The sequence below is a fragment of the Pseudomonas sp. MWU16-30323 genome, assembly GCF_020515595.1.
In the GTDB taxonomy this organism is placed as follows: Bacteria; Pseudomonadota; Gammaproteobacteria; order Pseudomonadales; family Pseudomonadaceae; genus Aquipseudomonas; species Aquipseudomonas yamanorum.
In genome coordinates this window covers 227,155-268,295 of sequence record NZ_JAIWYM010000007.1, presented here as the reverse complement: position 1 = coordinate 268,295, position 41,141 = coordinate 227,155, and the positions used below count along the sequence as shown (strand labels likewise).

General features: G+C 61.9%; 32 protein-coding genes and 4 pseudogenes (1 of these 36 running past the window's edge). 11 read left to right on the top strand and 25 right to left on the bottom strand.

Features of this window, described 5'->3' with window-relative positions; translation table 11 throughout:
- Window positions 1-205: 205 nt before the first annotated feature.
- The 3 genes and pseudogenes from LIY45_RS11815 to LIY45_RS11805 form a co-directional block, all read left to right on the top strand.
- Window positions 206-676: pseudogene (locus LIY45_RS11815) on the top strand (aldehyde dehydrogenase family protein); the annotation flags it as partial.
- 196 nt (window positions 677-872) lie between these two features.
- Complete coding sequence (gene mrdA / locus LIY45_RS11810; protein ID WP_226476441.1) at window positions 873-2,765, top strand: penicillin-binding protein 2; 1,893 nt, start codon at window positions 873-875, stop codon at window positions 2,763-2,765.
- A 92-nt stretch (window positions 2,766-2,857) separates the two neighbouring features.
- Window positions 2,858-3,324: pseudogene (locus LIY45_RS11805) on the top strand (SRPBCC family protein).
- Between the two features lie 99 nt (window positions 3,325-3,423).
- On the opposite strand, the gene LIY45_RS11800 reads toward LIY45_RS11805, so the two are convergent.
- Both LIY45_RS11800 and LIY45_RS11795 read right to left on the bottom strand, forming a co-directional pair.
- Entirely contained in the window at window positions 3,424-3,585 is a 162-nt protein-coding gene (locus tag LIY45_RS11800) for a LysR family transcriptional regulator (RefSeq protein ID WP_226476440.1), read from the bottom strand.
- A gap of 64 nt (window positions 3,586-3,649) precedes the next feature.
- The gene (locus LIY45_RS11795) at window positions 3,650-5,884 is read right to left on the bottom strand and encodes a TonB-dependent siderophore receptor (RefSeq protein ID WP_226476439.1); all 2,235 of its coding nucleotides are present in this window, start codon (window positions 5,882-5,884) and stop codon (window positions 3,650-3,652) included.
- A 230-nt stretch (window positions 5,885-6,114) separates the two neighbouring features.
- Here LIY45_RS11795 and LIY45_RS11790 point away from each other — a divergent pair, with 230 nt between their 5' ends.
- Both LIY45_RS11790 and LIY45_RS11785 read left to right on the top strand, forming a co-directional pair.
- Window positions 6,115-8,472 carry a DNA polymerase II gene (locus LIY45_RS11790; protein ID WP_226476438.1) on the top strand — a complete coding sequence of 786 codons (2,358 nt, stop codon included), beginning with the start codon at window positions 6,115-6,117 and terminating at the stop codon, window positions 8,470-8,472.
- Window positions 8,473-8,544: 72 nt separating this feature from the next.
- Window positions 8,545-9,123 carry a GNAT family protein gene (locus LIY45_RS11785; protein ID WP_226476437.1) on the top strand — a complete coding sequence of 193 codons (579 nt, stop codon included), beginning with the start codon at window positions 8,545-8,547 and terminating at the stop codon, window positions 9,121-9,123.
- Here LIY45_RS11785 and LIY45_RS11780 read toward each other — a convergent pair.
- Window positions 9,120-9,335: an AbrB/MazE/SpoVT family DNA-binding domain-containing protein gene (locus LIY45_RS11780; protein ID WP_003208231.1), complete on the bottom strand. Its 216-nt coding sequence runs from the start codon at window positions 9,333-9,335 to the stop codon at window positions 9,120-9,122. The two genes, LIY45_RS11785 and LIY45_RS11780, sit on opposite strands and share 4 nt — an antisense overlap.
- Before the next feature lie 70 nt (window positions 9,336-9,405).
- Between LIY45_RS11780 and LIY45_RS11775 the strand changes: the two genes are divergently transcribed.
- Both LIY45_RS11775 and LIY45_RS11770 read left to right on the top strand, forming a co-directional pair.
- Window positions 9,406-10,026 (top strand): glutathione S-transferase, encoded by a 621-nt coding sequence (locus tag LIY45_RS11775; RefSeq protein WP_226476436.1) that lies wholly within the window; start codon window positions 9,406-9,408, stop codon window positions 10,024-10,026.
- A gap of 164 nt (window positions 10,027-10,190) precedes the next feature.
- On the top strand, window positions 10,191-10,772 hold the full coding sequence (locus tag LIY45_RS11770) for a DUF4174 domain-containing protein (protein ID WP_226476435.1): 582 nt from the start codon (window positions 10,191-10,193) through the stop codon (window positions 10,770-10,772).
- Between the two features lie 33 nt (window positions 10,773-10,805).
- On the opposite strand, the gene LIY45_RS11765 is transcribed toward LIY45_RS11770, so the two are convergent.
- The 19 genes and pseudogenes from LIY45_RS11765 to LIY45_RS11675 all read right to left on the bottom strand — a co-directional run bounded on the left by LIY45_RS11765 (window position 10,806) and on the right by LIY45_RS11675 (window position 35,708).
- Entirely contained in the window at window positions 10,806-11,870 is a 1,065-nt protein-coding gene (locus LIY45_RS11765) for an acyltransferase family protein (RefSeq protein WP_026077875.1), read from the bottom strand.
- A gap of 15 nt (window positions 11,871-11,885) precedes the next feature.
- Window positions 11,886-13,301 carry a lipid II flippase MurJ gene (locus tag LIY45_RS11760; RefSeq protein ID WP_226476434.1) on the bottom strand — a complete coding sequence of 472 codons (1,416 nt, stop codon included), beginning with the start codon at window positions 13,299-13,301 and terminating at the stop codon, window positions 11,886-11,888.
- A gap of 2 nt (window positions 13,302-13,303) precedes the next feature.
- Window positions 13,304-14,731: an O-antigen ligase family protein gene (locus tag LIY45_RS11755; RefSeq protein ID WP_226476445.1), complete on the bottom strand. Its 1,428-nt coding sequence runs from the start codon at window positions 14,729-14,731 to the stop codon at window positions 13,304-13,306.
- 2 nt (window positions 14,732-14,733) lie between these two features.
- Complete coding sequence (locus LIY45_RS11750) at window positions 14,734-15,837, bottom strand: glycosyltransferase family 1 protein (protein ID WP_226476433.1); 1,104 nt, start codon at window positions 15,835-15,837, stop codon at window positions 14,734-14,736.
- Complete coding sequence (locus LIY45_RS11745) at window positions 15,828-17,045, bottom strand: glycosyltransferase family 4 protein (protein WP_226476432.1); 1,218 nt, start codon at window positions 17,043-17,045, stop codon at window positions 15,828-15,830. The genes LIY45_RS11750 and LIY45_RS11745 overlap by 10 nt, the downstream gene beginning before the upstream one ends.
- An 8-nt stretch (window positions 17,046-17,053) precedes the next feature.
- Complete coding sequence (locus LIY45_RS11740) at window positions 17,054-18,382, bottom strand: cellulase family glycosylhydrolase (protein ID WP_226476431.1); 1,329 nt, start codon at window positions 18,380-18,382, stop codon at window positions 17,054-17,056.
- On the bottom strand, window positions 18,372-19,562 hold the full coding sequence (locus LIY45_RS11735; RefSeq protein ID WP_226476430.1) for a glycosyltransferase: 1,191 nt from the start codon (window positions 19,560-19,562) through the stop codon (window positions 18,372-18,374). The genes LIY45_RS11740 and LIY45_RS11735 overlap by 11 nt, the downstream gene beginning before the upstream one ends.
- The gene (locus LIY45_RS11730) at window positions 19,562-21,553 is read right to left on the bottom strand and encodes an exopolysaccharide transport family protein (RefSeq protein WP_226476429.1); all 1,992 of its coding nucleotides are present in this window, start codon (window positions 21,551-21,553) and stop codon (window positions 19,562-19,564) included. The genes LIY45_RS11735 and LIY45_RS11730 overlap by 1 nt, the downstream gene beginning before the upstream one ends.
- Before the next feature lie 14 nt (window positions 21,554-21,567).
- Complete coding sequence (locus tag LIY45_RS11725) at window positions 21,568-22,332, bottom strand: polysaccharide biosynthesis/export family protein (protein WP_017476845.1); 765 nt, start codon at window positions 22,330-22,332, stop codon at window positions 21,568-21,570.
- 29 nt (window positions 22,333-22,361) lie between these two features.
- Window positions 22,362-23,273 carry a glycosyltransferase gene (locus tag LIY45_RS11720; protein ID WP_226476428.1) on the bottom strand — a complete coding sequence of 304 codons (912 nt, stop codon included), beginning with the start codon at window positions 23,271-23,273 and terminating at the stop codon, window positions 22,362-22,364.
- Window positions 23,273-24,733 carry a mannose-1-phosphate guanylyltransferase/mannose-6-phosphate isomerase gene (locus LIY45_RS11715; RefSeq protein ID WP_226476427.1) on the bottom strand — a complete coding sequence of 487 codons (1,461 nt, stop codon included), beginning with the start codon at window positions 24,731-24,733 and terminating at the stop codon, window positions 23,273-23,275. Before LIY45_RS11715 ends, LIY45_RS11720 begins: the two co-directional genes overlap by 1 nt.
- Window positions 24,733-26,172 (bottom strand): undecaprenyl-phosphate glucose phosphotransferase, encoded by a 1,440-nt coding sequence (locus LIY45_RS11710; protein ID WP_226476426.1) that lies wholly within the window; start codon window positions 26,170-26,172, stop codon window positions 24,733-24,735. The genes LIY45_RS11715 and LIY45_RS11710 overlap by 1 nt, the downstream gene beginning before the upstream one ends.
- Window positions 26,173-26,617: 445 nt before the next feature.
- Window positions 26,618-29,104: a TonB-dependent receptor gene (locus LIY45_RS11705; protein ID WP_226476425.1), complete on the bottom strand. Its 2,487-nt coding sequence runs from the start codon at window positions 29,102-29,104 to the stop codon at window positions 26,618-26,620.
- A 105-nt stretch (window positions 29,105-29,209) separates the two neighbouring features.
- Window positions 29,210-30,169 carry a FecR domain-containing protein gene (locus LIY45_RS11700; RefSeq protein ID WP_226476424.1) on the bottom strand — a complete coding sequence of 320 codons (960 nt, stop codon included), beginning with the start codon at window positions 30,167-30,169 and terminating at the stop codon, window positions 29,210-29,212.
- Window positions 30,156-30,671, bottom strand: coding sequence for a sigma-70 family RNA polymerase sigma factor (locus LIY45_RS11695; RefSeq protein WP_017476851.1), 516 nt, complete (start codon window positions 30,669-30,671; stop codon window positions 30,156-30,158). Before LIY45_RS11695 ends, LIY45_RS11700 begins: the two co-directional genes overlap by 14 nt.
- A gap of 201 nt (window positions 30,672-30,872) precedes the next feature.
- Window positions 30,873-31,109, bottom strand: a pseudogene (locus LIY45_RS11690) (hypothetical protein); the annotation flags it as partial.
- Between the two features lie 230 nt (window positions 31,110-31,339).
- Window positions 31,340-33,775, bottom strand: coding sequence for a PEP-utilizing enzyme (locus LIY45_RS11685; protein ID WP_226476423.1), 2,436 nt, complete (start codon window positions 33,773-33,775; stop codon window positions 31,340-31,342).
- Window positions 33,776-33,784: 9 nt separating this feature from the next.
- Complete coding sequence (locus LIY45_RS11680) at window positions 33,785-35,227, bottom strand: TIGR01777 family oxidoreductase (protein ID WP_226476422.1); 1,443 nt, start codon at window positions 35,225-35,227, stop codon at window positions 33,785-33,787.
- On the bottom strand, window positions 35,220-35,708 hold the full coding sequence (locus tag LIY45_RS11675; RefSeq protein ID WP_226476421.1) for a cell division protein: 489 nt from the start codon (window positions 35,706-35,708) through the stop codon (window positions 35,220-35,222). Before LIY45_RS11675 ends, LIY45_RS11680 begins: the two co-directional genes overlap by 8 nt.
- A gap of 111 nt (window positions 35,709-35,819) precedes the next feature.
- Here LIY45_RS11675 and LIY45_RS11670 point away from each other — a divergent pair.
- Window positions 35,820-35,978: pseudogene (locus LIY45_RS11670) on the top strand (transposase domain-containing protein); the annotation flags it as partial.
- Between the two features lie 174 nt (window positions 35,979-36,152).
- On the opposite strand, the gene LIY45_RS11665 reads toward LIY45_RS11670, so the two are convergent.
- Both LIY45_RS11665 and LIY45_RS11660 read right to left on the bottom strand, forming a co-directional pair.
- A complete protein-coding gene (locus tag LIY45_RS11665) occupies window positions 36,153-37,475 on the bottom strand; it encodes a PAAR domain-containing protein (protein ID WP_226476420.1) in 1,323 nt (440 codons plus the stop codon).
- A 204-nt stretch (window positions 37,476-37,679) separates the two neighbouring features.
- On the bottom strand, window positions 37,680-37,982 hold the full coding sequence (locus LIY45_RS11660; RefSeq protein WP_226476419.1) for a hypothetical protein: 303 nt from the start codon (window positions 37,980-37,982) through the stop codon (window positions 37,680-37,682).
- A gap of 439 nt (window positions 37,983-38,421) precedes the next feature.
- Between LIY45_RS11660 and LIY45_RS11655 the strand changes: the two genes are divergently transcribed.
- Window positions 38,422-39,051 (top strand): LysE family translocator, encoded by a 630-nt coding sequence (locus LIY45_RS11655; RefSeq protein WP_226476418.1) that lies wholly within the window; start codon window positions 38,422-38,424, stop codon window positions 39,049-39,051.
- Between the two features lie 57 nt (window positions 39,052-39,108).
- On the opposite strand, the gene inhA is transcribed toward LIY45_RS11655, so the two are convergent.
- Complete coding sequence (inhA, locus tag LIY45_RS11650) at window positions 39,109-39,789, bottom strand: isonitrile hydratase (RefSeq protein ID WP_226476417.1); 681 nt, start codon at window positions 39,787-39,789, stop codon at window positions 39,109-39,111.
- A gap of 90 nt (window positions 39,790-39,879) precedes the next feature.
- Between inhA and LIY45_RS11645 the strand changes: the two genes are divergently transcribed.
- Window positions 39,880-40,848: a GlxA family transcriptional regulator gene (locus tag LIY45_RS11645; RefSeq protein WP_226476416.1), complete on the top strand. Its 969-nt coding sequence runs from the start codon at window positions 39,880-39,882 to the stop codon at window positions 40,846-40,848.
- A 131-nt stretch (window positions 40,849-40,979) separates the two neighbouring features.
- Window positions 40,980-41,141, top strand: the 5' portion of a protein-coding gene (locus LIY45_RS11640; RefSeq protein ID WP_226476415.1) for a biliverdin-producing heme oxygenase. The gene runs 426 nt beyond the window's last position; the window shows 162 of its 588 coding nt (coding positions 1-162); it begins with the start codon at window positions 40,980-40,982; its stop codon lies off the right edge, out of view.

The following is a 41,141-nucleotide window of genomic DNA, read 5'->3' as shown; positions in this document are numbered from 1 at the left end:
TGGGCGGTCGAAAAGTATGGCGAGCAAATTACCGTAGGACGCACTAGCTCAGCGTTCCGGAGGACCTATGCACTACATCAATCAGATTTACATCAACGGCGCCTTCGTGACGCCCCATGGCCAAGCACGCGGCCAGCGTCCTGCAGGATGCCGCTTCGGTACTGGAGAACTATAACTTCTCCCGACGTATCGGCATCCAGCCGCCACCGTCGGCCCCATGGTCAGTCATAAACAGTGGGAGCGGGTGCAGCGCTACATTCAGATCGGGATTGAGGAGGGCGCTCATTTATTGGCAGGAGGCCCCGGTTTGCCTGAAGGCATCACGGCTGGCTGGTTCGTAAGCCCCACCGTATTCAGCCGCGTGACCAATCAAATGACCATCGCCCGCGAAGAGATTTTCGGTCCGGTTCTATCGATCATTACCTACGCAACTGATGAAGAAGCACTGGCCATCGCCAACGACACGCCCTACGGTCTCCAAGCCTACATCCTGTCATCAAATCCCGAACGCGCCCGCAGGTTGGCCAGCCAGATAGACGCAGGGCGAGTCCTGATCAATACCCTCGCCCATGTGCCACTCGCACCGTTTGGCGGCTTCAAACAATCGGGTATCGGCAGCGAGTACGGCATATTTGGCCTGGAAGCCTTCCTGGAGCCCAAGTCCATCCTAAGCTGATTCCTCAGCATGAAAACGTATGAATAAGGTCAACGTCCCAAACCAAAGGGCATGAACAGACCCTATAAGCACACCGTTCAGGGAAATCGATGCAAAGTGTTTCCGCATTTTTGGTATGGTGCAGCACATTTTCACAGGGACTGATTATTCTCCGCAGGAAGCGGCGTCGACCTTATTTCAACGAGATGCTGTAGAAATGCCTGAACCGATACCGATCAAGGACCACGAAAAAGAAAACCGCCTGGTCAACAAGCGGCTGCTGGCCTGCGCGCTGCTGGTCATCGGCATCACCTGCGCCCTGGTAGGCCGGATGTACTTCCTGCAGGTGGTGCAGTACGACTACCACTCCACCATTTCCGAAAACAATCGCGTCCACGTCCTACCGATTACACCGACGCGCGGCTTGATCTACGACCGCAATGGTGTAGTACTTGCCGACAACCGGCCCAGCTACAACCTGACCATCACCCGCGAACGCACGACCGATCTCAAGGGTGAGCTGGACGCCATCGTCAGCCTCCTGCATCTGCCTCCCGAGGACCGTGGCGTATTTGATAAAGCGCTCAAGCAGGCGCGTCATCCCTTCGTACCCGTCACGCTGTTCTACGAGCTGACCGAAGAACAGATCGCCGTGCTGGCCGTCAACGAATTTCGCCTGCCGGGCGTGGATGTCGAGCCGCAATTCGTCCGCCATTACCCGCTGGGGGCGCATTTTGCCCACTCCATTGGCTACGTAGGCCGGATCAACGAAAAAGAATCCAAGGCCCTCGACTCGGTGGAATACCGGGGCACGCAGTCCATCGGTAAAACCGGGATCGAGCGTTTCTACGAGTCCGAGTTGCATGGCCACGTCGGCTATGAAGAAGTTGAAACCAACGCCCAGGGCCGCGTCCTGCGGGTGCTCAAGCACACCGATCCGATCCCCGGCAAAAACATCGTCCTGAGCCTGGACGTCAAACTCCAGGAAGCTGCCGAAGAAGCCCTCGGCGACCGTCGCGGTTCTGTGGTCGCTCTCGACCCGGCAACCGGCGAAGTCCTGGCGATGGTCAGCAAGCCAAGCTTTGACCCGAACCTGTTCGTCACGGGTATCAGCTTCAAGGAATACGCAGCGCTTCACGACTCCCTCGACCGTCCGCTGTTCAACCGCGTGCTGCGCGGGCTCTACGCACCGGGCTCGACGATCAAGCCGGAAGTGGCCATCGCCGGCCTCGACAGTGGTGTGGTCACCGCCCAGACCCGCGTGTTCGACCCCGGTTACTACCAACTCCCGGATTTCGACCACAAATACCGCAACTGGAACCACAGCGGCGATGGTTGGGTGGACATGGACGCAGCGATCATGCGCTCCAACGACACCTACTTCTACGACCTGGCCCACAAGCTGGGTATCGACCGCCTGCACGACTACCTGGCTGAATTCGGCCTTGGCCAGAAAGTCTCCCTCGACATGTTCGAAGAGTCGGCCGGCTTGATGCCGTCCCAGGCCTGGAAGCGCGCTACCCGGCGCCAACCGTGGTTCCCGGGTGAAACCGTGATTCTCGGCATCGGCCAGGGCTACATGCAGGTCACCCCGCTGCAACTGGCCCAGGCCACTGCGCTGATCGCCAACAAAGGCGTGTGGAACCGACCGCACCTGGCCAAGACCATCAACGGCGTGCCGCCAGTGGATGAAAACCCGATGCCCAACGTCGTGCTCAAAGACCCGCGCGACTGGGAGCAGGTCAACCACGGCATGCAACTGGTCATGCATGACCCACGAGGTATCGCCCGGGCGGCTGCAGCCGGTGCGCAATACCGGATTGCCGGCAAGAGTGGTACCGCACAGGTGGTGGCGATCAAGCAGGGCGAGCGTTACAACCGTCTCAAGACCCTGGAACGCAACCGCGACAACGCCTTGTTCGTCGGATTCGCCCCGGCGGAGCACCCGCGGATCGTGATTTCGGTAATGATCGAGAACGGTGAGGCCGGTGGCCGAGTGGCGGGGCCGGTGGTGCGGCAGATCATGGATGCCTGGCTGCTCGATCAGGATGGCCACTTGAAGCCGCAATACGCGACCCCAAGCAAGGCGCCGGGTGATCCCCACGTCTGAGGTCTTCAGGGCATGACGCTGTTCATGCCTTATACCTTCTCATAGGTTGCGCATTGGTCGATGTCGCCTACTGTCAATACAGGAGGTGTCTCATGCACGAATCAAATGAAATCAAACGTAAAGTCCTGCTCAACGCGCCACGTCAACGGGTCTGGGATGCACTGACCGACGCCGAGCAATTCGGCAACTGGTTTGGCATCGCCCTCAAGGGCAAGCAGTTTGCCGCAGGGCGGGTCATTGAGGCCCCGATCACTTATCCAGGTTACGAGCACGTGGTGTGGAAGGCGAAAATAGAGCGCCTTGAGCCACAAGCGCGGTTCTCTTTCAGCTGGCATCCTTACGCCGTAGACAAGGAGGTGGATTACGACACGGAAACCCCAACCCTGGTGGAGTTCACCCTCGAGGATCACGCCGAAGGCATCTTGTTGCGGGTGATGGAGTCAGTTTTGACGCAATCCCGGATGCTCGCCGCCGGAAGGCCTACAAGAAGAACTCCCGAGGCTGGGACGATCAGATGAACAATATCGAAGAGTACCTGGCGAAATCCCATCAGCCTTGAGTCCAGTGGCGAGTCCGCGATTCGCACATTCGCCACGGCGACTGAACGGCTACTTGATTACCACCGGATTCACCGGCGCGCCACTGCCCCCGACACTCTTCAACGGGGCGGCAGCAGGGCGACCTTGAAGTGCTGCTCCAGCAGCGACAGGCGTCGGCTGGCGCTAGAGAGGGAGAGATGGGACTGCTCGGCCGCCCGGGACAGGTTGCCCAGCTTGGCCGCCTTGAGGAACAGCTCGATGGAAGTGAGGTCGGGGGACATGCCGGGGTCCTTGTGCGCAGTGGGTGAAAAACTACGCAGTTGTGACCCCGGTGTCCAACCCGGATCAGAAGTCGATGCTGGCCGACAACTTGGCCACGCGCGGGTCGCCTTGAGTCAGGTAACCGCCGAGGGCCGATTCCCAGTACTTGGTATTGGCGACGTTTTCCACGGTGGCGCCGAGGGTGACGTCACGCTGGTTCACCTTGACGGTGTAGCGGGCGCCCACGTCAAAGCGGTTCCAGGCGGGCAGGCTGAGGTTGTTGGCCGCGTCGGCATATTGGCCGCCGGTGCGCAGCATCCGACCGTTCACCGTCACGCCTTGCAGGCCCGGTACATCCCAGTCCACGCCGGCATTCAGTTGGAAGGTGGGTACGCCGATGGCGCGGTTGCCGTCGTTCGCGCCGTTCTGGGTGCCGTTGACTTCGGTGTGGATGATGGTTGCACCGCCCAACAGGCGCAGCCCTGCGATAGGCTCGCCGAACACGTTAAGCTCCACGCCTTTGTTGACTTGCTCGCCCTGGCGAACATAGGTGGCGCTTAAACCGTCGGCGCTGAGTTGTGAGTAGCCATCGGTGGGTTGCTCGATGCGGTACACACCCAGGGTTGCACCGTAGGTGCCCATGTCGACCTTGACCCCGGCTTCGGTCTGTTTCGAGCGCGCCGGGGCATAGGCTTGGCCGGCGTTGGTGATGGGGGCATTGCCGGCGGTCTGAGGTGCGGTCGGGCCCTGGGCCAAGCCTTCAATATGGTTGGCATAGAACGACACATGGTCCCACGGCTTGAACACCAGGCCGTACACCGGTGTGGTGATCGACTTGTCGTAATCGGCGGTGCGAGTGCCCGTACCGTAGGCAAAGCCCTGAACCACCAGTTCCTGGCGGCGCAAACCGGCGGTCACCAGCAAGCGATCATCCATGAAACCCAGGGTGTCCGAGACCGCTGCACTGCGAGCGAAGGTCTTGGCGGTGATGCCTGGGTCGTTCAGGTCGCCGCCCACGAAACTGCCCTTGACCGGTTCGGCAACGTCCACCGGGTTATAGATATTGCTGGCGTGGCCGTTGAGGTCGAAGTCATAGGCGTTGCGCGTCTGGGCCCAGATCCCGGTCAACCCGACGTTCAGCTTGTGGCTGACAGCGCCGGTCTGGAATTTGCCGTTCAAGCCTGCCATCAGGCTGGTGTTGTCTTCCTGGTGGGCGATGCGCGAGCCGCTGACGGTGGCATTGCCCAGGGTGTCATTCAACGTGACCGAGGAGTAACGGCCAATCTCGTTGGTGTGCTTGGCGCCGCCGGCGACATAAGCAGTCCAGTTGTCGTTGAGGTCGTACTCGGCGCGCAACATGCCGAAGGTGTCTTCCAGGCTGCTGGTGCCCCAGCTCGGCGCGTAGTTGGTGTCGGCCGAAGGCGCGTCGGGGATATGGGTCAGGTTATTGCCCAGCAGCACGGTGTTGCGGCCGCCATTGATCTGCTGTTTCGAGTAGACAAAATCCCCCGACAAGCGCAATGCGTCGCCGCGATAATCCAGGCCAACCGCAAACAGCTTCGAGCGCTGGCTCTCGTCGTCGATCCCGGTATCACCCTCACGCTGGGAGATGTTCACCCGCGCGCCAAAACGATTGTCTTCACCAAAGCGCTGGCCGATATCCAGGTGCTCGCCGACCCGGCCATCGCTGCTGATATCGGTGCTGAAGCGGCGCAACGGCACGTCATCGGCGCGCTTGGGTTGCAGGTTCACCCCGCCACCAATCCCGGAGCCGCCGGGCGTCACGCCGTTGATAAAGGCGTTGGGGCCCTTGAATACTTCAACCCGTTCCAGGGCGTCGGTGGACATGATCTGGCGCGGCAGGATGCCGTACAAACCGTTGAACGAAATGTCGTCGCCATTCAGCGGCAAGCCACGAATCACAAAGGCCTGGGCCTGGTTGGCATAACCCGATGCCTGGCGCACGGACGAATCGTTGAGCAGCACATCACCGACGTTTTCCGCCTGCTGGTCACGAATCAGTTTTTCGGTATAGGACGACATGCTGAAGGGCACGTCCATGATGTCCTGATTGCCCAGCACCCCCAGTTGCCCCCCGCGAGCGACTTGGCCGCCGGCATACACTGGGGGCAGGGCGTTGGGCGTGGCCGCGTCGGCGCTGATGGTGGTGGCACCCAATTCCAGAGCCTTGTCGTCCTGGCTGGTGTTCGCATCTTGCGTGGTTTCTGGAGTGGCGGCGTGAGCGGTGAGGCTCAGGGAGCAGCAAAGGGCGAGCAGGGTAGGACGAAATGGCACTGCAAAACGGGCGGAGGTGGGCATGGTCGATCCTGACGGCGAACCGTCACTGTGAGGAAAAGGGCAACAACGTTGCGCGTCCTCACTGCGCGAATACGACTCCGGTGCGAATGATAGTAATTGTCATTAATGTTCTGCAACAAGTTTGTGAGATTGTTGTCTGCGTGTTCGTAGGCGATTTCGGTTAAATCGCCGCGCCTTGTCACAGGCCGAGTAGAATCACGCCCTGAAAGCGATTCTTGAGGTGCGGCAAGGTGGATTTACAGCAGGGGTTTGTCTTGACCCGGCATTGGCGCGACACCCCGGCGGGCACGGAGGTCAGTTTCTGGCTGGCCACCGATCAGGGCCCGAGGTGTGTGCGCTTGCCGGTGCAGACTTCCGTGATGTTCATCCCCCAGGCCCATCGCAAGCCCGCCGAGCTGCAGCTCAAGGGCGAGCGCGGTATCGAGTTGCGCGACCTGGCGCTGTGCGACTTCCACCATCGCCCGGTGCTGGGCCTCTACACTCAACAACATCGCCAATTGATGGACCTGGAAAAGCGTCTGCGCAAAGCCGGCATCGACGTCTACGAAGGCGATGTGCGCCCACCCGATCGCTACATGATGGAACGCTTTATCACCGCGCCGGTATGGTTTGGCGGTACGGCGGGCGAGGGCGGCATGCTGGTGGAGGCGCAGATGAAACCTGCGCCGGATTACCGCCCGCCCCTCAAGCTGGTGTCGCTGGACATCGAGACCACTGCCCAGGGCGATCTGTATTCCATCGCCCTGGAAGGCTGCGGCGAGCGCCAGGTGTACATGCTCGGCCCGCCCAACAAGACCGATGCGGTGGACTTCAAGCTCGACTACTGCGACACCCGCGCCGAACTCCTCGAACGCCTGAACCTGTGGCTCGCCACCCATGACCCCGACGCGATCATCGGCTGGAACCTGGTGCAGTTCGACCTGCGCGTGCTGCACGAACATGCGCAGCGGCTGAACGTGCCGCTGCTGTTGGGCCGTGGTGGCGATGCCATGGGCTGGCGCGAACACGGCAGCCGCAATCACTACTTCGCGGCGGCGGCCGGGCGGTTGATCATCGACGGCATCGAAGCCTTGCGCTCGGCCACCTGGAGTTTCGAATCCTTCAGCCTGGAAAACGTCGCCCAGACCCTGCTCGGCGAAGGTAAATCGATCTCCACCCCGTACCAGCGCATGGACGAAATCAACCGCATGTTCGCCGAGGACAAGCCCGCACTGGCGCGCTACAACCTCAAGGACTGCGAGCTGGTCACGCGGATTTTCGAGAAGACCGAGCTGCTGAAATTCCTCCTCGAACGAGCCAGCGTCACCGGCCTGCCGGCGGACCGCAACGGTGGTTCGGTGGCAGCGTTTACTCACCTGTACATGCCGCTGATGCATCGCCAGGGTTTCGTCGCGCCGAACCTGGGGGACAAACCACCCCAAGCCAGCCCCGGCGGGTTTGTTATGGACTCACGCCCGGGCCTCTACGAATCGGTACTGGTGCTCGACTACAAAAGTCTCTACCCATCGATCATCCGCAGCTTTCTGATCGACCCGGTGGGCCTCATCGAAGGCCTGCGCCATCCCGAAGACAGCGAGTCGGTGGAAGGCTTTCGCGGCGCGCGGTTTTCCCGCACCCGGCATTGCCTGCCGTCGATTGTCGCGCGGGTTTCCGAAGGCCGCGAAGTGGCCAAGCGCGAACACAATGCGCCGCTGTCACAGGCACTGAAGATCATCATGAACGCCTTCTACGGCGTACTCGGTTCCAGCGGTTGCCGCTTCTTCGACACGCGGCTTGCGTCGTCCATCACTTTGCGCGGCCACCAGATCATGCGCCAGACCCGCGAGCTGGTCGAAGCCCGGGGCTATGAAGTGATCTACGGCGACACCGACTCCACCTTCGTCTGGCTCGGCAGCGCCCACTCCCAGGAAGACGCCACGCGCATTGGCCTGGACCTGGTGCAGCACGTCAACACTTGGTGGCGCGAACGCCTGCAGAGTGAGTTCGGCCTGCAAAGCGCCCTGGAGCTGCAATACGAAACCCACTTCAGCCGCTTCCTGATGCCAACCATTCGCGGCGCGGAAGAGGGCAGCAAGAAGCGCTACGCCGGGCTGGTCACCCGTGCCGACGGCAGCGAAGAAATGATCTACAAAGGCCTGGAAACCGTGCGCAGCGACTGGTCGCCCCTGGCCCGGCAATTCCAACAGGAGCTCTACCGGCGCATCTTCCATCGCCAGCCTCACCAGGATTACGTGCGCGACTACGTGCGCCGCACCTTGAGTGGCGAACTCGACGAACTGCTGATCTACCGCAAACGCCTGCGCCGGCAGCTGGGCGACTACGAGCGCAACGTGCCGCCCCACGTGCGTGCCGCGCGGCTGGCCGACGAATACAACGACCGCCAGGGTCGCCCGCGCCAGTACCAGAACGGTGGCTGGATTCGCTACGTGATCAGCGTCAACGGCCCCGAACCACTGGAAGTGCGCCAGGCACCAATCGACTACGACCACTACGTCACTCGGCAGCTGCAACCGGTGGCGGATGCAATCCTGCCGTTTGTGAACGACGACTTTGGCACCTTGGTGGGTGGTCAGATGGGCTTGTTCTAAAACGGCTTGCCTTGCAGTGGCGAGAGCCTGCAATCTTGGCCACTGACGACCACCAGACGGCGCAGCGCTCCCATGACTGAAATCACCCTGACCGGCACTACGGTCGAACTCCGCCCCCTGCAACGCGAACACTCGGCCGCCTTGGTACAGGCCGCCGCCGACGGGCAACTGTGGAATCTCAAGGTGACCAACGTGCCGGGTCCCGACACCGTCGAAAAGTACGTGGACATCGCCCTGGCCGGGCGTGAGGCGGGCACCATGATCCCGTTTGTGATCGTGCGCCGTGACACTGGCGAGATCGTTGGCAGCACACGGTTCTGGAAGGTTGACCGGGTCAACCGCAAGCTGGAGATCGGCCACACGTATATCAGCCAGTCGGTGCAGAAATCCGGGGTCAACACCGAGGCCAAGCTGTTGCTGCTCACCCATGCATTTGAAGTCATGGACTGTGTGCGGGTGCAATTCACGACGGATGAACTGAATGAAAAGTCCCGGGCCGCGATCCTGCGCCTCGGCGCGGTACAGGAAGGGATCGTGCGCCACGAGCGCATCATGCCCGATGGCCGCAAGCGCAACTCGGTGCGCTTCAGCATCATTGATCCGGAATGGCCGCAGGTGAAGGCGGGGTTGCTGGCCCGGCTGGTCCGCTAGGGCTTGTGGCTCAGCTCTTCCACCAGCTCATCCATCCGGTCGGCAATTTTCGGTGTGGTCGACAACACGAACCCTTTCTGCGTGCCCACATAGGTCTCGACGATGTACAGCGTGTCGCCCACATCCAGCCCCAATTCCTGCAAGGCTTCGTCTGGCAGGCGAATGGCGCCGTCGCCGTCCCAGTCTTCGATCGTGACGCGTTTACTGTGCATGATGGCTTCCCGTTGAACGATTGAACGGCCTAGCCTAACACCTCAACCCACTGCCAGGAGGCTCAGCACTGTGTACACCCTTTACGGAACCCAAGGCACCGGCTCGTGCATCATCGAAATCGCCCTGCAGCGTTGCGGTGTCGAATGGCGCCAGGTCGACGCCTGCTCCTGGGAAGACAGCGCGGGCAGCGAGGCCCTGGCGCAGATCAATCCGCTCAAACAAATCCCCACCCTGCAACGGCCGGACGGCAGCGTGTTGACCGAAAGCGCGGCGATCCTGATTCACCTGGGCCTGCAATTTCCCGCCTCAGAGTTGCTACCCGAGGAGCCTGCCCAGGTCATTCGCGGCCTGGTGTACATCGCCGCGAACTGTTATTCGGCGATTGGCATCATCGACTATCCGGAACGCTGGACTGACAGCGCCGATGCGCAGCAGCATGAACAGTTGATCAGCGGCACCCGTCGCCGCCTGCATGGGGCCTGGGAGATGTTTGCCGATCAATTTGCCGACCAGCTGGTTACCTCGCAACAGGTTCCCAATGCGCTGGGCATCATGGCTGCGGCGGTGTCGCGATGGGCGGGAGGACGTGAGGCGATACAACAGTCTCGGCCGGAGTTTTCCCGGGTGCTGGCGCAGGTGGATGTCGACCCCATCGTGGCGTCGGTATTTGCCCGGCATTGGCCGCTGTAAGCCTTCGCAATCAGAAGAAACAATGAGCCCTGAGGTGGCTAAACGCCTTGCGTCGCGGGCGTCCTGACCTACGCTTTCTGAAGCCGGCGTAGGAATCATCCTTGAATTTGACTGTCGCAGACATGAAACTCAAGATCCCTGCATGGAATTCAAAGGAGGTGTGCATGCTCATCCGGTCGCTGACCCTGGCTACCTTGATGGCTTTTACGGGGCCGCTGCTGGCCGCGGATGATCTCAATCCGCTCAAGCAGGACCTGGGCAAGTCACGCCCGTTGGTGGTGGTGGAACTCGACTCCGGCAACCCGACGTTGGCCACCCTCAAGAAACAGTTGGAAGAGCCTGCCAACAAGCAGTCCTTTGAAACGCGCAATATGGTGCTCTACACCGTGTCCTTCGGCAGCATCGGTGCTGAAGGCGAGAAGTTCGCCAAGGACGCGAAGGACAACAAGAAGCTCGCACCGCCTGAAACCAACGCGCTGATCCGGGCACTCAAGTTGGGCGCCGGCAGTGGCACCAAAGTGATTCTGATGGGCAAGGACGGCGAGAAAAAACTTGAGAAGACCGTGCCACCGGACACCCTCAACCTTGCAGACTTCTTCACCGCGATTGACCAGATGCCCCAGGCTGAGAAGGACCTTGCCGCCCCGGCCGAGCCTGAGCCCGCAGCCCCGGCGCCTGGCAAGCCTGGCGCCAAGGCTGGCAAGAACACCAAGCATCCAGCGCCACAACCGGCACTGGATGATTGAACCCCCGCAGGAGCCGGCCAGCAGGCCTGGGGTTTACGCCCCAGGCTTCTCCCCAGCCACCACCGCCTTCTTGCGCACCGGGAACGGGAAGTAGAAGAAGCGCAAGAACGCCACCCGCTTGATCACCTCGCCGATCATCAACGGCACCACCACCGCGATCACCAGCCCGATGCTCGCCGACAACAGCGGGTGCAACCCCAGCCGCTCCATCAAGTCCACGGTCTTGTGCTGAATCTCCCCGTGGAAGATCAACAGAATCAGCGTCGATTGCCCGATGTACGTCATCGCCCGCGTCAGCAGCCCCGAAACCATCATCACCCCGGCCAGCGCCCAGCACACATACACGCCGATCACCGCCAACAAACTGGTCCATAGCCAGTGGTCATAACGCCGCTGTGCCAGGTCCATGGTGTCCCAGCTGTAGATGAACACCACCGCAAACAACGCCATGGCCCCCAGTAGCGTCAACAACGAGCTCTGGTGGCGGCGCAGCACGTCCCGCAGCAGATAACCAAAGATGAAATAGGTGCTGCTGATCAACGTCACATCAATGCTGAACGGCAGCCCCGGCATCGTCCAGGTCTGTCCGCCGACGGTCACCGGCACCTGCCAGAACCACGGCAGGGTCCAGATCCCGAGCATCAGTTGCAAGGTGATCACCACACAGCTCATGGCCAGCGACAGGCCCAGGCGCTGCATCAGCCGCAGCATCACCCAGCCGAACAGGATCGCCACCCAAAAGTGCGGCAGGAACCACAGCGCCTGCCATGGAATGGTGTCCACCGAGGCATACAGCACGCCGCCGATGTCCGGCAGCAGTGCCTGACCGCGCAGCAGGTCGCGGATCAGGATGTACACCAGCATGGTGAAGAAGAACGGTTTGAGCAGTGCATCGGCCTTGCGCACCGCCATCTCGACAAAGGGTTGTTCAGGCTTGAAGAACACCCCGGAGAGAAAGAAGAACAGCGGCAGGATAAACACCGCCAGCAGCGGGTACAGCAAGTCCAGGGAACTGGCGACAAACCAGCTGTGCCCGAACACAATGATCAGGATGCCAATGCCCTTGGCAATATCCATTTGAATCCAGCGTTTTTTCACCTGACTGCTCCCACTCTATAAATCTGCCTTGCGCCACGGCTTGAGCCACAGGCCCATGCCCAGCAACACCACGGCCCCAGCCAGGGTGCTCAACCCCAACTGCAGCCAAATACCTTGAACCCGAAACAACACCAGCGCCGCCACGCCCATCACCAGTCCACTCAGCAACCAGTGCCGTTTCCAGGGCAGGGTCCCGAGCAAGCCCTGGCGCTGCATCAGCAGCAATGCTGTGCACAGCACCCCGGCGAGGGCGGCCAGCGGAATGCCCGCCAGGCCAAACACAAACGGCAGCACACCCAGCAGCAACACGTTCACCAGGCTGCCCAGCAACTCGCAACGCAGCGGCTGGCGTGTGTCGCCGGCGGCATAGGCATAACGGGCCAACAGGGCATTCCAGGCGCCGAACACCAGCGGCACGGCAAACCAGGCCAACAGCAGTGGCAACGGCGAATCCACTGACTGCTTGGGCAGCAGCAACGCCACCAGGCTCGGTGCCGCCGCCACCAGGCCGACGCCGGCGGGCAGGGTCAGCAGGCTGGCGGTTTCCAGGCCGCGCTTGAGCAGGGCCAAGCGCTCGTCGCCCTGGCGCCGGCTCATCATGCCCAGCAGCACCTGGTTGAGGCTCATCAACGCAATCAGTGGCAAGTTCATCAACTTGCGAGCCAGGTTGACCCAGGTCACCGCGCCTTCACCCAGCAAGGACGCCACCAACCGTTCAATCAATGCCAACCCCTGGCTCGCGCCATTGCTCAGCAACAGCGGCCCGATGCGCCCGCCCAGCTCCCGCAGTTCCAGGGTCGAAGCCCGCAGCCGCCACGGCCGCCAGCCCAGGCGCAACATCGACGGCAACAGCGCCAGGGGCATCAGCAGGCTGCCGGTGAGGCAGGCCAACGCCAGCGAGTGCGGTTGCGTGGCGGTGCCGGCGAGGGCGAGGTAGGTCACGGGCGGCAGGTTGAACAGCAACGAGCCGAGCCCCGCGACCACAAAGCGCTCGTTGGCCTGCAACGGAATACTGAACAGCGCATGCAGCATCAGCCCCGGCACGCTCCAGGCGAGGATCTGCAGGTTGCTGCTGGCGAGGCTGGTGGCCGTTGCCGCCAGACCCGGGCCGAGCAGTTGCACCAGCCACGGCGCGAGCAGCGTCAACAGCAGGCTGGTCACGAGGGCAATCAGCAGCAGCGCAGGGAACAGCACCGCCAACCAGTCCAGGCGCTCGCCGTCCTTGCGTTGCAGGTACAGCGGCAGGGCGGCGGCGCTCAGCACGCCACCGGCCAGGGACATGCGCAACGCTTCCGGCAAAAACAGCGCGATAAGAAATGCATCGCTGCGTTCGCCCGCACCCCACGCGGCCACCAGCAACCACTCACGGGCAAAGCCGAGGCACAGCCCCAGCAGGGTCGCCAGGGTCAACCAAAACGCCGATCCGAGCATGCCTAGGGCCCGACGCTATCGAGCACAGGCTTGCGATGCGTCACGGTCTTGACCTTTGGCAGGCGCGCCGGAAACAACCGCCGCGCCTCCAGCACGTTGATCCCCACCATCAGCCAGAACAACGCAATCATCACCAGGGCGAAGCTGAAGTAGTGGTCAAAAAAGCCGCTGACCAGCGCCGACAGAATCCCCGCCGTGCTGCCCAGCCAGATCGCATTGTCCTTGGTCAGGCGGATCGGGCCGAGCTCCGGCCGGGACTCGCGCCACCAGCGCCAGGTCACGGCGATAAACAGCAGCATGCTGATCACGCCGGTCTTGTAGACAAAGTTCAGCCACAGGTTGGAAATCCCCAGCAGGTGCGTGCCCGGCACCGGAGGGTCAACCTTGAAGCCAATACCCAGTGGGTAGCTGGCCACGGCCTGAGGGAACATGCGGTATTCGTCGAAGCGCACTTCGGTACTCGCGTTCTGGGTCGAAAAGATCGTCGCCAGGCGTTCCTGCAGCGGTGGATACGACACCACCAGCGCCGCTGCCAATGCCAGGCCGATCATCAGCAAACGCCCGGTATACGGGACCCGACGCGACGCCATCCAGATCAGCACCAGCGCCAGGCTGACCATCGCGCCCCGGCTACTGGCCAACAGCAAGGCCGCCGCGCCCAGGCAGGCAACGCCCAGGCCGAGCCCGCGTTTCCAGCCGGTATTGGTGATGCCGTAGCAAAACGCCAACGGCAGCAGCAAGGCCATGATCCCGCCGGTGGCGTTGGGGTGCATCCACGGCGAGCCCATCCGCGAGGCCATCGCCCCCAGGCCCAGGGACAGGGTGTCGAGGCTGCCGTAGTTCATCAGGGTCAGGATCGGCAACATGCCCGAGGCCGAGCGCGAGCGGATAAACACGCCGATGGACAACACCAGCATCGCCAGGGTGCCCAGCAATAGCGCGATCACCAGGGCTTCGCGGTTTTTCTGCTCGACCAGCAGCTTGGCGGCAAGGAACAGCACCGACAGGTTCAGCAACCAGCGCAACCAGTTCGCCAGGCCGCTGGCCTCGGCGGTAATGCTCACCTGGCCGACGATAAACGGCACCACGGTGAAGATCATCAGCCACATCAACATCCGGTCGGTGGGGCGCCGGGACAGCGATGGCACGGCGGGCATGCGCGACAGGAAGCCGTGCCAGATCACCGCCGCCCAGGTCAGGGCGATCAGTGCCTCACTGACCGTACTGCGAATCCCCAGGTTGAGGGTGGAGTAGGGCATGAACGTCGCCACCAGGGCGAACAGCAGCAGCCCCCAGAACGGGAACCGCAGAATCGTCACGGCCGCGGCCAGGCCGATCACCGCCAGCACGGCCTTGGCCGGGGAAAGGAACAGGATCAACCCACCAAACAGCAGGCCGAAGACGATGGCGACGAGGCTACCCAGTGAGATTCTCAATTCAATTCCTCGATCAGTTCGGCCAGGCGCCGACGGTAGGCCTGGTGGTTGAAACGTTCGGCCCAGCTGCGTAACTGTTCAGGTGGCAGTTCGACGGGTTGGTCGGCCAGGTGCAGCATCAATTGCACCAGCGCCGCGCCGTCGGTGGGTGAAAAACGTGGTGCCAGCGGCGGGGTGATTTCATCCAGCGAGGTTCCGCTGGCCACCGCCACCGGGGTGCCGACGCTCAGGGCCTCGATCACCGGCAAGCCAAAGCCTTCCGCGTAGGAAGGCTGCCACAGGCGCGAGGCCTTGCGGTAGAGCCCGTGCAATTCGGCGTCGGAGACGCCGCTCAGCGCGCGTATTCCCGGGTAGGTGCGTTGCGCTTCGGGCAAATGCTCCAGGCTGCCCACCAGCACCAGTTCCGGCACGCTGGGGGATTGGCGGCGCGCCTGCTGCCAGGCCTCCACCAGGAATGGCACGTTCTTGCGCAATTCCCGGGTGCCCACCAGCAGCCAGAAACCTTCAGGCAATTGTCGGCCCGAGAGGTCCGCCGGCAGTCCGGCAAAGCCCGCCACCTGATTCGGCAGCACTCGAATCTTGCCTGCCGCCTTGGGAAACAGCCGCGCGGTTTCATCGGCACTGTACTGCGACGGCGTCCACACCCGGTCGGCCGTGTGCACCGCATAGGTGATGGACAGGCGATCACTGGCCTTGTAGATCATCGCCTTCAGGCGATTGGCGTGGTAGTTGTCCAGGGTGATCTGAAACAGGTCATGCAGCAGCACCACGGTACGCAGGCCTTTGGGTTTGGGCGGCAGCGGCAGGCCCATATTGAAGGTGCTGATATACACATCAATGTGCTCATCGCGCAGCGCCTTGGGCAAGTAGCCTGCCTCGAAACGCAGGCGCTGATGGGGCTGGTGCATGGCGGTCTTGGCGCAGCCCCAGTCCGGGCAATGGGCACTCAGGCGCAGCTCATCCCCCAGCGGTGCGACGCTGAAGCGCTCAAGCTCGATGCCGGGCATGGCGCGCAGGGCATCTTCCAGGGCGTACACCTGGCGACTGATGCCTGATTGCGGCGAGGTGCCGACGGTGCGGTAATCGAGGCCTATGCGCATGCCGGCTCCTTTTGGCTCAGGGGCGACAGTTGCGCGTACACCTGCTCCAACTGGCTGGCGGCGACGCTCCAGTCGTGGGCCCGGCGCACATAGGCGCGACCGGCTTCGCCCATCGGCGCTGCGACTTCAGGTTGTTGCAGCAGGCGCACCACGGCATCGGCCAGGCTGTCGGCGGTCTGGCCGCCGAGGTAGTCCAGGCCTTCCACCAGGTCCAGGCCAGACACGCCCTGGTCGGTGCTCGCCAGCGGCAGGCCGGCGGCCAGGGCTTCGAGCACCTTGAGCTTGGAACCGCCACCATGGCGCAACGGCGCCAAAAACACCGAGCAGCTCGATTGCAGGGCCAGCAGGTCAGGCACAAAGCCTTGCCATTCGATGCGCCCGTCCTTCCAGCGCTCGCGCCAGCTTTCCGGCATGCCGAAGCCGCAGACGCTCAGGCGAGCGTCGGGGCAGCGGGCCCAGACTTTCGGCAGGATTTCATCCAGAGCCCATTCGATGGCGTCGACATTGGGCGCGTATTCGTAGTTGCCGAGAAACAGCACGCGGCGGGTCGTCGGGTCGGGTCGGGCGGCGGCGAAGTGCGTGCAATCCACGCCGTTGACCACCACCGGCACGGGTTTGCCGGCGATCTGCGCCAGGGTCTGGGCGTCGGCGTCAGTCACCGCCACGACTTGCGCAGCCTGGCGCATCACCCGTCGTTCCCAGCGGCCATAGCGCCATTGGTCGTAGCGAATGAACGGCAGCGCCCAGCCCGGCAGGCGGTCGTAAGTCGCGGCGCCGAGGGACGATTCGACATTGTGTTCGGTCAGCACAAACGGCTGGGAGCGACGGGCCAACGCAGCTTCGTAAGGCTGGAAGGCGTAGGTGTGTTCGATCTGCACCACGTCCCAATGCTCGGTCAGCAATTGCTCGAAGGTGTCCTGCAGTTCACCCGACAGGCCATTCACACTGGCCAGCAACGGGTACGGCGCAAACAGCCCGGCCAGCAGGGTCTTCAGGCTGCGCAGCGGGCGGCGCGGCAGGATGATCACCTGTTCCAGAAAGGCTTCCAGCACCTGGCGATCCGTCAGCGACACCGCGTGTTTGTCATGCAACAGCAAGGTGATCCGGTGCCCGCGCGCAGCCAGGCTGCGCAGCAAATGAAACTGGCGCGTCTTGCCGCCGCTGGTAGCGGGCCAAGGCGAGTAGGGCAGGATCCAGAGGATGCGCATGGGTGGCTTCAATCCCATAACAGAATTTGCAGGTTCGGCTTGACCGGTACGTCCAGTCCATTGGTGCCACTCAAGGGTGTTTCGGTGCCGCGCAAGGGGTCATACAAGGTGGCGGTGGTCATGCCCGGCAAGTGCGCGCTGCCGCCACGGGCCGACCAGAAAAACCACACCTTGCGCCCGTCGGCACGGGTCCAGCCGATGCTGAACAGGCCATCGGGCAACTGGTCAGCGGTGGGTGGATCGCCGGGGGTCAACTTGGGCCCGCTCACCTGCAGGAAATTCTGCAACGCGGTATACGACGGCTTGGGGTTGGCGTCGATGTCGAGCAAGCCATAACTCTGGTCACGCACGCTGGCACGCTGGTCCAGGTCGCTCAGGGTGAACAGGAAGATCTTGTCGAAATCCAGCGCGCTCATCAGCGCAACGCGGCGCACGATGTAGTCGGCCTGGCCTTGGGTGGTGATGAAGTCCTGCACCTCTTTCGGGCCTTTATAGTTCGACCAGCCCCATTCGGTGCTCCACAGGGTACTCACCCCGGCCGCCCGCAGTTTCTGGTTGAGGGCGCTGGTCTTTTCGACAAAGTCGAGTTTCGACGGGGTGTTGCCTTCGGGCAATTGGGTGTACGGGTGGTAGGACATGACGGTATTGAGGCTCGGCACGCCCAGTTGCAGCAGCCCGTCGAGCATGTTCTGGCCGTTGGGCATTTCGCTGAAGAACGCCATGCCGGCAGCCACCACTGGCTTGTTCGGGTTCACCACCCGCAGCGCGGCTGCGGTGACTTGCAACAGGTTCGCATAGCCGGCCGGGTCGGCGACGGGGCGCCAGAAACCCAGCAGGTTCGGCTCGTTCCACACCTGCCATGCATCCACGCTGGGGTAACGTTGGGCCAGCAACGCCATGCGGTTGGCGAAGATACTCGGGTCCTTGGGCGGGAACTGGTCCTGATACGGCGAGGAGGCCGGCGCGGTGGTGGCGAACTTCGCCGAACCCACCAGGTAGAACACCGACTTGATCTGGTTCTGCTGCAGCTTGTTCACCAGTTCGTCGAGGGTCGCGACGTTGTACTGGTTCTCGGCGGTTTCCAGTTGGTCCCAATGCAGGTCCAGGCGCACCCATTCCAGGCCCAGGGCCTTGAGGCGGTCGATCTGCTTCTGATAACGCTCGGGGCTGAACCACAGGAACTGCGCGTTCACCCCCAGAAAATCTTTCCACACGATCTCTTTGTTGCCCTTGAGCACATGGCTCTCGGCATCGGCCGGGCGGCCCCAGAGAAAGGCGGTCAAGCCCAGTGCGGCGACGATGGCGAGGGTCGCCAGGTAAGTCCGTTTACGTGCCATGGTTGCCTCCTGCAATGGCTTCACTAAACAGTGTCGCGAACTTCTGTGCCGTCAACGGCCACAGCCGTTCACGCCCAATCGCGGCGGCGCGTGCGGCCCAGTCCCTGGCCATTTGCGGGTTGCGTGCGAGCAGCAGCAGTTGCTCGCTCAAGGCGGCGACATCGCCTTGTGGATAGATGGCGCCATTGCCGCTGGCGACTTCCTCGGCGAACGCCCGGGCATCGGAGGTGATTGCGCCGCGCCCACAGGCGGCGGCCCACGACAATGCACCGCTGGTGCCACGCTGGCGGCCCAGCAGGCCGAGTTTTTTCGATTCGCGATACGGCAGCACCATCACATGGTGCGCCTGGATCGTCTGTGGGATTTCGCTGGCCGGCAAATTCAGCCGCCAGTCGATGGAGCCGGCCAGGCCGAGTTCGGCAATCTGGCTGTTCAACTGCTCCAGGTAATTGCCGCCTGCGCCAAACGCCATTTCGGCGGCAGTGCCACCGGCCAGGGTCAGGCGCACACGGTCACGCAATTCGGGGGCTTTTTCGAAGACGGCGGCCAGTGCCTGCAACAGGTCTTCGATGCCTTTGCCACGGTAGATAAAACCAAAATACAGCAGGTGCAGCGTGTCCAGTGGCGGCAAGGCCACGGGCGGGATATCCAGGTTGGCGTGGTTGATCACCGCCACCTTGCCGGCGGGCAATTGCATGCGCGCCGTCAGGCAGTCGGCGCCCAGGCGGGTGAGGGTCACCAGCCGGGTCAGGCCCTGGGCGACGTGACGTTCTTCGCGCAGGGTCAAGGGATCGGCCAGCACCACCGCCGCCTGGGGCAATGGGCTGGGCAAGGATTCCAGCAGGTTCAGCGGAAAGGGCAGTTGCTCGCGCCGCCAGACCATGCGTTCCGGGTCATGCACCGTGGCAGTCAGTGGCAGCGCAGGGTAGGCCTTGCGCAACTCGCGCAGGGCCAGGAACTCCCCCAGCCGTCCACCGCCCAGCTCGGCGTGGACCAGATCAACCCCCTGCCAGTTGAAACCGGCAATGGCTTGCTTGATCGACGCCGTGCTGCCGACCACGCCCGTCAAGGGCGTAGCCACCTCGACGCCCAGTTGCTCCAGTGCCGTCTTGAAGTGATTCGCGTAATCGGCGATCCCGTTCTTTTCCGGCGGCAGGGGAGCGAGCAGGGCGATGCGCATCAGAACGAACCCCGGTATTTGGCGATGGTTTTGAGCACCTTGACCGGTACCTCGAACTTGCGGCGGTTGATGATGATGCCATCGACCTTGCCGAACGCCGTGGTGAGGATCGACAGGGCGTGTTCCACCACAGGTACCGTGCTTTTTTGCGCTTCCACCACCAGCGCAATCAGGTCGGCACGGCGCAGGTTGATGAACGCGTCACGGTTGTCCAGCAGCGCCGAGGCATCCAGCAACACCACCTGGCCCGGAACCGCCGGCTCAATTCCGCCGACCCGTACCCGCACGCCGTTCTCTTCCAGCAACTGGCGCAACTGCTCGACCACAAAACTCACCCCTTCACCGTGTCGCGCCGAGGTCAGCCCCAGGGTCAGGCCCTGTTCGGCAATACGCTCCAGCGGCAGCAAGCCATACAGGCGATAAATGCTCGCGTTGAAGGCGTTGGTGCTTTGCGCGGTACTGGTGTCCAGCTCCGGCAGCGTGGTCCACAGCGGCAGGCCGAACTTGCCTTCCACCAGGCCGCCGTCGTGGATCCGTTGATCCAGCAGGTAGCACAGGTAGATCACCAGCAGCCCGACCACGATGGAGAACGGGATCGCCAGCAACAGCATCAACAGGGTTTTCGGGAAGACGCGCCCAGGGTTGAGGGTGGCTTCTTCGATCACCGCGATGTTACTGATTTGGCTCTTGTCCAGTTCACGGTCGATCCGCGATTTCTCCAGGCTGTCGACATACAGCGCGTAGTTTTTCTCGGTGCCGCTCAGCTCACGGGCCAGGCGCGCCAGTTCCGGCTCAATAGCCAGGGCGTCCTTGCGTTGCGCTTCCAGTTCCGTCAGTTGCTTTTGCTGTTGCGTCAGCTGTGTGCGCAGCGCCAGGTTGTTGCTGGTTTCATCCAGCAGTACCCGTTGCAGGTGGATTTCCAGGGTGTTTGGCGCACGGTTTTCCGAGCTTTGCACCGTGTCGCTTTCACCGGCGACCTGGGCCTGCATGGCACGGATCGAGGCGTCCAGGGCTTTGACCGGCGGCGCGTTATCCGTGTAGGTACGCATCATGTCGGCTTTTTCCAGGAGCTTCTGGTTCAGCAGGCGACGCAAGTCTTGTTGCTGCGGGTTCAACGCGATCTGGCGAACCGTGGTCACCTCTTTGGGCTGGCCCTTGAGTTGATTGCGGGTGCTTTCGATGGCGCTGTCGGACGAGGCAATCAGGCGGGTGGAGTTGAACACTTCGCCACGCAGCACGTTGATCCGCTCGGACAAGTCTTCCAGGCGATCCGTGATGCTCGACGCGCCGATCTCGTTCAAGTGCGTAAGGATCTGCTCCTTGTAGCTCTTGATCTGGGCAGCGCTGGAAGACACCTGGCCTTCATAGAACGCGTACAGGCTCTTGCGGCCCAACGCCTGGGTGCGTTCTTCGATGTAGGTTTCCACCCAGTCCTTGACCACCGCCTGGGCGATTTCCGGATCATCCCAGGTGAAGCTGATGTCCATCACCGTGGAGCCAATGGCGTGGGTCACGTCGAAGTTTTTCTCCAGGCTTTTAGCCAGGCGCTCCACCGGGGTGGTTTCTTCGACGATGCCGACGGTTTCCAGCACCACTCGAACACCGTCGAATACTGAGCTGATGCCTTTCTTGACGTACCACTTGGTGCGCTTCCACACGCCTTGCGGCGGTTGCATCTTGTCCATCACGTCCAGGTAATGCTCGGCCACGGCACGCACGATGGGGCGCCCGGTCAGCAGGCGTTCTTCGTCGACAATCGGGTCGCGCTGGGTACTCGGCATGACGATCGGCTGACGGTTGTCGACCTCGATCGGCATCGTCGAGTCACGCCCCGGTTTTACCAGCAACCGCGCGGTGGATTCATACTTCGCCGGCAGCAGGAACGCCCCCAGCAAAATGATCACCAGCGCGGCAAGCGCCGCGAGTTTGAACTCGTGCTTGAAGATGAAGAACAGACGCAGAAGATCACGAAAAGAACGGATCTCGATCATGGGATGTCGCTCCTTTAGTGGTTCGTGGTGTAGCTGTAGCCCACACCAATGGATTTGGTGAAGGGAATCAGCTGGTTCAGGTAAGTGTCCACGCCTTGGATCCGTTCGCCGACGTTGGACTTGGGTACAAACACCACGTCACCGCGTTGCAGCGCCACGGGCTTGCGGCCCAGAGCGCCGTTCTTCAGGTACTGGCTGAAATCGAGGAAGTAGGCGTGGTAAACGCCTTGGCCGTCTTCACGCAGCAGGGCGACCATGCTTGCGTTGCCCACCGAACTCACGCCGCCGGCACCGAGAATCGCCTGCTCCATGGTCGGGGCCGTGGCGATGGAAATAGCCGACGGGTTTAACACCGCGCCGCCGACGATCACCGTGTTACCCGGCGCCTGGTTGATGTTCACCGTCACCCGAGGCTCGCGATACACCGGTGCGAGTTTCTGGCTCAGCTCGGCGGCGACTTCCGCCGGCGTGCGCCGCGCCACCTGGATCGGCCCCAGGAAGGGGTAGTTGATCTTGCCGTCGTTCTGCACGGTGTACAGCGTCAGCTCGTAAATCGTGCTGACGTTGAACGCCGACAGGGTCGGCATTTCCCCGGCATCGCGGACGATCCGCAGCTGGTCGCCGATGCGGATCCGCTCCACGGCCGGCGGCAACTGGGCCATGCGATCGAGGGCCTGCTTGCCCTCGTTCACCGTCTTGCCATCGGGCGCGACGATCCGCGCGGGCGTATTGCAGGCGGCCAATGCCATCATGGCCAGGACGAGCAAGGTTCGTTTCATCAAAGGGGTCTTCCTGTAGGTCATGATGCTCACCTCCAATAACCGGGGAACATGCTGATGCGCCGCTTGAGGGCGAGGGGGAGCTGGCGCTCCAGATGGCCCAGCCGGTAGCCGAGCAATTTGAACGCGCTGCGCACCAGTACTTCGGGTACGCGGTGCAATGCACCGGCTTCGCGTAACGCTCGAAGCTCGGCCAGTACATAGCGTTTACCTTCACCGCCGGCATCGCCAAAAGCCTGGCGGATCCACGGCTCGCGGCCGTAGAACACGCCAATGTCGAAGTAGCGGTGAAACTCATCCATGAGACGGTAATCGTGGGAGTGATAAACCAGGGCGGTGGCGGCATAGCGCACCTTGTAGCCCTCCAGCAGCATGCGGGCGGCGACGTAGGCGTCCTCGCTGCCGATCACATCCGCGGGGAAGCCACCGACGGCTTGCAGGGCGCTGCGCCGGTACACCGAAAAAGAATCCGAGCTGAAGCACGTCTTGATCCCCAGCTCCGGCGCATCCGCCAGGCTTTTGCTGCGGCTCTGCGGCGGGTAGTTGAAGTGGCGTGACTGGGCCCCCAGCACACCGGCATCCGGGTGCGGCAGTTGGCGGCCATAGGCGACGCCGTTGAGCGGGTCCAGTTCCAGCTCGCCCACCAGGTTGGCGAAGGTCTCGGGTTCGGCGGGGATCGCGTCCTGGGTCATCACGATCAGCGCGTCGCCGTCGACTTGTTCGCTGGCCCAGCGGCGGGTGCCGCCATGGTTGAAGTCCTTGGCATCGATCACTTCGACCCGTACGCCGAACGCGCGAAAACGCGCCACGGTGTCGTCGGTGGAGGCGCTGTCGACCACCAGGGTTTCGTCCGGTTGCAGGGTTTGCATGCGCAGCGCCGGCAGCAGCCGGTCGAGGTGGCTGGCTGCGTTGCGGGTCGGGATGATCAGGGCGGTACGCATCACTGCTTCACTTCGGCCGGAGCCCGGCCGTAGATGTCGTCAAAACGCACAATGTCGTCTTCCCCCAGGTACTCGCCGCTCTGCACCTCGATCATCACCAGGTCGATGATGCCGGGGTTGGTCAGACGGTGTTTGTGCCCGGCTGGAATGTAGGTGGATTCGTTGGCGTTGATCAGGAATTCACGGTCGCCGTTGGTAATCATCGCCGCGCCGCTGACCACCACCCAGTGTTCGCTGCGGTGATGGTGCATCTGCAACGACAGCGAGGCGCGCGGCTTGACCACGATGCGCTTGATCTTGAAGCGGCTGCTTTCTTCCAGCACGGTGTAGGTGCCCCACGGCCGGGTCACGGTGCGGTGCAGGCTGAACGCCGGATGGTTCTGGCGCTTGAGCTCGGCGACGATGTAGCGCACGTCCTGGCTGCGGTTGGCGTCGGCAATCAGGATCGCGTCCGGGGTGTCGACGATGATCAGGTCGCTCACGCCCACCGCGCCCAATACGCGCTTGGGCGAGTCGATGTAGCAGTTATGCACGTCGTGCAGGATGGCTTCACCGTTGACCTGGTTACCGTTGGCATCGCTCGGGGTAAGCTGGCGCACCGCGTCCCAGGAACCGATATCACTCCAGCCGATGTCGCAGGGCACCACGGCCACTTTCGCGGATTTTTCCATCAGCGCCACGTCAATCGAGATATCGGGCGCAGACCCGAAGCCTTCGGCGTTCAATTCGCGCTGGCGGCAGTTGTTGTTATTCAGGCTGTGGCTGTGGTCGAGGGCGGCTTTCGCGGCGTCCAGGACGGCGGGGGCATGCAGCGCAAGCTCGTCGAGCAATGTGCTCGCCTTGAAGCAGAACATCCCGGCATTCCACAGGTGCTTGCCGCCGTCCAGATAACCTTGGGCGGTGGCCAGGTCGGGCTTCTCGACGAAGCGCTTGACCCGGAAACCCTGGCCCAGTGCTTCGCCTTGTTCGATATAGCCGAAGCCGGTTTCCGGGTGGTCGGGCTGGATGCCGAACGTCACCAGGTAGCCGGCCTCCGCCAGCTCGCGGGCCTGGGTGACGGCATCGGCGAAGGCACTTTCATCGAGGATCAGGTGGTCGGCAGGCATCACCAGCAACTGCGCCTCGCCGCCGAAACTCTCCTGCACATGCAGGGCGGCCACGGCGATCGCGGCGGCGGTGTTGCGGCCAAACGGCTCCAGCAGCAGGTCGAGGGCCAGGTGGGTCTTGTTGACCGCGCGGTAGTCATCGAGGGTGCGAAACAGCATCTCGCGGTTGGTCACCGTCAGCACGCTTTCCACGCCCGGCAAGTGACTGGCCCGCAGGAAGGTCTTCTGCAACAGGCTTTGGTCGTCACGCATGCGCATGAAGGGCTTGGGCATGTTCTGCCGCGACACCGGCCACAGCCGGGTGCCCGAGCCACCGGAAATGATGCAGGGAATCAAGCCGTTGAGGGTGCTCATCAATAGACTTCCTTGGTCGAAAGGACGGCCGGGACCGTCATGAAAACGATGTACAAGTCGAACCACACCGACCACTTCGAGATGTACTCCAGGTCGTATTCAACGCGTTTCTGAATCTTGAACAGGGTGTCGGTCTCACCACGATAGCCGTTGATTTGTGCCCAGCCAGTGATGCCCGGTTTCACCCGGTGCCGCGAGCTGTACTCGCTGACGGCGACTTCGTAGGGCACCCCGGCGGCCTTGGTCGCGGTGGCGTGGGGGCGCGGGCCGACCATCGACATGTTGCCCAGCAGCACGTTGAACAACTGCGGCAGCTCATCAATGCTGGTCTTGCGAATAAACCGGCCCACCCGGGTGATGCGTGGGTCGCCACGGGTGGTCTGGCGGTCGGCGTTGAAGTCGCTCATCTCGGCGTACATCGAGCGGAACTTGAACACCCGGATCACGTTGTCGTTGTAGCCAAAACGGTTCTGGCGAAACAGCACCGGGCCTTTGGAGTCGAGCTTGATGGCAATCGCCGTGATCAGCATGATCGGCGACAGTGCCACCAGGCCCAGGGTCGCCAGAATCAGGTCTTCGCAACGCTTGATAAACGGCGACCAACCCCGCAGCGGCACGTGTGAGGTGTTGAACATCAGGATGCCGCCCACATCGGTGATGCGGCTGTGGCCATAACGCAGGGCGGCCATGTCGGGCACCAGCATGACGTTGACCGACATCTGCCGCAGGCGCGTCACCAGACCGTTGATCCGTTGTTCAGCGGCCCAGGGCAGGGTAATCATCACCTGGTTGACCTGCTCGGAGCGGATCAGTTTTTCCAGGTCGCGGGTGTTGCCCAGCAGCGGCAGGTTGCTCAATTCCTTGGGAATGCGCTCGGTGCGGTCGTCGATAAAACCGATCAGGCCGGAGCGGATATCACCGTTGCGTTGCAAGTGGTCGGCCACGTGCACGGCGGTGTCGGTGAAGCCGAGGATCACCGTGCGTTGCAGGTATTTGCCGTTCGCCATCAGGTGGCGAAACAGACGCAGCATCACCATCCGCTCCAGCCCGAACAACGCAAGACTGGTGACAAACCAGAACGCCAGGTTGCGCGGGCTCAACTGCGGGAACATCAGCAGAATCTGGTACATGAACAGCAGGATGCAAAACGCCGAAGACCAGGCCACCAGCATGGTGCGAAACCGCAGGCGGTTGCTGAACAACTCCTCGGAGTAAACCCCCATGGCCTGGAACAAAATAATCGTCATGATCGCGAAGAACAGCAGCAAGCCGAGAAAGTGCGCGCGCAGTTCAGTGGCCATCGGTTCCGGATAAAACAGCAGGATCAGTGCCGGAAAAACAGCGGTGAGACCGTGCATCAACTTTACGAAAACAACAAAAAACTCAATAAAACCGGCCCGGGTCAAAAACAGGCTGTCGACGGACGACTTCTCGCGCATAAAAACATCCCTCATTGCACACCAGGGCTTCCTTGTTCGGCTGCTCATCCATAAAGGCAGGGCTTGCTTTATAAGTGGCGCCAGACGAACGGCTTGCTTCGCTGGGTAATACGCAATTACCTATCTATTTGCAGGGAATTTGCGGGGTAATGGCTAAATGATGGTTCTCTTTTCCTTGCTCGTCAAGGTTTTGACTTTTATATAAAGGTATCGATCTAGACACATTATCCAATCATCTTAGTGACAAATTGTTGACTGTCTAGGTCGGGTTCCCGGGTTCTTCGAGAACAAAATGCTGGCGTTTTGGAGTGTAGGAACAAATTTGGGAAATTTCCTGCGGCTGAGGAAAACCTTTTTTTGACGGAGGTAGGACGCGGGGTTTTTCGGGGACAAGCGACGAGTGGTGAGGACGTGAGTCCGTCACCACATTGAGGCGGTACTAACCTTAAAAATTGCCTTTCAAACTGACGGTGAAGTTGCGCGGTTCGCCGTAGAAATTACCCCAGTCGGCCGTTCCCACCGTCTGATAGTAATTTTTGTCGAAGAGATTGTTACCGTTCAGCGCCACCGTCCATGTGTCATCAACCCGGTACGCCAACCGCGCATTCCATACCGCATAACCGGCTTGTTCCAGTTTGATGCCTTGAATTCGGTAGTTGCTGCTCTGGGCGTTGACGCCGGTGCCGACGCTCCATTTCGACAGTGTGCCGTCCAGCTGATAATCGCCCCACAAGCGCAGCATGTGTCGCGGCACGTAGCTGTTTGCGACCGCGCCAATTGCGGCGCTGTTGATGTTGTTGAGATTCTTGGTCTGGGTGTAGGTGTAGCCGCCCGCCACTTGCAAACGTTCCAGCAACTCGCCACTCAACTCGGCTTCGACACCTTGTGCGCGAACCTTGCCAGTGTCGGTGTAGCAATAGCCGTCTGCCGAGGTACCGCATTGGGTGGTGTAGTCGGTTTCGGCGGCGTTTTTCTCGATAGCGCGGAACAATGCCAGCGAGCTGTTGAGGCGCCCCTCAAACCATTCGCCCTTGATGCCCAGCTCGTAGTTTTCGCCGATTTTGGGCTTGAGGGCGGCGCCGGTCACCGTGGCGTTGGAGCTTTGTGGCTGGAAGATATCGGCGTAGCTGGCGTACACCGAAAGGTTGTCGTCGAGGTCATAGATCACCGCGGCGAACGGCGTGACTTCACCGGTTTCCTTGGTGCGTGCGTCCTGCAGGGCCCATTCGCCCCAGGCGAGGTTATTCGACTGGCGGCGGTTTTCGAACCAGCTGACGCGACTGCCGAGCACCACCATCAATGGCTCGGCCAGCCTCAGGCGCAAAGTGGCGTAGGTACCGTACTGGGTGGCGGTTTCCTTGACGGTGCCGCCCCGGTACATGTTGGGCCAGAAGGTATCGTTGGCGGGCTGCGGGAAGTGGTGGTTGGGCAGGAAGATACTTTGCCGGTCGGGCAGGCTCCGGATCGCGTAGACATCGTCCTGGGTGCCACGGCTGCCATTGGCGCCGATGATGAGTTCATGCTGCAAACCGAACGCTTCGAACTTACCGTCCAGGTAGGCATCCAGTCCGAAATCCCGGTGGTCGTAGTCAAACAGCGCGGCGTACATCTCGGCGGTTGGCGCCGGATCACCGTACTTCACGGTGCCTTGGCTGGCGGCGTATTTGATGTCTTGCAGGTTGCGGCTGTTCACCGCCGTGACCTTGAGTTGCCAGTCGTCGTTGAAGTGGTGGGTGAGGTCGGCAAACAGCGTAGTGCGTTGGCTCTGCCAGTCGTTCCAGGCCTGGCCCAGGCAGGTGGAACGGCTCAGGCCGATGCTCTTGCCGTCGCTGTAGCGCGGCACACCGCCCCAGCAGGGCGTTGCATCGACATCTTCGTAGCTGGCACCGATGCCCAGGGTGGTGTCGGGCGAGAGGTCAACATCCAGTGCGAGGTAGACAGCTTGGTCCTGGCGCTTGGAGACGTCCATGTACGAGCCACGGTTCTGTTGGCTGACCACGGCGCGGCCGCGTACGGTGCCGCTGTCATTGAGCGGGCCGCCGGTATCGACGTCGGCGCGGTAGTTGTCCCAGGTGCCGGCAGACAGCGACAGGCTGGTGGTGGGTTTGTCTTGTGGCCGCTTGCGCACGAAGTTCACCGCACCACTGGCGGTGCCGGCGCCCTTGAGCATGCCGGCTGCGCCCTTGAGCACTTCCACCCGGTCATAGATCGCCATGTTGGCGGTGAAGCTGTCGGCCTGTACGTAGTCTTTGCCGATGTCCAACGGCACACCGTCGAACTGGTATTGGCCGAGCATCTTGAAACCACGGGAATAGAAATACTTGCCACCCATCGGTGAGTCGTAGGTGGTGATGCCCGGGGTGTGTTCCAGCAATTGATCGATGGTGGTGATGTTCTGGTCGTCGATCAGCTTGCGGGTCATGACGCTGACCGATTGCGGTGTTTCCCGCAGGCTGTGGGCGCCCTTGCCGATGGTCACCGCGCCGGTGGTGTAGGAACCGCTGCCGTCAGTGGTGACGCCGAGGTGTTCGCCGGTCACGGTGGTGGCACCCAGGTTCAGCGCGCCGGTGTCCGCGACTTGCGGCAACAGCAGCCAGGTGTTGTTGCTCTGGCGTTGGGCTTGCAAGCCCTGGCCCTGGATCAATTGGCTCAAGGCTTGCTGGCTGTCCAGCGCGCCGTTGAGGCCGGGGCTGGTCTTGCCGGCGACGCTGGTGGCGTCATAGGCCAGGCTGATACTCGCCTGGCGCGCAAACTGGTCGAGCACCGTGGCCAATGGGCCGGGTGCGATGTTCCAGTCACGGGCCTGGGTGTCGCTGGCAGGCGTTTGCGCCATGACCGCCAGGGGCAGGGCGCTGCCGTTCAGGCAGGCACCGAGCAGGGCGGCGTGCACCGCATGCTTGAGGGGAGAACGCTTGGAGGGGAACGCTTGCATGGCCGCGGAATGCTCCTGAAGGAAGTGGACAGAATCGGCCTGTTGATCGGCCTTTCCTTACAGGTCGAGCGAAGATGAGAATTCACCTCATTTATTTTCGGAAGGTCATGCACGAGCTGCGACGGTCACCCAATAACGGCTGCGATAGGTGATGTTCACCGACAGTGCCTGTGCCACCAGGGTCAGGACCTGATCGGTATCGTCCAACTGGTAAGTCCCGGACACACGCAGGCCGGCGACCGCTTCGCTGCAGCGCACCAGCCCATTGCGGTAACGGCTCAGCTCCGCGAGGAAATCGTCCAGACGCATGTTGTGAGCGCTGATCACACCGTCGCTCCAGGCCCAGGGATCCAGGCCTGTGGTGGCGGGTGGACGCAAGCCGTTTCGATCAAACAGCACCTGCTCGCCGGGCTGTATCACCCCACGTGCGCTGGCCTGATGGCTGTCGGCGAATACCGCGACGGTGCCTTTCTGCACGGCGAGCAAGGTGCCGTGGGGCTCCTCGCGCACCATGAACCGGGTGCCCAAGGCGCGCAGATAACCGTCGCGGGTTTGCACCCAGAAGGGCCGTGGCGCGCTACCGTCGGCGCCCATGTCGATCAGGATTTCACCCTGGCGCAACTGCACCAGACGCCTGTCGGTGTTGAAGGCTGTGTCGATGGCGCTGGCACTGTTGAGCTGGATACGGCTGCCATCGTCGAGGGCGACCCAACGCCGCTCTCCAGTAGCGGTGCGGTAGTCGGCCAGCAGGCCGGGCAATGGCGTGTAGTCGCGGCCGAACCATGTCAACCCTGCGGCACCGGCGAACAGCCCGAGCAACTTCAACCCTTCACGGCGGCTGATGCGTTGGCGGGCACCTTGCAAGGCATGGCGGCCGACCTGTGCCGGCAACTGCGCAAACTCGTCACTCATCGACGAGACCCGTTGCCAGGCCTGCTGGTGATCGCCACTGGTTTCAAGCCAGCGTTCGAAGGCGGCCGTGGTGGCGTCATCGGCAATATTGAACCGCAGCTTGATCATCCACTGGATCGCCTGGTCCACCAATGGCGGATTAGCCTTCGGCATAACGCAACCGATAACAGGCGTGCAGTGCCTTGGCCAGGTCGCGCTCCACGGTGGCCTTGGACACCCCCAGGCGCAGGGCGATCTGTTGGCAGGTCAAGCCGTCCAGTTGCGCCAGCAAAAACGCTTCGCGCACCCGTGGCTTGAGTTGGTCCAGCAGGCGGTCGATGCGCTCCAGGCTGTCGAGGATCAGCAGGCGGGTTTCTGCCGACGGCACCTCGACTTCCGGGAAATGCGCGAGGCTCTCCAGATAGGCACGCTCCAGTTCGCGGCGTCGATACTGGTCGATCATCAGGCTGCGGGCGATGCTGCTCAGGTAGGCCCGGGGTTGCAGCAAGGCTTGCTGCTTGCGCGCATTGAGCAGGCGCACGAAGGTTTCCTGCGCCAGGTCGGCGGCGTGCTCACGGCAGCCCGTACGCCGGCTCAACCAGCCGCGCAGCCAGGAATGATGGGCATGGTAGAGCTGGCCGATGGCGGCATGATCCAGTGGGTGGTCGCTCGACATGGGCATCCTGGCGCGGGCGTTTTAATTGATAACGGTTCGCATTCTATGCGCTGGCCAGAGGATTGGGCAATCATTGCCGTGTGGATTTGGCGGGATGCACAAACCCACACAGGCTTGACGGGGTTGCGGCTAAGCCTTGCGCAGGTGCAAACACTCAATCGAGCGGTCGACGGTGGTCTTGGCAATTTCCGGCAAATGCCACACCGCCATCATCACCTGGTATTCGTTTCCAGCTTGCCAGTAAGAGGTGCCGCCCTGGTTTATGTTCCTCAATCGGGTACGCCATTCGGGCGTGTCGGCGAATGGTGGGTCGTACTCGACCCGAATCGGTATCCATCCACCCTGGCGCCAATGTTCCTGCAAATCCAGCACGACCTTAAGGGTGTCATCAAGCAGTAGTGGTTCTATTTGCGGTGACAAGCTGAGGTCTGCGACGCGTATCACTACCCATACGAGAAGTACGACAACGCATAGGCCAAACCCTCCACGTCGCCATGCTGGGTATCGTGTCATGGCGGTCCCCATGGAGTGGCCAGTGCAAGCGTCATGAGGTAACGCTCCTCTGTCGGGTGCCAATCGTCCCTGAACCGTCCCACCACCAGCATTACTTGATGCTTGTCCCTTGCTCGCCAATAGGTAACCCTCCGGGCAACATGACGGATAGCCCCCTACTTCACCAACGTCAACTCACCATCGCGATACAGCACCTCACACCCTAACCACGCCACATCTACTTGAGGCAGTATCGCTGAAGGTTTGCGCAACTCGCGCAACAACGTCGAGCCGTGGGACAAGCGCCCGCCCATCCGCGCAATCACCGCCCGCGCCGCTTGGTAGTGTGCATGTTGCCCCGGATCGAGGGTGTCTTCGAGTAAAATGTCGTCGCCCAGAACCCCTTGCACCTGCCCCGGATAAATCATGAAACCGGTGGCTTGTTCGGTGCCTTCGCGACCGTCCTGCCAGAAGCTGCCGTCGCGGCTGCGAATGTCTGGATGAGGCGCAAACCAATGCGCTCGATCCGCCATCGGCATGGCGTGGTGCAGGCGAAAAAAGATCCGCATCAGGTTGTCGCGATACCATTCGCGCACTTGCAGGTAGTAACCACGCAGGCCCGGCAAGCCGGTCGAATGGGCTAAGCGGATAAACCCCGGCCATTGGGGGAAGGCCTGTAATGGCAGATCCGTTGGGGCCGGGCGCGGCTTGGCCGGATCGGTTTCCCAGGGCAGTCGATGCGGGCTGTTTTCAAGGTCGTCATAAGCCGTCGGCGGCCGGCCCAGCAGGTCGCCGCCGCTGCTGGCCAGTGAGGTGGCGATGCACAAGTTGCCTTGCACCACGAACACATAAAACCGGGTGAACCAGTCGGCCAGTTGTTGGCCGTCAGCGCCTTGGGCGATCAGCTCGGACAGTTCTTCGTCGAAACGGCGCAAGCGCTTTTCTAACGTCAGCAAATGCCCGCGCGCGATACGCTGCATACGCAGGAACAACGGCAACGAGCGCAGCATTCGCAGCGGTCGCCAAGGCAGATGCGGCGTTGCGCCGCCGACTTCACTGGCGTAGCTGCTGGCAGAGATCCCCCAGTCGGCCAATCGGGCGAGAAACAGATCATTGTTGATGTACGACGCGCCGTCAAACACAGCGGTGAACGGCTCGTTATCCTGCAACACCCGCGAATCCCAACGCGCCATGATCGCCGGAATACTCGCCGCCGCACGTCGCTGGGCGTACTCCACGAAAACGCTCGGTTGTGGTGGCAGGATTTCGGCGATGTTGGCGGCCGTCAGGTGACGACGCCAACCGTAGTCGCTGATCGGCCGGTATTGCAACAGCCACAGCTTCGTACCGTCCCAGGCCCATTCAACGTCGCCAGGCACGTAGTGAAAGACCCGCAAAACGTCTTGTAGAAAGCGCCACAACAGGTCAGCGGTCAAGCCGAGTGAAGGCTTGAAGGTGTCGCTGCTCCAGGAGGCGCCGAGGCGGGAAATGATTGCGCGCTCGGGACTCACCTGACCATCGGCCAGTGACTCAAGATGCCCTTCCACCCATTCCAGTTCCACCGACAGGTGACGCACGAAAGCGATGCCGGACAGCTGCGGTGTGATGAAACGCTGCACCACCACTTCTTCAACACCCGCGGCGCTCAATTCGGTAATACGAGCCGGCACGTTCGAAGTCGATTCGCGCAGGAAGGTAGTGCTCAAACCCGCATTCGCCGCATCGGCCTGATCCTCGCCGTAACTGGAGGAACGCACCGCCCACGTAGCGCCCGGTTGGCTGGCGAGGAACGCCGGCAAGCGTGAATCCTCGCAGTCATTGAGTGACAGCGCTGGCGGCACCGCTTGCCCGGCCAACTCGGCCAGACGCAACCGACCACCCTTGGTGTGAGCGACGAATCCGCACTCACCCGACTCCAGCCACTCAGCGAACTCGGCCGGCGAGTCGATCCATGGGTAATGCCCCCAACCGGTTTTCAGGCTGATAGTCAGATCAGCGCGAGCCAGAATCGCCGACCAAGCGGCAGCCTGCTCGATGCCCAGCACATTGTCCTGATCGCCCCAGACCAACTCGACCGGATCGGTGATCCAGTCCAGCAATGGCAACGCGGTGTCTGCCCGCACCAGGTCCCAGTGCGGCACAAATGCGCGGCAGCGTGCATAGCCGGCGCCCATGCGCTGGTACTGCGCGGGCGTCCAGGTCTGGTTGGAAAACTTGCGCGCAAACAGCGCGGACTTGTTCGACAGTAGCCAGTGAATGGTTTTGCGAATGGGCAGCGGCGACATCAATGCCGGCAGCCGTCGCTGCCACAAAAACGCCCCCACCGGCGCCAACAAAACACTGCGGCAAAAGTGCCCCGGCTGACGTTGTAGCGCATGCAACACCAGCAACGCGTTCACCCCGACCGCCATGATCGCGCTGGCTTTGACGGTCGCCGTCACCAGGGCCTGAGCGTAGGCGGCAAGGTCTTCGCACGGGGCTTGAGGATTATTGCCGAAGCCTGGTAGTTCCAGTGGTACCACCTGATAGCGCTGAAAGTGCGGCAACGCGTCATCCCACCAATCGGCGGCACCGCCGTTGCCGGCCAGCAGGTACATCAGGGGCTTGCTCATGGGTTGTCCTCAGGCTAGATCGCGCAGGGCAGCGTCGAGGGTCGGGTAACGGAACGTGTAACCCGCCTCGGTCAGACGGCTGGGCACTACGCGCTGACCGTCGAAGAACAACTGCGCCATTTCGCCGGCCAGTGCGCGTACCGGCGTGGCCGGAATGTGGAACCACACCGGGCGCTTCAAGACTTTACCGACACGCTCGGCGAACACCGCCTGACTGACCGCGTCCGGCGCCACCAGGTTGTAGGTGCCGCTCAGGTTGTCGTCGGCGAATGCGCGGGCGATCACTTGAATCACATCATCGCGGTGCACCCAACTCATGATCTGTTGGCCATCGCCCATCCGCCCGCCAAACCCCAGGCGGAACGGAATCAGCAACGGCAACAACGCGCCGCCGGGGCCGAACACCACCCCCAGACGCAGCACCACCTGACGCACGCCGAGTTCGATGGCCGGTTGCGCGGCGGCTTCCCATTTTGCGCACAACTCAGCCATGAATCCGTCTCCCTTGCTGGCGCGTTCATCAAGACTTTCGCTGGCATCGCGCACGCCGTAAAAACCAATGGCCGAGGCCTGAACCCACAGCGCCGGTTTACGCCGGACGTTCTTCAGCCAGCTGATCAATGTTTCAGTGGTGTTGACCCGACTGGCGATCAGTTGCGCCTGGCGCTTGGTACTCCAGCGTGGCCCCGCCACCGGCGCACCGGCCAAATTGATCACCACGTCGAAGGTTTCGTTGTAGCCCAGTTTGCTCAGCGAACGCAGGCACCGGGCGCGGCCATCAAACAGGTACGCCGCTTTCAGCGGATCGCGAGCCAGCACGCTGACGGTGTGACCGGCGTCGAGCAATTGATTGACCAGCACTTCACCGATAAACCCGGTGCCACCGGTCACCAGCACGCGCTTATAAGCGCCGCCCGCGAACGGGTTCGACGGCTTGCCTTTGCGCTGCATGCGCAGCGCCGCCAATCCATCGCGAATGCCCGAGGCCGTCACGCCGACAGCGAACAACGTCAGCAACCAGCCGCGCCAACCGAAATCGATCGCGCTCAGGCCCGTCGGCAGACTCGCCCACTGCGCCAGTTGCACCCCGTACAAGGCAAAAAACGCCCCGCCATTCACCGCTAACACGGTGTGCATGATCCGCTCGATGGCCGGCAGTTTGCGGCTGCGATCCTCGACCACGAAATCCCACAGAGTCAGGCCGATCTCCAGTGCGAACAGCAACGCAATCACAATCGCCCACGTGCCCTGAAACGCCAGATGCGCCATGCCCAGAAATAGAATCCCGTAGAAACACGACCGCAGCGCGTGGATCGACAACTCCAGCCGAGCGCTGTGCCGATAAGGCAACGCGACAGTGAATTCGTGGTGATAGAGGGTATCCAGCGCCCCGAGAATGGCTTGGGCAACAAGCAGCGCGACCGCCCAATCCAGGAGAGAAAAATCAGACATGGTTGGCGTCACTCGGCGTGTTGTTTGAAGGGGCGGTGCGGCGGTCATGGCGATAGAGCCAGAACAGCGGCGGCAGCAGGGTGAGCAGCGCGAGGCTGTCGAACCACAGGTGTGACCAGACACGAGCCTGGGCGGAGACCCACATGTCTTGCGGCGCCCACAGCACGATGCCGGCGATTAACCAGCCCCAGGCCATGGGACTTCTCAGTCGATGACCGATGCGCACGAGGGCGAGCATGTAGAGGGAGTAGCTTTGCAGCGTGGCGCCGAATAAGGCGACCCACCAGACGTGTTGGGCGCGGGCGGCGGTGGGTACGGGGTCGATTGCCCAGAAGGCTTGTTCGATGGTTTGTAGGTAACCGTCGAGTAATCCCGAATGGCCGGCCCAGGTCAGCGCTAGGCCGACTAGTAGATGCACCAGGGCCGCGGCGTACAACCAAAGCACTAGTGCAGAGCGAAGGGCGTTAGATGGGGCTGGCATACCGTTTCCTAAGTGTAAGGGCTTGCGATCGAAAACAGCCGTGCTCGCAATCAACGCGATTTTCGACTCAGATTAACTGCGACTGACGCTACCCGTGATCTCACATTAATCGGGTCGCTTCGCAGCGGCATGCGAGCGGCGGCGATCATGAGTCTGATCCAGCCGGCGCGCATGAATGGGCATGATCCGTACGCTTATCTCAAATACGTGCCGACGCGGCTGCCGACGCAGCGAGCGAGTGAGATCGACCAACTGCTGCCGCATCAGTAGGTATCTGCCTGAGTCATGCAAGGTGACTTCGGCGGACGCTTACAATTGATCTGCGTGATCCGGCTCATTGGACACCCCGGCCTTCAGCGATATCTTCTAGCGCCTGTTCGATTCGCTGTCGCTCATTGCTACGCAGCAGCGTATCAAACTGCGCCGCAGCTCTCAGGACGAAGGTCATGCGTTGGTCGATATCGGCCAAATTGGCGAAGGGATTTCAATGGTTCGGCCGTCTTCAACGGGGCGGCATTGGTTTGCCAGCGTCAGCTCAATGGCTTGGGCTGCACCGGACGGCATGCCGGTGACGTAGGAGAGATGGTTGCCACGAAGTAGGGCTACCAGTTTTGAGTCACGGTACATTGTTGGTTGAAGGATATTTCGTTGTTCGTGGTCAGCGAGATACTCAACACTTCCGGCGATATTGCCAGCGTTGATGGCCTCGAAGGCTTGCAGGATTGCCTCGTGACCAGTGCCAAATCTCAACTGCTCATGCCCTACCGGCCACAACACCGAAGGGCGGCCATCCCCATAAATGTTCTGACGCGAAGACAAACAACCCTCAAACAGCTTCAACCCCTGCTCCATATAAAAAACATGCAACGGATACACGTCCAAAAACAGCGTGGTATTCCCCATCGCCATCATCTCGTACACATGCTGGTAAAGCTGCTGCACTGCTGAAAACGGCCCCCCATCACGCCGCCAATCAATACCGGGCAAGGGGTTGTTGCGAATGGCCCGTTCATACTCAAGCTGCCTTTGTTCGTACTCCAGCAACTTCGCCTGCCGCTGCGTTTCAAGAGGGTTGAACAAGCTCCAGAACCCGTCCCTTGCACCTTTGCGCAGCGCTTGTGCCGCTTCATGTTCAGCCTGAATCTTTTCCATCGACTCAGACGCATGCAACAAACCACACCCCACTTGCTTGGACGCGAACGCCGCGAGCCCCGCCCACTGAAAGCGGTTATCCAGTCGCCACAGCTGTGCATAAGCCGCGTTGATCGCCCGGTTGCGCGCCTTGGGATCGGCAATCAGCGTGCCGCCCGGCGCCACGATGGCTTCGGCCTGGTCCTGGTAGCTGCGCCAGGTGTTTTCACAGGTGGGTACTTGTTGCGGCGTAAAGAATTGCGTGGGATGACTCTGCGCCGACCGCACCGCGGTGCCCTTGGGCACGGTGACGGTCAGTGTTTCGGCCTTGGCGTTGGATGACGCGTGAACCTCAATGATTTGTGAGCTGCGGGTCTGATGGGGCCTTAAGCGGGGCGGCGGGTCACATTTGCAGTGGCAGAGATCATCGTCCAACGCGGCGTTTCGCCCGTTGATCCTCTCCACCAGGCGTGGGCCGTCGCAGACGATCACCCCGGTGCTTTCGCAGGCCGGGCAATAGACCTCGTCACCTTCAACAGACTGGGCCATACCATCGATTCTGCAACCCCCGTTGCCGGTGCGCACGGTGCCGTCGGTGGTGGTTTTTGCGCCTACCGTGATGTGATAACGCTTCATCCCTGATGTGTCCTTTTGTCATGTTCAGGACACGGCACGCTAGGGGAGCGGAGGAGAAGTGAGTAGTCGGATGCTTCTTACTTTGGTGTAGGTCGGTTCTGGATCAAGGTCGCTCGTGAAAGCGGTTTTCCAGTCAGGGCATGCGCTGACTGATACGGCGCTTTCGCGAGCAAGCCCGCTCCCACAGTGTTGACCGCGTTTTGGCTAAGCCTTGCGCAGGTGCAAACACTCAATCGAGCGGTCGACGGTGGTCTTGGCAATTTCCAGCAAATGCCACACCGCCAACAGCTTCGCCCGCTCGGGGCTTTGCAGCAGTTCGCCGCAGTCGAGGGCGGTGGCCGAGGCGCTGCTGAGCAGGCTCGCGGTGTAGAGCAGGGCGTCTTCGAAACTCAGGTCTTCGTTGACGGTGTGGAAGCCCTGGGAAGGCAGGTAGTGTTCGAGTGCGCGATTGAACGCGGCGCGGTTTTGGAGCAGGTCGACGGGTGGGTCGGAGACGGGTTTATTCATGGTGTAGCTCCTTTTCGGTTAAGGAGCCGACCCCTTCGCGACTAAACGTAGGGTGGCGGCTGTACGCAGGTTAGTCGACCGGCCGAAAAGGAAAAACCGGCGCACCCGAAGGTGCCCTGCGCACAGCCACCATAAAACCTCATGATGGGACATGCGCCTTTTCGGATCCGGGCGACTAAACCCGTTCACTGGTGAGCAGTGAAGGGGCGAAGACTAGCCACAGGTTCCGGCAGGCACAAGGCCGAAAGATTGTCTAGGAAACGTCCCGCAAATCAAAGGGATTTAGCCTGCTGGCCCTTTATTCGTGTCTGAATGGCCTCGCGAATGTTCCCAACCTGGCAAGGCCACCCGGGCCCGTGCAAAGCGTATCCATAACAATTTTTTGTGTGCCTCAGACGGGCTGACTAATCTACGAGCTTTCCCGGTGGATGGCTTGAGCATGATCGACCTCGCAACCCTGGCTGTTTTCTCTGGTGCAGTCCTGCTGCTGTTGCTTTCTCCAGGCCCGAACATAGCCTTCGTCATCAGTCACGGCGTGACCTATGGCTGGCGTGGCGGAGTGGCGTCGGGGTTGGGCATCAGTGTGGCGGACCTGCTGCTCACAGCACTGACCGCGACCGGCGTGACTGCACTGGTCGCCAGTTGGCCGCCGGCCTTCGACCTGATTCGCTACGCCGGGGTGTTGTACCTGCTGTGGCTGGTGTTCAAAACCCTGCAAAAAAAGCCCGCCCTGGACACGGCCCACGTCGTCCGGGTGCCGCTGGGCCGGGTGTTTGTGCGGGCGATGCTCAACAGTTTGCTCAACCCCAAGGCGTTGCTGTTTTTCATGGTGTTCCTGCCGCAATTCGTCAACCCGGAGGCGGGGCCCATCGCACTGCAACTGGTGCAACTGGGGATCGTCCTGACGCTGATCAGCGGTGTATTTCATGCCGTGCTGGGGATTTTTGGCGGGGCGGTGAGCCGGTTTTTTGCCGGCAAACCGGGGAGCGCAGGCTTACAGAAATGGGGCCTGGCGACCGTGCTGATGGTGCTGGCCGTGCGATTGGCGCTGACGTCTCGCCCGACGTGATAACCCGCCGTGAGTACGGCGGTTATCACGCGGTGATCTCCAACGAGGGGCGAGTGCTTAACCCAACCGCGCCGCCGCCCGTGCCACGATTTCACCCCGGGTCTTGCGCGACTCGGCGGTGCGTTTGCGGGCTTCCTCCAGCACAGGCGGCGGCGCGGTTTCCGGCCGGCCTGCATTGAACGGCGGGGCAGGTGCATATTCAATCTGCAACTGCACCAGTTGCGCTGCCGCCTCGCTGTACAGCTCGGCGGCCAGGGTCAGGGCAAAGTCGATCCCGGCGGTGATCCCGCCCCCGGTCAACAGGTTGCCGTCACGCACTACGCGCTCCTGCACCGGGATCGCGCCGAGCGGGGCGAGCAGGTCGTGGTAGGCCCAGTGGGTGGTCGCACGACGCCCGCGCAGCAAGCCCGCCGCACCCAGCACCAGGGAGCCGGTGCACACCGAGGTCACGTAGCGTGCGGTCTGGGCCTGTGCCTGGAGAAACGCCAGGGTTTGCTCATCTTCCATCAGCGCCCCAACCCCCGAGCCGCCGGGCACGCAAATCACATCCAGCGTCGGGCACTCGTCGTAGGTGGTGCTGGGGGTAAACACTAACCCGGTGCTGGAGGTGACCGGCGCCAGGTCTTTCCACACCAGGTGCAGTTTCACGTCCGGCAGGGAACCCAGCACGTCGTAGGGGCCGGTGAGGTCGAGTTGCTGGATGCCGGGGAACAACAAAAAGCCGATCTGCAAGGTCATGGGGAATGCTCCGGATAAAGGGATGGACGGCTTCACTCTAGTCACCTAGGCTTTGGCGCATACGCCATTGAGCCCACGAATTACGCCAACATGCCCAGAATCATCAGCGTGCTCGCTTTTCCCAATGTGCAGGTCCTCGACGTCACCGGGCCCTTGCAAGTGTTTGCTTCGGCCAATGATCTGGCGCGCCAGCAGGGTTTGCCGTTGCCCTATGCGGTCAGTGTGATTGCCGCCCAGGCCGAGCCGGTGATGACCTCGGCGGGCCTGGCCCTGGTGGCCGAGCCGTTGCCGGCCGCCGATGCGCCGTGCGACACGCTGGTGATCGCGGGCGGGTGGGGCGTGTACGGGGCCGCCGAAGATCCGGCGCTGGTGGACTGGGTTCGGCAAAAAGCCACCCAGGCCAGACGCATCACCTCAGTGTGCACCGGCGCCTTTCTGCTGGCCGCCAGTGGTTTGCTCGACGGCCGCCGCGTGGTGACTCACTGGACCCGCTGCGAAGAGCTCGCGCGCAAATACCCACAACTGACGGTGGAGGCCAATCCGATTTTCATCCAGCAGGGCAACCTGTGGACCTCCGCCGGCGTGACTGCCGGCATTGACTTGTGCCTGGCACTGGTGGAAGAGGACCTGGGCCGCGCCGTGGCCCTGGAAGTGGCGCGGCACCTGGTGGTGTTTCTCAAGCGCCCCGGTGGGCAATCGCAGTTCAGCGTGACGCTGTCCCTGCAAAAGGGCGGCAGCCGTTTTGCGGAGTTGCACGCCTGGATCGCCGAACACCTGACCCTCGATTTGAACGTTGCCACACTGGCCGCCCAGGCGGGCATGAGCGAGCGCAGTTTCGTGCGCCACTACCGCGCCGAAACCGGCCAGACGCCGGCGCGGGCCGTCGAATTGATCCGTGTGGAAACCGCCCGCCGGCAACTGGCCGACAGCAGCGCGTCGATCAAACGTATTGCCGTGCACTGCGGCTTTGGCTGCGAAGAAACCATGCGCCGCAGCTTCCTGCGGGCGGTGTCGATCACGCCCCAGGCCTACCGCGAACGGTTTTCCTCACCCGGTTGAAGCGAAGCCTGTTTGAACGAATAGGTACGTTTTTGTATCAAGGTGCTATGTTACTCACAGTCCATTGCGCAGTGTCTTGATCCCAGGCCTCTACGTCGCGGTTTTGAACCTTCCCGGCGTGCGTACAGCTCATGAATTCACTACCTCCTGTCCTTGTCGAACTACGCGCGGCGACCGCTGCGCTGCACCGACGCCTCGATACCCGTCTGCCGTTTTCCCGCATGGACCTGGCGCTGTACCGCGAGCTGATGAGCGCCTATTACGGCTTCTATCAGCCGCTGGAGCGAGCCCTG

Bases quoted from the DNA above. Each gene is read 5' to 3' on its own strand.
- mrdA (WP_226476441.1), top strand. From the start codon at position 873: ATGCCTGAACCGATACCGATCAAGGACCACGAAAAAGAAAACCGCCTG.
- LIY45_RS11800 (WP_226476440.1), bottom strand. From the start codon at position 3,585: ATGTCCCCCGACCTCACTTCCATCGAGCTGTTCCTCAAGGCGGCCAAG.
- LIY45_RS11795 (WP_226476439.1), bottom strand. From the start codon at position 5,884: ATGCCCACCTCCGCCCGTTTTGCAGTGCCATTTCGTCCTACCCTGCTC.
- LIY45_RS11785 (WP_226476437.1), top strand. From the start codon at position 8,545: ATGACTGAAATCACCCTGACCGGCACTACGGTCGAACTCCGCCCCCTG.
- LIY45_RS11780 (WP_003208231.1), bottom strand. From the start codon at position 9,335: ATGCACAGTAAACGCGTCACGATCGAAGACTGGGACGGCGACGGCGCC.
- LIY45_RS11770 (WP_226476435.1), top strand. From the start codon at position 10,191: ATGCTCATCCGGTCGCTGACCCTGGCTACCTTGATGGCTTTTACGGGG.
- LIY45_RS11760 (WP_226476434.1), bottom strand. From the start codon at position 13,301: ATGCTCGGATCGGCGTTTTGGTTGACCCTGGCGACCCTGCTGGGGCTG.
- LIY45_RS11750 (WP_226476433.1), bottom strand. From the start codon at position 15,837: ATGCGCATAGGCCTCGATTACCGCACCGTCGGCACCTCGCCGCAATCA.
- LIY45_RS11745 (WP_226476432.1), bottom strand. From the start codon at position 17,045: ATGCGCATCCTCTGGATCCTGCCCTACTCGCCTTGGCCCGCTACCAGC.
- LIY45_RS11740 (WP_226476431.1), bottom strand. From the start codon at position 18,382: ATGGCACGTAAACGGACTTACCTGGCGACCCTCGCCATCGTCGCCGCA.
- LIY45_RS11735 (WP_226476430.1), bottom strand. From the start codon at position 19,562: ATGCGCATCGCCCTGCTCGCTCCCCTGCCGCCGGAAAAGAACGGGATC.
- LIY45_RS11730 (WP_226476429.1), bottom strand. From the start codon at position 21,553: ATGATCGAGATCCGTTCTTTTCGTGATCTTCTGCGTCTGTTCTTCATC.
- LIY45_RS11725 (WP_017476845.1), bottom strand. From the start codon at position 22,332: ATGAAACGAACCTTGCTCGTCCTGGCCATGATGGCATTGGCCGCCTGC.
- LIY45_RS11720 (WP_226476428.1), bottom strand. From the start codon at position 23,273: ATGCGTACCGCCCTGATCATCCCGACCCGCAACGCAGCCAGCCACCTC.
- LIY45_RS11715 (WP_226476427.1), bottom strand. From the start codon at position 24,733: ATGAGCACCCTCAACGGCTTGATTCCCTGCATCATTTCCGGTGGCTCG.
- LIY45_RS11710 (WP_226476426.1), bottom strand. From the start codon at position 26,172: ATGCGCGAGAAGTCGTCCGTCGACAGCCTGTTTTTGACCCGGGCCGGT.
- LIY45_RS11705 (WP_226476425.1), bottom strand. From the start codon at position 29,104: ATGCAAGCGTTCCCCTCCAAGCGTTCTCCCCTCAAGCATGCGGTGCAC.
- LIY45_RS11700 (WP_226476424.1), bottom strand. From the start codon at position 30,169: ATGCCGAAGGCTAATCCGCCATTGGTGGACCAGGCGATCCAGTGGATG.
- LIY45_RS11695 (WP_017476851.1), bottom strand. From the start codon at position 30,671: ATGTCGAGCGACCACCCACTGGATCATGCCGCCATCGGCCAGCTCTAC.
- LIY45_RS11685 (WP_226476423.1), bottom strand. From the start codon at position 33,775: ATGAGCAAGCCCCTGATGTACCTGCTGGCCGGCAACGGCGGTGCCGCC.
- LIY45_RS11680 (WP_226476422.1), bottom strand. From the start codon at position 35,227: ATGTCTGATTTTTCTCTCCTGGATTGGGCGGTCGCGCTGCTTGTTGCC.
- LIY45_RS11675 (WP_226476421.1), bottom strand. From the start codon at position 35,708: ATGCCAGCCCCATCTAACGCCCTTCGCTCTGCACTAGTGCTTTGGTTG.
- LIY45_RS11665 (WP_226476420.1), bottom strand. From the start codon at position 37,475: ATGAAGCGTTATCACATCACGGTAGGCGCAAAAACCACCACCGACGGC.
- LIY45_RS11660 (WP_226476419.1), bottom strand. From the start codon at position 37,982: ATGAATAAACCCGTCTCCGACCCACCCGTCGACCTGCTCCAAAACCGC.
- LIY45_RS11655 (WP_226476418.1), top strand. From the start codon at position 38,422: ATGATCGACCTCGCAACCCTGGCTGTTTTCTCTGGTGCAGTCCTGCTG.
- inhA (WP_226476417.1), bottom strand. From the start codon at position 39,789: ATGACCTTGCAGATCGGCTTTTTGTTGTTCCCCGGCATCCAGCAACTC.
- LIY45_RS11645 (WP_226476416.1), top strand. From the start codon at position 39,880: ATGCCCAGAATCATCAGCGTGCTCGCTTTTCCCAATGTGCAGGTCCTC.